This window comes from Actinocorallia sp. API 0066 (genome assembly GCF_020991275.1).
Classification (GTDB): Bacteria; Actinomycetota; Actinomycetes; order Streptosporangiales; family Streptosporangiaceae; genus Actinocorallia.
This window is the reverse complement of the sequence record NZ_JAJLQY010000002.1, coordinates 1-55,028: the sequence shown is the minus strand read 5'-3', so window position 1 is coordinate 55,028 and position 55,028 is coordinate 1. Positions and strand designations below refer to the sequence as shown.

The 55,028-nt window shown below is 71.1% G+C and carries 60 protein-coding genes and 1 pseudogene (1 of these 61 running past the window's edge); 32 read left to right on the top strand and 29 right to left on the bottom strand.

Annotated elements, in window-relative coordinates; all coding sequences use genetic code 11:
• From LO762_RS05090 to LO762_RS05075, 4 genes are all read right to left on the bottom strand, one after another.
• Positions 1–29, bottom strand: the start of a protein-coding gene (locus LO762_RS05090; RefSeq protein ID WP_230612962.1) for a LysR family transcriptional regulator. The gene continues 943 nt to the left of window position 1, outside the view; only the first 29 of its 972 coding nucleotides appear in the window; its start codon is at positions 27–29; its stop codon lies off the left edge, out of view.
• Between the two features lie 76 nt (positions 30–105).
• A complete protein-coding gene (locus tag LO762_RS05085; RefSeq protein WP_230612960.1) occupies positions 106–384 on the bottom strand; it encodes a hypothetical protein in 279 nt (92 codons plus the stop codon).
• 35 nt (positions 385–419) lie between these two features.
• On the bottom strand, positions 420–2,018 hold the full coding sequence (locus LO762_RS05080) for a bifunctional 3'-5' exonuclease/DNA polymerase (protein ID WP_230612958.1): 1,599 nt from the start codon (positions 2,016–2,018) through the stop codon (positions 420–422).
• Positions 2,019–2,091: 73 nt separating this feature from the next.
• Entirely contained in the window at positions 2,092–3,156 is a 1,065-nt protein-coding gene (locus LO762_RS05075) for a hypothetical protein (RefSeq protein WP_230612956.1), read from the bottom strand.
• 236 nt (positions 3,157–3,392) lie between these two features.
• On the opposite strand from LO762_RS05075, the gene rsgA reads away from it, so the two are divergent.
• A complete protein-coding gene (gene rsgA / locus LO762_RS05070; protein ID WP_230612955.1) occupies positions 3,393–4,472 on the top strand; it encodes a ribosome small subunit-dependent GTPase A in 1,080 nt (359 codons plus the stop codon).
• A gap of 152 nt (positions 4,473–4,624) precedes the next feature.
• Here rsgA and LO762_RS05065 read toward each other — a convergent pair whose 3' ends face one another.
• The 5 genes from LO762_RS05065 to LO762_RS05045 form a co-directional block, all read right to left on the bottom strand.
• Positions 4,625–5,404 (bottom strand): SGNH/GDSL hydrolase family protein, encoded by a 780-nt coding sequence (locus LO762_RS05065; RefSeq protein ID WP_374201539.1) that lies wholly within the window; start codon positions 5,402–5,404, stop codon positions 4,625–4,627.
• An 82-nt stretch (positions 5,405–5,486) separates the two neighbouring features.
• The gene (locus LO762_RS05060) at positions 5,487–6,962 is read right to left on the bottom strand and encodes a metallophosphoesterase (RefSeq protein WP_230612951.1); all 1,476 of its coding nucleotides are present in this window, start codon (positions 6,960–6,962) and stop codon (positions 5,487–5,489) included.
• Between the two features lie 72 nt (positions 6,963–7,034).
• Positions 7,035–7,436: a YccF domain-containing protein gene (locus LO762_RS05055; protein ID WP_230612950.1), complete on the bottom strand. Its 402-nt coding sequence runs from the start codon at positions 7,434–7,436 to the stop codon at positions 7,035–7,037.
• An 81-nt stretch (positions 7,437–7,517) separates the two neighbouring features.
• Positions 7,518–8,384 carry a diacylglycerol kinase family protein gene (locus LO762_RS33365; RefSeq protein WP_230612949.1) on the bottom strand — a complete coding sequence of 289 codons (867 nt, stop codon included), beginning with the start codon at positions 8,382–8,384 and terminating at the stop codon, positions 7,518–7,520.
• Positions 8,381–9,925 (bottom strand): FAD-binding oxidoreductase, encoded by a 1,545-nt coding sequence (locus LO762_RS05045; protein ID WP_230612947.1) that lies wholly within the window; start codon positions 9,923–9,925, stop codon positions 8,381–8,383. The genes LO762_RS33365 and LO762_RS05045 overlap by 4 nt, the downstream gene beginning before the upstream one ends.
• A gap of 51 nt (positions 9,926–9,976) precedes the next feature.
• Between LO762_RS05045 and LO762_RS05040 the strand changes: the two genes are divergently transcribed.
• The 4 genes from LO762_RS05040 (at position 9,977) to LO762_RS05025 (ending at position 13,610) form a co-directional block, all read left to right on the top strand.
• Positions 9,977–10,603 carry a TetR/AcrR family transcriptional regulator gene (locus LO762_RS05040; RefSeq protein WP_230612945.1) on the top strand — a complete coding sequence of 209 codons (627 nt, stop codon included), beginning with the start codon at positions 9,977–9,979 and terminating at the stop codon, positions 10,601–10,603.
• 72 nt (positions 10,604–10,675) lie between these two features.
• Complete coding sequence (locus LO762_RS05035; protein ID WP_230612943.1) at positions 10,676–12,190, top strand: glycerol-3-phosphate dehydrogenase/oxidase; 1,515 nt, start codon at positions 10,676–10,678, stop codon at positions 12,188–12,190.
• Between the two features lie 80 nt (positions 12,191–12,270).
• Entirely contained in the window at positions 12,271–13,158 is an 888-nt protein-coding gene (locus LO762_RS05030; protein ID WP_230612941.1) for a sucrase ferredoxin, read from the top strand.
• A gap of 155 nt (positions 13,159–13,313) precedes the next feature.
• Positions 13,314–13,610 carry a WhiB family transcriptional regulator gene (locus LO762_RS05025; RefSeq protein WP_187247343.1) on the top strand — a complete coding sequence of 99 codons (297 nt, stop codon included), beginning with the start codon at positions 13,314–13,316 and terminating at the stop codon, positions 13,608–13,610.
• Between the two features lie 143 nt (positions 13,611–13,753).
• On the opposite strand, the gene LO762_RS05020 is transcribed toward LO762_RS05025, so the two are convergent.
• Together LO762_RS05020 and LO762_RS05015 are read right to left on the bottom strand one after the other, a co-directional pair.
• Entirely contained in the window at positions 13,754–14,686 is a 933-nt protein-coding gene (locus LO762_RS05020; RefSeq protein WP_230612939.1) for a phosphotriesterase, read from the bottom strand.
• Positions 14,687–14,717: 31 nt separating this feature from the next.
• Positions 14,718–15,674: a YihY/virulence factor BrkB family protein gene (locus LO762_RS05015; RefSeq protein WP_230612936.1), complete on the bottom strand. Its 957-nt coding sequence runs from the start codon at positions 15,672–15,674 to the stop codon at positions 14,718–14,720.
• 522 nt (positions 15,675–16,196) lie between these two features.
• Between LO762_RS05015 and LO762_RS05010 the strand changes: the two genes are divergently transcribed.
• The 4 genes from LO762_RS05010 to LO762_RS04995 are packed head-to-tail and all read left to right on the top strand — an operon-like array spanning position 16,197 to position 19,509.
• The gene (locus LO762_RS05010; protein WP_230612935.1) at positions 16,197–17,888 is read left to right on the top strand and encodes a nitrite/sulfite reductase; all 1,692 of its coding nucleotides are present in this window, start codon (positions 16,197–16,199) and stop codon (positions 17,886–17,888) included.
• Positions 17,889–17,894: 6 nt separating this feature from the next.
• Complete coding sequence (locus tag LO762_RS05005) at positions 17,895–18,038, top strand: Insertion element protein (protein WP_230612933.1); 144 nt, start codon at positions 17,895–17,897, stop codon at positions 18,036–18,038.
• 11 nt (positions 18,039–18,049) lie between these two features.
• Positions 18,050–18,760: a phosphoadenylyl-sulfate reductase gene (locus LO762_RS05000; protein WP_230613573.1), complete on the top strand. Its 711-nt coding sequence runs from the start codon at positions 18,050–18,052 to the stop codon at positions 18,758–18,760.
• Positions 18,742–19,509 carry a sirohydrochlorin chelatase gene (locus LO762_RS04995; protein ID WP_230612931.1) on the top strand — a complete coding sequence of 256 codons (768 nt, stop codon included), beginning with the start codon at positions 18,742–18,744 and terminating at the stop codon, positions 19,507–19,509. Before LO762_RS05000 ends, LO762_RS04995 begins: the two co-directional genes overlap by 19 nt.
• On the opposite strand, the gene LO762_RS04990 is transcribed toward LO762_RS04995, so the two are convergent.
• A complete protein-coding gene (locus tag LO762_RS04990) occupies positions 19,487–20,077 on the bottom strand; it encodes a TetR/AcrR family transcriptional regulator (protein ID WP_230612929.1) in 591 nt (196 codons plus the stop codon). The two genes, LO762_RS04995 and LO762_RS04990, sit on opposite strands and share 23 nt — an antisense overlap.
• 87 nt (positions 20,078–20,164) lie before the next feature.
• On the opposite strand from LO762_RS04990, the gene LO762_RS04985 reads away from it, so the two are divergent.
• Positions 20,165–21,673 carry an NAD(P)/FAD-dependent oxidoreductase gene (locus LO762_RS04985; RefSeq protein ID WP_230612927.1) on the top strand — a complete coding sequence of 503 codons (1,509 nt, stop codon included), beginning with the start codon at positions 20,165–20,167 and terminating at the stop codon, positions 21,671–21,673.
• Here LO762_RS04985 and cynS read toward each other — a convergent pair.
• Positions 21,633–22,076: a cyanase gene (cynS, locus tag LO762_RS04980; RefSeq protein ID WP_230612925.1), complete on the bottom strand. Its 444-nt coding sequence runs from the start codon at positions 22,074–22,076 to the stop codon at positions 21,633–21,635. The two genes, LO762_RS04985 and cynS, sit on opposite strands and share 41 nt — an antisense overlap.
• A gap of 149 nt (positions 22,077–22,225) precedes the next feature.
• Between cynS and LO762_RS04975 the strand changes: the two genes are divergently transcribed.
• The 4 genes from LO762_RS04975 to LO762_RS04960 all read left to right on the top strand — a co-directional run bounded on the left by LO762_RS04975 (position 22,226) and on the right by LO762_RS04960 (position 25,714).
• Complete coding sequence (locus tag LO762_RS04975; protein ID WP_230612924.1) at positions 22,226–23,155, top strand: hypothetical protein; 930 nt, start codon at positions 22,226–22,228, stop codon at positions 23,153–23,155.
• Positions 23,152–23,724 carry an AAA family ATPase gene (locus LO762_RS04970; RefSeq protein ID WP_230612922.1) on the top strand — a complete coding sequence of 191 codons (573 nt, stop codon included), beginning with the start codon at positions 23,152–23,154 and terminating at the stop codon, positions 23,722–23,724. Before LO762_RS04975 ends, LO762_RS04970 begins: the two co-directional genes overlap by 4 nt.
• Positions 23,725–23,744: 20 nt before the next feature.
• The gene (locus LO762_RS04965; protein ID WP_230612920.1) at positions 23,745–25,199 is read left to right on the top strand and encodes an ASCH domain-containing protein; all 1,455 of its coding nucleotides are present in this window, start codon (positions 23,745–23,747) and stop codon (positions 25,197–25,199) included.
• A 251-nt stretch (positions 25,200–25,450) separates the two neighbouring features.
• Entirely contained in the window at positions 25,451–25,714 is a 264-nt protein-coding gene (locus LO762_RS04960; RefSeq protein WP_230612918.1) for a hypothetical protein, read from the top strand.
• Between the two features lie 121 nt (positions 25,715–25,835).
• On the opposite strand, the gene LO762_RS04955 is transcribed toward LO762_RS04960, so the two are convergent.
• From LO762_RS04955 to LO762_RS04930, 6 genes are all read right to left on the bottom strand, one after another.
• The gene (locus LO762_RS04955) at positions 25,836–26,027 is read right to left on the bottom strand and encodes a DUF397 domain-containing protein (protein ID WP_230612916.1); all 192 of its coding nucleotides are present in this window, start codon (positions 26,025–26,027) and stop codon (positions 25,836–25,838) included.
• Entirely contained in the window at positions 26,008–26,211 is a 204-nt protein-coding gene (locus LO762_RS04950) for a DUF397 domain-containing protein (protein ID WP_230612914.1), read from the bottom strand. The genes LO762_RS04955 and LO762_RS04950 overlap by 20 nt, the downstream gene beginning before the upstream one ends.
• Before the next feature lie 15 nt (positions 26,212–26,226).
• Positions 26,227–26,433: a Scr1 family TA system antitoxin-like transcriptional regulator gene (locus LO762_RS04945; protein WP_308103534.1), complete on the bottom strand. Its 207-nt coding sequence runs from the start codon at positions 26,431–26,433 to the stop codon at positions 26,227–26,229.
• Positions 26,434–26,478: 45 nt separating this feature from the next.
• Positions 26,479–26,739, bottom strand: a complete 261-nt coding sequence (locus tag LO762_RS04940; protein ID WP_230612910.1) for a helix-turn-helix domain-containing protein — start codon at positions 26,737–26,739, stop codon at positions 26,479–26,481.
• Between the two features lie 176 nt (positions 26,740–26,915).
• Positions 26,916–27,110, bottom strand: a complete 195-nt coding sequence (locus LO762_RS04935) for a DUF397 domain-containing protein (protein WP_230612908.1) — start codon at positions 27,108–27,110, stop codon at positions 26,916–26,918.
• A gap of 25 nt (positions 27,111–27,135) precedes the next feature.
• Positions 27,136–27,999: a helix-turn-helix transcriptional regulator gene (locus tag LO762_RS04930; protein ID WP_230612906.1), complete on the bottom strand. Its 864-nt coding sequence runs from the start codon at positions 27,997–27,999 to the stop codon at positions 27,136–27,138.
• 459 nt (positions 28,000–28,458) lie between these two features.
• Here LO762_RS04930 and LO762_RS04925 point away from each other — a divergent pair, with 459 nt between their 5' ends.
• The 3 genes from LO762_RS04925 to LO762_RS04915 are packed head-to-tail and all read left to right on the top strand — an operon-like array spanning position 28,459 to position 29,627.
• Positions 28,459–28,707, top strand: a complete 249-nt coding sequence (locus LO762_RS04925; protein ID WP_230612904.1) for a hypothetical protein — start codon at positions 28,459–28,461, stop codon at positions 28,705–28,707.
• Between the two features lie 22 nt (positions 28,708–28,729).
• On the top strand, positions 28,730–28,930 hold the full coding sequence (locus tag LO762_RS04920) for a hypothetical protein (protein WP_230612903.1): 201 nt from the start codon (positions 28,730–28,732) through the stop codon (positions 28,928–28,930).
• Entirely contained in the window at positions 28,923–29,627 is a 705-nt protein-coding gene (locus LO762_RS04915; protein WP_230612902.1) for a hypothetical protein, read from the top strand. Before LO762_RS04920 ends, LO762_RS04915 begins: the two co-directional genes overlap by 8 nt.
• 27 nt (positions 29,628–29,654) lie before the next feature.
• On the opposite strand, the gene LO762_RS04910 is transcribed toward LO762_RS04915, so the two are convergent.
• Positions 29,655–31,016, bottom strand: coding sequence for a DUF2079 domain-containing protein (locus LO762_RS04910; RefSeq protein WP_308103345.1), 1,362 nt, complete (start codon positions 31,014–31,016; stop codon positions 29,655–29,657).
• A 311-nt stretch (positions 31,017–31,327) separates the two neighbouring features.
• Here LO762_RS04910 and LO762_RS04905 point away from each other — a divergent pair, with 311 nt between their 5' ends.
• From LO762_RS04905 to LO762_RS04890, 4 genes are read left to right on the top strand one after another with little or no spacing between them, the layout of a single operon-like run.
• Positions 31,328–33,610 carry a nitrate- and nitrite sensing domain-containing protein gene (locus LO762_RS04905; RefSeq protein ID WP_230612901.1) on the top strand — a complete coding sequence of 761 codons (2,283 nt, stop codon included), beginning with the start codon at positions 31,328–31,330 and terminating at the stop codon, positions 33,608–33,610.
• A complete protein-coding gene (locus LO762_RS04900; RefSeq protein WP_230612900.1) occupies positions 33,607–34,029 on the top strand; it encodes a roadblock/LC7 domain-containing protein in 423 nt (140 codons plus the stop codon). The genes LO762_RS04905 and LO762_RS04900 overlap by 4 nt, the downstream gene beginning before the upstream one ends.
• Positions 34,026–34,490: a DUF742 domain-containing protein gene (locus LO762_RS04895; protein WP_230612899.1), complete on the top strand. Its 465-nt coding sequence runs from the start codon at positions 34,026–34,028 to the stop codon at positions 34,488–34,490. Before LO762_RS04900 ends, LO762_RS04895 begins: the two co-directional genes overlap by 4 nt.
• Positions 34,471–35,058 carry an ATP/GTP-binding protein gene (locus tag LO762_RS04890; RefSeq protein WP_230612897.1) on the top strand — a complete coding sequence of 196 codons (588 nt, stop codon included), beginning with the start codon at positions 34,471–34,473 and terminating at the stop codon, positions 35,056–35,058. Before LO762_RS04895 ends, LO762_RS04890 begins: the two co-directional genes overlap by 20 nt.
• A gap of 28 nt (positions 35,059–35,086) precedes the next feature.
• Here the strand turns inward: LO762_RS04890 and LO762_RS04885 are convergent, their stop codons facing one another.
• On the bottom strand, positions 35,087–35,800 hold the full coding sequence (locus LO762_RS04885; protein ID WP_230612895.1) for a hypothetical protein: 714 nt from the start codon (positions 35,798–35,800) through the stop codon (positions 35,087–35,089).
• A 149-nt stretch (positions 35,801–35,949) separates the two neighbouring features.
• A complete protein-coding gene (locus LO762_RS04880) occupies positions 35,950–36,531 on the bottom strand; it encodes a TetR family transcriptional regulator (RefSeq protein WP_230612892.1) in 582 nt (193 codons plus the stop codon).
• Positions 36,532–36,649: 118 nt separating this feature from the next.
• Between LO762_RS04880 and LO762_RS04875 the strand changes: the two genes are divergently transcribed.
• The 4 genes from LO762_RS04875 to LO762_RS04860 are packed head-to-tail and all read left to right on the top strand — an operon-like array spanning position 36,650 to position 39,312.
• Complete coding sequence (locus LO762_RS04875; protein WP_230612889.1) at positions 36,650–37,819, top strand: alkane 1-monooxygenase; 1,170 nt, start codon at positions 36,650–36,652, stop codon at positions 37,817–37,819.
• Positions 37,816–37,980, top strand: a complete 165-nt coding sequence (locus LO762_RS33360; protein WP_230612887.1) for a rubredoxin — start codon at positions 37,816–37,818, stop codon at positions 37,978–37,980. Before LO762_RS04875 ends, LO762_RS33360 begins: the two co-directional genes overlap by 4 nt.
• Positions 37,977–38,159 (top strand): rubredoxin, encoded by a 183-nt coding sequence (locus tag LO762_RS04865; RefSeq protein WP_230612886.1) that lies wholly within the window; start codon positions 37,977–37,979, stop codon positions 38,157–38,159. The genes LO762_RS33360 and LO762_RS04865 overlap by 4 nt, the downstream gene beginning before the upstream one ends.
• Entirely contained in the window at positions 38,152–39,312 is a 1,161-nt protein-coding gene (locus LO762_RS04860; RefSeq protein ID WP_230612885.1) for an FAD-dependent oxidoreductase, read from the top strand. Before LO762_RS04865 ends, LO762_RS04860 begins: the two co-directional genes overlap by 8 nt.
• Before the next feature lie 135 nt (positions 39,313–39,447).
• Here the strand turns inward: LO762_RS04860 and argG are convergent, their stop codons facing one another.
• The 3 genes from argG to LO762_RS04845 all read right to left on the bottom strand — a co-directional run bounded on the left by argG (position 39,448) and on the right by LO762_RS04845 (position 43,087).
• A complete protein-coding gene (argG, locus tag LO762_RS04855; RefSeq protein ID WP_230612883.1) occupies positions 39,448–40,860 on the bottom strand; it encodes an argininosuccinate synthase in 1,413 nt (470 codons plus the stop codon).
• Between the two features lie 53 nt (positions 40,861–40,913).
• On the bottom strand, positions 40,914–42,110 hold the full coding sequence (locus LO762_RS33355; protein ID WP_230612881.1) for a helix-turn-helix domain-containing protein: 1,197 nt from the start codon (positions 42,108–42,110) through the stop codon (positions 40,914–40,916).
• A 101-nt stretch (positions 42,111–42,211) separates the two neighbouring features.
• Positions 42,212–43,087: a dienelactone hydrolase family protein gene (locus LO762_RS04845; protein WP_230612880.1), complete on the bottom strand. Its 876-nt coding sequence runs from the start codon at positions 43,085–43,087 to the stop codon at positions 42,212–42,214.
• A 251-nt stretch (positions 43,088–43,338) separates the two neighbouring features.
• Here LO762_RS04845 and LO762_RS04840 point away from each other — a divergent pair, with 251 nt between their 5' ends.
• The 4 genes from LO762_RS04840 (at position 43,339) to LO762_RS04825 (ending at position 47,817) form a co-directional block, all read left to right on the top strand.
• Positions 43,339–44,514 carry a CdaR family transcriptional regulator gene (locus tag LO762_RS04840; RefSeq protein ID WP_230612878.1) on the top strand — a complete coding sequence of 392 codons (1,176 nt, stop codon included), beginning with the start codon at positions 43,339–43,341 and terminating at the stop codon, positions 44,512–44,514.
• A gap of 101 nt (positions 44,515–44,615) precedes the next feature.
• Positions 44,616–45,290, top strand: coding sequence for a TetR/AcrR family transcriptional regulator (locus tag LO762_RS04835; protein ID WP_230612876.1), 675 nt, complete (start codon positions 44,616–44,618; stop codon positions 45,288–45,290).
• Positions 45,287–46,201, top strand: coding sequence for an ABC transporter ATP-binding protein (locus tag LO762_RS04830; RefSeq protein WP_230612875.1), 915 nt, complete (start codon positions 45,287–45,289; stop codon positions 46,199–46,201). The genes LO762_RS04835 and LO762_RS04830 overlap by 4 nt, the downstream gene beginning before the upstream one ends.
• Entirely contained in the window at positions 46,198–47,817 is a 1,620-nt protein-coding gene (locus tag LO762_RS04825; protein ID WP_230612873.1) for an ABC transporter permease, read from the top strand. Before LO762_RS04830 ends, LO762_RS04825 begins: the two co-directional genes overlap by 4 nt.
• Positions 47,818–47,865: 48 nt before the next feature.
• Here the strand turns inward: LO762_RS04825 and LO762_RS04820 are convergent, their stop codons facing one another.
• Positions 47,866–49,011 carry an NDMA-dependent alcohol dehydrogenase gene (locus LO762_RS04820; protein ID WP_230612871.1) on the bottom strand — a complete coding sequence of 382 codons (1,146 nt, stop codon included), beginning with the start codon at positions 49,009–49,011 and terminating at the stop codon, positions 47,866–47,868.
• A gap of 388 nt (positions 49,012–49,399) precedes the next feature.
• On the opposite strand from LO762_RS04820, the gene LO762_RS04815 reads away from it, so the two are divergent.
• Both LO762_RS04815 and aspT read left to right on the top strand, forming a co-directional pair.
• Positions 49,400–51,040, top strand: coding sequence for a bifunctional aspartate transaminase/aspartate 4-decarboxylase (locus tag LO762_RS04815; RefSeq protein ID WP_230612869.1), 1,641 nt, complete (start codon positions 49,400–49,402; stop codon positions 51,038–51,040).
• The gene (gene aspT, locus LO762_RS04810; protein WP_230612868.1) at positions 51,037–52,722 is read left to right on the top strand and encodes an aspartate-alanine antiporter; all 1,686 of its coding nucleotides are present in this window, start codon (positions 51,037–51,039) and stop codon (positions 52,720–52,722) included. Before LO762_RS04815 ends, aspT begins: the two co-directional genes overlap by 4 nt.
• Positions 52,723–52,769: 47 nt before the next feature.
• Here the strand turns inward: aspT and LO762_RS04805 are convergent, their stop codons facing one another.
• The 3 genes from LO762_RS04805 to LO762_RS04795 all read right to left on the bottom strand — a co-directional run bounded on the left by LO762_RS04805 (position 52,770) and on the right by LO762_RS04795 (position 54,352).
• The gene (locus LO762_RS04805; RefSeq protein WP_230612867.1) at positions 52,770–53,174 is read right to left on the bottom strand and encodes a glyoxalase/bleomycin resistance/extradiol dioxygenase family protein; all 405 of its coding nucleotides are present in this window, start codon (positions 53,172–53,174) and stop codon (positions 52,770–52,772) included.
• Positions 53,175–53,254: 80 nt separating this feature from the next.
• On the bottom strand, positions 53,255–53,470 hold the full coding sequence (locus tag LO762_RS04800) for a hypothetical protein (protein ID WP_230612866.1): 216 nt from the start codon (positions 53,468–53,470) through the stop codon (positions 53,255–53,257).
• A gap of 480 nt (positions 53,471–53,950) precedes the next feature.
• Positions 53,951–54,352 (bottom strand): VOC family protein, encoded by a 402-nt coding sequence (locus tag LO762_RS04795; RefSeq protein WP_230612865.1) that lies wholly within the window; start codon positions 54,350–54,352, stop codon positions 53,951–53,953.
• Between the two features lie 326 nt (positions 54,353–54,678).
• Here LO762_RS04795 and LO762_RS04790 point away from each other — a divergent pair.
• Positions 54,679–55,028: pseudogene (locus LO762_RS04790) on the top strand (IS607 family transposase); the annotation flags it as partial.

Sequence of the window (55,028 nt, the reverse complement as noted above, 5' to 3'; positions counted from 1 at the left end):
GCGAGGTACTCCAGCTGCTCGATCCGCACCCCGGCCCCTCCCCGCCCGCGCACCAGGGCCTCACCCTACCTACTTGGGCGGGAATCTCCCGGATTGTTCGGTGGGCTACCCGTCGCCGAGATGGGCTTTCAGGTAGTCGAGGTACAGGGGGCGGAGGGCGTCGGCCAGGGGCTCCTCACCCGCGCCGATGAGATCGGTGACCAGGCCGAAGACCCGCATGATGTCGGTCTCGCTGCGCTCCATGTCGCCGATGGTGGCCTCGGCGGCGGGCAGCGAGCGCAGCAGCTCCCACAGGAAGCCGACGTCGTGCCGCTCCTTGGCCAGGCGCACCGCCCTGGCGTGCAGCTCGGGCGAGGGGAGGTCGTCGAGGTTCTCGTCAGCCATGGCGATCCCCTACCCCGGCCGCGCTCCCCGCATCCTCACTTGGCGTCGGCGTAGCTCGCCACGACCGAGGTGTGCAGCGGGAAGACGACCGGCGTCCTTCCGAACAGCAGCTCGGTGGCCTCGCCCGCCGCCTCGGCGACCGCCGCGCGCACCTCCTCGACCTCGTCGTCCGGCGTGTGCACGATCACCTCGTCGTGCTGGTAGAAGACGAGATGCGCCCGTCTGTCGCGCAGCCGCAGCCGCAGCAGGGCGAGGAGGGCGAGCGCCCACTCGGCCGCCGTCGCCTGGACGACGAAGTTGCGGGTGAACCTGCCGCGCGACAGCGCCGCCCTGCGGCCCTCGGCCGTGGTGATCAGCTCCCGGTACTCGGCGGTGCCCGACGGCGAGACACGGCCCAGCAGGGAGCTGACCGACGCGCCGCGCTCGCCCGCGCGGGCCGCCTCCTCCACGTAGTCGAAGGCGGCGGGGAAGCGGGCGCGCAGCACGGCGAGCAGCGCGACCGCCTCGCCGGTGCCGCCGCCGTACATCGCCGACAGCAGCGCGATCTTCGCCTTGTCGCGGCGGGACGGGCCACCGGGCGTCTCGGGGAAGGCGTCGGCGAGGGCCGCGTACAGGTCGCCCTGGGCGGCGGCCTCGGTGAACGCGCCGTCGCCCGCGAGGGCGGCCAGCACCCTTGGTTCCAGCTGGGCGGCGTCCGCCACGACGAGCGACCAGCCCTCGTCCGCGACGACGGCGCGGCGCAGCACCTTGGGGATCTGGAGCGCGCCGCCGCCGTTGCTCGCCCACCTTCCCGAGACCACTCCCCCGACGACGTACTCGGGCCTGAACCTTCCGTCCCGCACCCACGCGTCCAGCCACGACCAGCCGTGCGCGGTGTACAGGCGGGCGAGTTCCTTGTACTCCAGCACGTGCGGGACGGCCGGGTGGTCCACCTTGCGCAGCTCCCACCTGCGGGTCGAGGAGACCGGGTGGCCGACCTGCGCGAACGCCTTCAGGAGCTGCTGGGGCGAATCCGGGTTCACGTGTGAGCCGAAGGCGGCGGAGATGCTGTCGGCGAGGTTCTGGAGCAGGCGCGGGCGCATGCCGGGGGCGGGGCGCGGCCCGATCAGCTCGGTGAGCAGCGCGTCGTGCGCGTCGGCGCGCCACGGGACGCCGTCGTGGCTCATCTCGGCGGCGGCGAGACCGCCCGCCGACTCCGCGGCGGCCAGCAGGCGCAGCGCGCCCAGCCGCTCGTCCTGGACCCGCCAGGCGGCGACGACATCGGCCAGCGGGGTCGGCGGCGCGCCGCCGAACAGGGACGGCTGGTCCTCGCGCGGCCGGTCGGCGGGCGGCTCGACCCCGCGCCGCCGGGCCAGCACGGCGGCGGCCGAACGCGGCCCGCCGAACACGCCGTCACGCGCCAGCAGCAGCCCCTCGGTCAGCTCCACGTCGTGGCAGCGCGCCACCCGCACGCCCGCCGCGAGCAGCCTCGGGTAATCGCGTGCCGTGGACTCCCACACCCATCTCGGCCCCTCCGTCCGCTCCAGCTCCCTGATCTCCGCCGCCAGATCCGGCACCCGGCGCGGCCCGCCCGTGCCGTCGAGCGCCTGGACCTCCCCGTCTCCCTCCGCTCCGAAGGCCACCGCGATCCGCACCCGCCCATTGTGCCGACGGGGTCTGACATTTCCCGTCAGCGGGGTGACGGGGCCCGGGTCAGAGGGGCCGGGGTCAGAGGGGGACGGCGAACAGGGCGCGGCGGCGCGGGCCCCCGGTGAGGCTCCAGAGCTGGCGGCGGGCCCGCCACAGGGTGACGTCCTCGGGGGCGTGCGGGAACTCCCGGACCTCGGGGGCGTCGCCCACGGCCGTCTCGATGAGGGTGCCTCGGGTATGGCCGGGGCCCGTCCGGCTGAGGTACCAGCGGCCCTCGTGGCTGACCGCGCCCTGGATGCGGTGGCCCGGGGCGCGGTAGGCGTCGGCGGGGACGGCGCGGCCCTCGGCGTCCGCGACGAGGTCGCCGTCTCCGGTGAGCCGCCAGCGGGCCAGCCGCCCGACGTCGCCGCCCTCCTCGGTGCTCTCGCCGCACACGAGGTGCCGGGGCGAGGTGGATCTGTCGACGGCGGCGAAGGAGAAGTGGGCGCCTGTGGTGACGGGCTTCCACCGGTCGCTTTCCGGGAGCAGGAACCGGTAGCCGTAAGCGTGGTACTTGCCTTCCCTGCGGCCGAACAGCGTGTGGTCGCCGACGTCGTCCTGGACGGAGCGGAGGTCGAGGATCCGGCGCAGGTCGAACACGCGCAGGCCGCAGGTGGCGTCGGCGACGTACAGGAGGTCGTCGACCCAGGCGATGCCGCCCGCCTGGACGTCCAGCGGCGCGTAGGTGCCGTCGGGGCGGGCGCTCACGCACAGGACGTGCCGGTAGCGCGCCGTCTCCGGGTCGAGGAAGGTGAGGCGGACGCCGCGCTCCTCGGCGGCGACACCGGGCCGCCAGCACCAGCTCACGACGAACGCGGCGGCGTCCCGGCCCGCGTCGCACCCGCCGGTGAGGCCGCGCGGGTGCCAGTCGCGGGTGTCGGCGTCGCGGTCCTCGAAGGTGAACCAGTCCGCCGGGGCGGGGCGCATGCCGGTGAAGGCGCTCGTCGCGCCGCCGCGCACCCCTCTCCGGTTGGCGCCTGCGAGCAGCTCGGCGACGGGCACCGCGGCGAGGTCGGCGGCCAGCCGGGCCGCCCCCTCGGCGAGGTCGCCGGTGCGGCGGCGCAGCGCGAACGGCTCAGGGGACACCGAGACCAGGGTGAGCATCGCACGACTATGCGACAAACCATGACTTTCCGCTACAAGATCGGCGGGAATTTAATCGGTGGCGCCGCCCGCCGCGCCGACCTAGGGTGGACGGCAGCGCGGCCGACCAGGCCGCCCACGCCTTCGGGAGGAACGCATGAAGACCGTCGCTGTGTCCACCGTGCCCACGGTCCCGTTCCCCGCGGCGCCCGCCTGACTGCTCCGGCCGGCGCCCGTTTCCGAAAGGCGCCACCTCGGTGGATCTCAACGCGGATTTCAACACGGATTTCTCTCCTTCTTCTCGTTTTGCCGCTTCTGGCTTCTCCACGCTGTCCGGCCTCGGCTACGACGCGTTCTTCTCCTCCTCGCTCGAAGAGGGGCTGACGCCGGGCCGTGTGGTCCGGGCCGACCGGGGCGGTTGCACCGTCCTGTCCCTGGAGGGGTCCCGCCAGGAGGCTTACCGGCTTCCGCGCGGGCAGCGCCCCTGTGTGGGCGACTGGGTCGGTGTCGGCTCCGACGGGGTGCGGCAGGTGCTGCCGCGCCGTACCGCGATCGTGCGCGGGGCCGCCGCGCCGGGCGTCTCGTCCGGGCAGGTGCTCGCGGCGAACGTGGACATCGTCTACATCGCCGAACCGGCCGTGCCCGAGATCGACCTCGGCAGGATCGAGCGGCTGCTCGCCCTGGCGTGGGAGAGCGGGGCCCGCCCCGTCGTGCTCATCACCAAGGCCGACCTCGCGGGCACCGTGCTCGCCGAGTCCGAGCTGGACCTGGTGGCGCGGGCGGCGCCGGGCGCCGACGTCGTCGCGGTCTCCACCGTCGCCGGAACGGGGCTGGACGGCCTGCGTCCGGGGCCCGGCGAGACGGCGGTGGTGCTCGGCAGGTCGGGCGCGGGCAAGTCCACGCTCGTGAACGCGCTCGCCGGGCGTGAGGCGATGGCGACGGGCGAGGTGCGCGCGGCCGACGGGCGCGGCAGGCACACCACCGTCCACCGGGAGCTGCTGCTCCTGCCGGGCGGCGGCCTCGTCATCGACACGCCGGGGCTGCGCTCGATCGCGCTGCACGCCGACGGCGCGGGCGTGGCCCGCACGTTCGCCGACGTCGCCGACCTCGCGGACGCGTGCCGCTTCACCGACTGCGCGCACGAGTCCGAGCCGGGCTGCGCGGTGCTGGCCGCCGTCGCGGACGGCGCCCTGCCCGAACGCCGTCTCGCGTCCTGGCGCAAACTCCAGCGCGAGGCCGAGTGGGCGGCCTCGCGCACCGACGCCCGCCTGCGCGCCGAACGCGAACGCCAGTGGAAGATCATCCAACGCTCGGTCCGCGGCCACAGCCGCCCCTGACCCGCCACCCCCGGCCCCGCGCGCCACGCGGGGCCGGGCCCGAAGCGTCACTCGCGGCCCGCCGCGCCATCATGCGGGGCCGGGCCCGAAGCGTCACTCGCGGCCTGCGCCGCGCCGCTTGGCGGGCGCGGCGTGCGGGACGGGGGGTGGGGTCAGAGGGGGCGGAGGTCGGGGCGTTTGGGGGTGCGGCCGTCGCCGGAGGAGGTGCCCTTGAGACGGCGCTGGACCCACGGGGCGAAGTAGGTGCGGGCCCAGTGGAGGTCGTCGCGGCGGGCCTCCGGCCAGGTCTTGGCGGGCGCCACCGGCCACGGGGTGCGCCAGTCGCCGTCGACGGGCAGGCCCAGGTTCTCGGCGACGGCCAGGGCCAGGCGGCGGTGCCCCTCGGGGGTGAGGTGCAACCGGTCCTCGTGCCAGGCCGGGTCGGCGCCCAGCACGGGCATCGACCACAGGTCGACCACGCGCAGGCCGAGCCGGTCGGCGATCGCCCGGATGTGCATGTTGTAGGTGGCGACCCTGCCGCGGAACCGCCCGTCGGACGCGCGGCCGTTCAGCGCGCGGAACTTCGGGTCGAATCCAGTGAACACGACGACCTCCGCGCCGGTGCCGCGCAGCGCGGCGAGCACGTCGCGGTACCGGGCGGCGAGCCGGTCCGGGTCGGCGCCGGGACGGATCATGTCGTTGCCGCCCGCCGAGACCGTGTACAGGTCGGCCTTCATCGCGACGGCCGCGGGCACCTGCTCCGCGCCGATCTGGTGGAGCAGCTTGCCCCGCACGGCGAGGTTGGCGTACAGCACACCGGGGTGCGCGGCGTCGAGGTGCTCGGCGAGCCGGTCGGCCCAGCCGCGGTACTCGTCGGGACGGTACGGGTCGTTCAGGCCCTCGGTGAAGCTGTCACCGAGTGCGACATAAGAGCGGAAAACCTTCTTACCCACGGCACTCACGGCATAAAGAGTGCAACATGCATGTTGCCCTACGCGACCGTAACAAACGGTGATGACCGCCACGTCATCGGCGTCACCGCAGGCTGACGCGCACCTCGTGCTCCAGCGGCGGGTCGAGTTCGTGCGCCCGCCTCCCGGTCGCGCCGTAGCAGCCGATGCGCAGCTCGCCCGGCGTGACGTCGAGGCGGAGGAAGCTCTTGAAGAAGGGCGGGACGTCGCTGTCGGACGCCTCGGAGAACACCCGGTGGTACGGCTTGCTCACCGGCAGGCGCAGCATCGGGCGGCGGCCGGGGCGGCGCCGCTCGTCGGGGACGGCGAGGAGCGACGCGATGACGCGGGCGCGCCAGCCGGGCGTCACCCCCCTGCCCTCGGGCCGGGTCGGGGTGATGCCGAGCCTGCGCGCGACGGCGGCCGACGCCTGCGGGTAGTCGAGTTCGAAGAACCGGCGCAGCCCGAGCCGGCGGAGGCGGCGCCCGTACAGACGGCTGTAGAAGACGAGGGAGTCGCCCCGGATCGGGTGGCAGAAGAACTCGTCCTCGGGCACGACGGTCACGGACGGGATCGTGTGGGTGGCGTGCATGTACGCGCCGGAGCCGCCCGCGACGAGGTACTCGATGACGCGCCCGTCCACCTTGACCGGATAGCGCTGGTAGTTGTGGATGTCGCCCCCGATGGCGGCGACGTACCCGGTGGAGCGCACGATCTCGTCGACGGTGCCGCCGCCCTGGATGGGACACGGCCGGTAGGAGTTGTCCCGGTAGATCGGTTTGCCGGTGATGAGGAGCTTCGGCCGGGGATCGGCGGAGACGCGGCGCAGCCACGCGCCCTGGTCGGCGTCCAGCCGTCCGCTGATGCCGGTGTCGATGCCGACGATGCGCAGTTCGGGGCTGTCGATCACCCAGTACGGGCCGGGCTGCACGCCCTGCTGCTCCGGCCGGGAGCGCAGCGCTCGGGCCGCCTCGAACGCCTCCTGGTCGATCTTGTCGGGGCGGCGCCAGAGCCGCTTGGTGAGCGGGCCCACCTTGCCGCGCCACCAGTCGCCGGGCGAGCCGTCGCCCTCGCGGCCGCAGAAGACGCGCATGAACCCTTCGAGGCCGTCGTACCAGTCGTGGTTGCCGGGCACCGCGTAGATCGGGGCCGGATAGTCCTGGTACGGCTTGTAGAAGACCTGCCCGTAGTCGTTGATGGAGCCGACCGGGTAGTTGACGTCGCTCGCGAGCACCATGAACGACGTGCCTTCGGCCTTCTTCAGCATGCCGGGGACGACCGCGTACTGGGAGGAGTCGCCTTCTCCGGGGTCTCCCAGGAGGAGGAAGGAGAAGGTGTCGCCTTCGGTGCGCATGGGGGCGTCGCCGGGGGTGCCGACCCAGCGGCGGCGCAGGTCGTCCACGGGGTCGCCGAACCGCTTGGCGATGACGTCGTTGCGCGACCGCCACAGGACGGACGGCCGCATCCACGACAGCGCGGGACGCGGACCGAGGTCGGCGTAGGTGCCGGGTTCGCCGTCGACCCAGAACGAGGCATGGTGTGAGCTTCGGGGGGAGGTCACCCGTCAAGGCCACCACGCCCACCCCTTCTGGATCAAGGGGTCACGATGATCTTTCCCCGGCCGCCCGTCGGATCAGAACCCCTGTCCGGGCGCGCCGGGCGCGTCACTGGAGACGATCTCGCGCCCGAGCGGCGTCAGCGACACCGGAATCAGCTTGAAACTCGCGATGCCGAGCGGGATCCCGATGATCGTCAGGCACAGCGCGATGCCCGTCGTCAGATGCCCGATCGCCAGCCAGATCCCCGCCACCACGATCCAGATCACGTTCCCCACCGCCGACCCGACCCCCGCCGACTCCTTCTGCACGATCTTCTTCCCGAACGGCCACAGCGCGAAGACCCCGATCCGCCACGCCGCCACCCCGAACGGAATCGTGATGATCAAAATAAAGCAGACGATCCCCGCCACAAAGTAACCGATAGCCATCCAGAACCCGCACAACACCAGCCAGATCACGTTCAACAAGGTCCGCATACCCCAACCCTACGCCGCCCCGCCCCCGCCACGGTGGCTCGCTCGGGGCACGGTGGCCGGGGGTCGCGGAGGCGCGGTGGGTCAGGGGCGGATGAGGTTGAGGGCGCCCGGGAGGGCGCGGACGGTGATGGGGAGGTGGCCGGGGAGTTCGCCGTCGGAGCCGTAGCGGAGGGGGCGGGTGGCGGAGAGGTGGACTTCCTTGGCGCGGAGGACCTCGACCTGGGGGCGGGTGACGTGGGTTCCGGACTCCAGTTCCAGGAGGATCCTGGCCAAAAGGGGGCGGGAGGATTCCTTGATGACGACGATGTCGAGGAGGCCGTCTTCGACCGAGGCGGAGGGGGCTACGTGGCGGTTGTAGCCGTAGTAGCCGGAGTTGGCGGCGACGACGGCGTAGGCGCGGTACTCGTGGGGGGTGCCGTCCAGGACGACCGTGTAGGTGGTGGAGCGCCAGGCGGCGACGGCCTTCACCGCGCCCCAGGTGTAGGAGGCCCTGCCTCGGAGCCACGTCTTGTTCGCGTAGGCGTTGGCGTTGGCGTCCACCCCGGCGTAGACGCTGCCCAGGGCCGGTTCGCCTTCGACCTCCAGGGCGTCGGTGGGCTTGGCCTCGCCGTGCAGCAGGAGGTCCACCAGGGCCTCGGGCGCGGTGGGGAGGTCGATCTGGCGGGCGAAGTCGTTGCCTCGGCCCGCGGGCACGATGGCGTACTCCGCGTCGGTGCCTACGAGGGCGCCGCCTACCGTCCCGGCTATGCCGTCGCCGCCTACGCCCAGCACGGTGTCGCCTCGGGCGGCGGCGGCGCGGGCGAGGTCCTTGGCGTGCGCGAGGTCGCGGCTGTAGTCGACCTGGAGGGGCGCGCCCGCCTCGCGGAGGAGGCGGGCGAGCGCGAACAGCTTCTTGGCGGCCGAGCCGCCGCCCGCGGTGGGGTTGACGACGGCGGTGAACGACCTCACGGGACCAGCACCCCGGGGTTGAGGATCCCGGCCGGGTCGAGCCGTTCCTTGACCGCACGGAGGATCTCGACGCCGAGCGGGCCGATCTCCTCGGCGAAGGCGGCCCGGTGGTCGGTGCCGACGCCGTGGTGGTGGCTGATGGAGCCGCCCGCCCCGATGATCGCGGCGTTCACGGCGGGCTTGGCGGTGTCCCAGTCGATCGCGGGCGTGACGATCGTGAAGTAGAGGGACGCGGAGGACGCGTACACATGGGAAATGTGGCACATCACGACATGGCCCGGCAATGCATCACGAACCGCCTCATACAGGGCGGGGATGGCGGACCAGAACGTCGTCGTCTCCAGCGTCTCCACGAACGCGCCGACGTCCAGCAGGGAGTCGCGCAGGTACGGCGCGGCGAAGCGGCCGTGCGCCCAGCCCTCGCCCGGCGCGGTGCCCACGGACGTGCCGCCGGACTCGGCGAGGATCTCGCGCACCCGCACCCGCCGCTCTGCGGCCTCCCGCTCCTCCCCCTCAAAGCCGACGATCGCCAGGCAGCCGGACGCGCCTCCGTCGCCGATCGCGCCGGACTGGGCGAGGTTGACGAGCGTCTCGGTCTCGTCGGACAGCCGCAGGACGGTCGGGACGGGCCCGTCCTGGATGATCCGGCGCAGCGCCGCCGAGCCGGTGGCGAAGTCCGGAAAAGTCCACCCCTCGTAGGTCTTGGCCTCAGGCACCGGGCGGACCCGCACCGTCACCGAGGTGATGACGCCGAACGCGCCCTCCGAGCCCAGCACGAGCTGCCGCAGGTCGGGCCCGGCCGCCGACTTCTGGGCGCGGCCGAGGGTGAGCGTGCCGGTGGGCGTCGCGACGGTCAGCGCGACGACGAGCTCGTCGAAGCGCCCGTACCCGGCCGACGACTGGCCGCTGGAGCGCGCGGCGGCGAACCCGCCGATGGTCGCCCACTCGAACGACTGCGGGAAGTGCCCGAGCGTGAACCCGTGCCCGGCGAGCAGCTCCTCGGCGCGCGGCCCGCGCACGCCGGGCTCGAAGGTGGCGGTCCGGCTGACGGGATCGACGGCGAGCAGCCGGTTGAGCCGCCGCAGGTCGAGCGCGACGAACCCGTCGAAACCCGACGCGTCGGGGGCGAGCCCGCCCACAACGGACGTGCCGCCGCCGAACGGGACGACCGCGAACCGGTGCGCGGTCGCCAGTTCCAGGACGCGCACGACGGCGTTGTGGTCGGCGGGCAGCACGACGGCGTCGGGGGTGTGGGTGGTGTCGCCGCGCCGGATCGCGAGGAGGTCGGGGGTGGACTTGCCGCCGGTGTGCCGGACCCGGCTCTCGGCGTCGGTGCGGACCTCCGCGACGTCGGCGAGCGCGGCGAGCGCGGCGGGGGTGAGGCGCGGCGCGGGCGGCACGATGTCGGCGAGCGCGACGGGCGGGGTCTCGCGCGGCTTGACGCCGAGGAGGTCGCGCAGCAGCGCCGTGATCTTCTCGGGCAGCGGCGCCGCCTTGGCCGGGTCTCCCCAGCCCGACCAGGAGATCTCGGGTTCTGACATGGTGGCTCCTCTGAGTGCGCTCGTCCCGGCGGGTGTGGTTCACTGTGACACATGACGTCAGTTCGTCACAACATGCCCGAGCGAGACGGCTCGGGCCGCGCCGCCTCCACCGACGCCGTGCTGGACGCGGCGCGCGACTGCGTGCTCGCGGTCGGCGTCCGCCGCACCACGCTCACCGACATCGCGAGGCGCGCCGGAGTCTCCCGGATGACGCTCTACCGCCGCTGGCCGGACGTGCGCACCATCGTCGGCGACCTCATGACGCGCGAATGGCTGGAACTCGCCCTGTCGGTCGTCGACGAGAGCGGCGGTGACGCGCGGACGCGCCTCGTGGACACGCTCGTGGCGGGCACCCGGACCTTCCGCGAGCACCCCCTGCTGCGCAAGATCGTGGACGTCGACCCGGAGCTGTTCCTGCCCTACCTGCTGACGCGCGCGGGGATGAGCCAACTCGCCTTCCTCGACCTCATCGAGGGCGAGATCGTGCGCGGGCACGAGGACGGCTCGATCCGGCCCGGATCGGCCGCGCTCCAAGCGCGCGCGCTGCTGCTCATCGTGCAGGGCTTCGCGCTCTCGCTGCCGACGATGACCGACGAGGAGCGCCCCGAGGAAGGGCTGACCGCCGACGCCTTCGACCTGGAACTCCGCCTCATCCTCGACCGCGCCCTCTCCCCCTGACGCCGACCGGCGCCCCCGAGGCACCCGCGTTCCCGACCTTCCCGACGCACCGACCGCACGAGCGAGGACCCCATGAGCACTTCCCTGAACGCGGCCCGCAGGGCGCGGGATCTGGCGGCGGCGGCCGACGAGGTCGCCGACGTCCTTGTCGTCGGCCTGGGCGTCACCGGCGCGGGCGTGGCGCTGGACGCGGCGGCGCGCGGCCTCAGGGTGACCGCGATCGACGCGCACGACATCGCCTTCGGCACGTCGCGGTGGAGTTCCAAGCTGGTGCACGGCGGCCTGCGCTACCTGGCGTCGGGCCAGGTGGACGTGGCGCACGAGAGCGCGGTCGAGCGCGGCATCCTCATGACGACGACGGCGCCGCACCTCACCCGGAAGATGCCTTTTGTCCTGCCGCTCACCCCGCTCGTCAGGACCCGCGCCGCGCTGCTCACCGCCGTCGGCCTCCGCGCCGGCGACGCGCTGCGGATGAGCGCCGGAACGCCACGCTCCGCCCTTCCCGGCCCGTCCCGGCTGTCCGCCCCCGCGACGCTGCGCGCGGCGCCCGTGCTGCGCGCTGAGGGCCTGCGGGGCGGCCTCCTGTCGTGGGACGGCCAGCTGCGCGACGACGCGCGCCTCGTCACCGCGATCGCCAGGACGGCGGCGGGCCACGGCGCGCGCGTGCTCACCCGCTGCCGCGCCCTCGAATTGACGGGAAGCGGCGCCCGTGTCCGAGACGAGCTCACCGGCCAGGTGCTGGATGTGCGCGCCCGCAAGGTGGTGAACGCCGCGGGTGTGTGGGCCGGCGGCCTCGTCCCCGGCATCGCCCTTCGCCCGTCCAGGGGCACCCACCTCGTTCTGGACGCCTCCGTGTTCGGCGGTATGCGGTCGGGCCTGCACATCCCGATCCCGGGCACGCTGAACCGGTTCGCGCTCGTCCTCCCCCAGGACGACGGCCGTGTCTACGTCGGCCTGACCGACGAACCGGTCGAGGAGATCCCGGACGTCCCGCAGGCCCCCGAGTCGGACATCGGCTTCCTCCTCGACGTCCTCAACACGGTCCTGGAGATCCCGGTCCGCCGAGAGCACGTGCTCGGTGCCTTCGCCGGGCTGCGTCCACTTCTGGACGCCGAAGGCAAGACCGCCGACATCTCCAGAAGGCATGCGATTCTCACCTCCCGTGACGGAGTTGTCACCATCGTGGGCGGAAAGCTCACCACCTACCGCCGGATGGCTCAGGACGCGGTGGACGCCCTCGGCCTCGATGTCGGCCCCTCCCCCACGGCGACGATCCCCCTCGTGGGCGCCGCCTCACCTGCCCGTCTCTCCCGCGTCCAGGCCCCCGCGAGGCTGGTCCGCCGTTACGGAGCGGAGGCGGCGGACATGATGGCGCTCGCCGAAGACGACCCCTCGCTGTTGGAGCCGATCCTTACGGAGCGTCCGCACCTCCGGGTCGAGTGGGAGTGGGCGATCCGGCACGAGGGGGCCCTTGACGCGTCCGATCTTGTTGATCGAAGGACCCGTCTGGGCCTCGTCCCGGAGGACCGTGAGCAGGCGATTCCCCTGGCCAACGCCCTTCTCGGCACGAGAATTGCAGCCGAGTGAGGTGTGTCACCCGGGGTTGTTGGGGGAACGGGGAGTTAGGTTAGGGTGTCCTAACAAACGTTTCGGGGGAGGGACGACCGTTGTCACGCTCGGTCTCGTGCGGGCACTGCCCGGACAGTCACTCAGGGGAACGGCCCTGCCTGGCGAGCGCGACGACCAAAGCCAACTCCTGGCTCCTGATCGAGCACTCCGGGCCGTGGCCGTACAAGATCGAGGATCTGGGCCTGCCCGTCGTCGACAGGGCGCTCCAGTACGGCGTGCGGCCGCAGCTGATCCGCCGGACGGGCCGCCGCGCCCCCACTCCCCCGCTGCGCGTCTACGCGGGATGGTCGGGCGCCGACCCGTGGCTGGAGACCCGCGTGGTCGCCGACCACGCCGAGCTGGAGGCGCTCGACCTTGAGGCGGTGGCCCGGGGCCGTCGCCCCGGGTTCGGCGAGCCGACGGTCGAGCCGCTGCTCATGGTGTGCACGCACGCCAAGCGCAACGCCTGCTGCGCGCGCACGGGCACCCCGCTGGCACGTCGTCTGGCCGAAAGCTATGGCGACCTCGTCTGGGAGACGAGCCATGTCGGCGGCGACAGGTACGCCGCCAACCTCGTGTGCCTCCCGCACGGCATCTACTACGGCGCGATGGACGGCGAGAGCGCGGGCACGGCCGTCGACGCCTACCTGCGCGGCGAGGTCGTGCTGGACCGGCTGCGCGGCCGGGCGGGCCTCCCGGAACCGGCCCAGGCGGCCGAGCACTTCGTGCGCGCGCACACCGGATTGCTCGGACTGGACCAAGTACGGGTAATATCCGTCACGGGCACCGGCCCCTATATGACGAGGGTCACAGCGGCCGGGAGCGTGTGGTCCGGCACCGTTGAACTGGTGGAAAACGCCGGTGGCTGCGGCCACGAGTGCGATGAGACGGCCCAGACATACCAAATGAGGGACCTGGCCCTTCACAGCGAGGCGGCCCTCGTGTAATCTCTGCGAGGCCCCATTCGGGGATCGCCGCGCCGCAGGCTCACCCATCATAGGGAACACAGCGGCAACTCCGGACGTTGAAAATTCTGACGCTACCAAGCGTCGGCAACGTCTATGTCCTTATTTGCTCAGAAATCAACTGAGGTGGGTGTTTCATGGCTCAGGTACGTCGGCAGGCTAACCTCCCCCGTCCCAGCTGGGGCTGGCAGGACGCCGCCGCGTGCCGGGGGGAAGACCTTGTGCTCTTCTTCGGCCCCGACGGCGAGCGTCAGCCCGAGCGGGAGATCCGTGAGCGCAAGGCGAAGCAGGTCTGCATGGGCTGCCCCGTCCGCACGGAGTGTCTCGACTACGCCGTCTCCCGTCCGGAGAAGTACGGCACGTGGGGCGGGCTGAACGAGGACGAGCGCGCCTCCGAGCGTCGCCGCCGCATGCGCCGCGCCAACGCCGCGTAAAGATCGGCCGCCGACAACCCCGGCACCACCCGAACGCCTCCGGCCCCGTTTTCCACGGGGCCGTTTGCGTCTCTGCTGTTCTTCGGAAATAGAAAAGGCCCTCCGACGGAGGGCCTTTTGTGTTAGGGGTCACCCGGCGGGCGTCACAGGGCGCGCGAGGACAGCCAGCGCAGCGGGTTCTCCCGGGTGAGCAGTTCCAGCGTCGCGTCGTCCACGCCGCAGGCGCGCAGCGAGGGGACGAACTCGGTCAGCACGGTGCCGTAGCCGGGGCCGCCGTAGTGCGCGATGTCGCCCATCCGGCAGACGCCGGAGCCGAGCAGCATCCGGTCGGCGTGGCCCGCCTCAATGAGTTCCAGGGCCGAGCGCAGCGCACCGGCCCGCGTCCGGGCGAGGTCGCCGAACGACACGTACGCGCCGAGTTCGGCGATCTTGCGGTGCACCGAGAGGTCGCCGCCGAGGTCCTGCTGGCCGACGGCGACGCGTTCGGGCGCGACGCCGAGGTTCATGAGCAGTTCGAGCTGGTCCAGCGCGGGACGGCCGTACGTCGCGACGGGCAGGCCGGTCTCCAGCGCGGCCAGGCCCGCGCCCCGCAGCGCCTTCTCCTCGCCCGTCGTGGGGGTCTCGCCCCAGCTCCCGACCTCTCCGATGACGCCGGGGAGCACGCTGGTGCCGTCCATGCCGAAGCCGATCTCGGCGATGAGCCGCTCGGCGATCTGCTCGGGGTCGAGGTCGGCGAGGACCGCCGGGTGGAACGGGTCGGCGAAGTATCCGGTGGAGGCGACGACGGCGACCCGGCTGGCGGCGCTGATGCGGGCCAGGGCGGAGGCGTCGCGGCCCATGCCCAGGCAGGTCAGCTCGACGACGAGGCCGAGTTCCCACTCCTTGCGCAGCGCGGTCAGTTCGGCGGCGACGTGGAGTTCCTCGTCGAGCCAGCGGTGCGGGTCGGACTCGGCGCGCACCGGCCAGCGCAGGTCGAGGCGGAGGTGTTCGCGGGAGAGCACGCGTCCGGTGAGGGCGGAGAGCTGGGCGGGACCCGTCACTGTACGGATACGGGCGTCTACGTTCAGGGCCGTCATAAAACGCTAGGCTAAGCGAACTTTGCCGTAATTAGTGAATGGTGCCCGAATTCTTTACCAAGGCCGCGGCCCGCGCACGCGAGGTGCTGACACTCGGCCAGAGCTTGTCCACCTCGGCATTCAGGCAGGCCCCCACCAGCACCGCGAAGGCGGTGACGTACAGCCAGGCCATGAAGGCGATCGGGGCCGCCAGGGACGCGCTCACGGACACCCCGGTGAGCGTCCCCGACAGGTAGATCCGCAACAGGACGCTGCCGACCACCCAGAAGACCATCGCCACGACGGCGCCGGGCATCTCCCGCCACCAGGCCGTCCTCACGGGCACGCTCAGGTGGTAGAGCAGCGACAGGAACAGGATCAGCACGGTGATCGTCACCGGCCAGTAGCACAGCGAGATGATCCGCGCGCTGGACGGCACCAGGTCGCGCAGCAGCGCCGGGCTGACGATCATGAACGGGATCACCAGGACGGCGACGAACAGCCCGACGATGTAGAGCAGGAACGCCTGCAACCGGGTCCGGATGACACCGCGGACCCCGTCGAGGCCATAGGTGATGGTGATCGTGTCGACATAGACGCTCATCGCCCGCGAGCCCGCCCACAGACAGATCACAAAACCGACCGAAATGATGGCGATCTTGTCGCCGCGCACCACGTCGTCCACGAGCGGTTCGACGACGCTGTCCACCGCGGGCTCGGTGAGGAAGGTGCGGGACTTGGCGATGATCCAGTTGCTGATCTCCGCGACCGTCTCGGCGCCCAGCACCCCGCGCAGATGGCCCATGCTGGAGATCAGCCCGAGCATGAGCGGCGGCAGCGACAGCAGGGCCCAAAAAGCCGCCTCGGCGGCCAGGCCGGTGATGCGGTAGTTGAACGCGGTGACGGTCGTCCCGCGCACCAGCAGCCACAGCAACCGCGGCAGCGCGGCGGCCCGGCGGGCGGGCCTGAGGGCGGGGGACTCCACGACCCGCGGGGCGGCAGAGGTCACGAGGAACACCGTAGGGGTTCGCGTACCCGGATCATTCGCTCTCGCCCAACTCCGATGGTCGTGCCGTGGTCCGGACGGGGTTCCGCCCTATGATGTCCGACACATTCAGCAACACTTCCGTGGTACCGGACACTCGTCACGATAGGTGACACTGAAGCATGATCTGCTTGCAGTGCCGAAACCGTCACCATGAGGATTGCCCCGGTGGATCCTGGTGCGACTGCCAGCACCAGCCACCGACCGAACCCACCGACGAGGGGCCCCTGAACTGGGTCCGACAGGGCTGAACATGACCTTCGGAGCATGTCCACATGCCGGACGCGGCTGGACAACGGCCGCTACGGCGTGTCAAAGTCAAGGCATGACTGCTGCCTGTGACCCGTTGCTGGTGATGCGCCGGCACGTGGACTTCCTCCGGGTCCGCAGCGCCATCTGTCGGTAACGCCCCAGACCACGCCCCGACGTTTCCGGGCCCGTGGCGCGTACCGGCCTTCCTTCTCAGCGTCGAGCCTCCGGTGCGCCATGCGGTCCGCCGCCACACCACAACGACCTCCGGAGAGGACGCGCGCCGTGCCACCCCGCAAGCGTGGTGAGGGCCAGTGGGCCCTTGGATACCGCGAGCCGCTGAACAAGAACGAAGAAGGCAAGAAGAACGACAACCCACTCAACGTGGCGAGTCGGATCATCAACATCTACGCCAAGCGCGGCTTCGACTCGATCGACCCGGCCGACCTGCGCGGCCGCTTCCGGTGGTACGGCCTCTACACCCAGCGCGCTCCCGGCATCGACGGCGGCAAGACCGGCCTCCTGGAGGAGGAGGAGCTCGACGACCGGTACTTCATGATGCGGGTGCGCATCGACGGCGGCCAGCTCAGCGTCGCCCAGCTCCGCGTCCTCGCCGACATTTCCAATGATTACGCCCGCGGCACCGCCGACATCACCGACAGGCAGAACATCCAGTACCACTGGATCGCCATCGAGGACGTCCCGGCGATCTGGGAAAAGCTGGAAGCCGTCGGCCTGTCCACGATGACCGCCTGCGGCGACTCGCCGCGCGTCATCATCGGCTGCCCGCTCGCCGGGATCGCCGAGGACGAGGTGCTCGACGCCCAGCCGCAGATCCAGGACGTCCTGGACCGCTACCTGGGCTCCAAGGAGTTCTCGAACCTGCCGCGCAAGTTCAAGTCGGCGATCTCCGGCTGCTCGGCGCACTGCACCGTGCACGAGATCAACGACATCGCCTTTGTGGGCGTGGTGAACGAGGCGGGCGAGGCCGGCTACGACCTGTTCGTCGGCGGCGGCCTGTCCACGAACCCGATGTTCGCCAAGCGGCTGGGCGTGTTCGTCACGCCCGAGCGCGTCCACGAGGTGTGGAAGGGCGTCATCTCGGTCTTCCGCGACTACGGGTACCGCCGCCTGCGGCACCGCGCCCGGATCAAGTTCCTGATCAACGACTGGGGCGCGGAGAAGTTCCGCCAGGTCCTGCAGGACGAGTACCTGGGCTACCCGCTGCCCGACGGCCCCGCGCCCGCGCCGCCCAAGCCGCAGCGCGACCACGTCGGCGTGCACCGGCAGCAGGACGGCAACTTCTACGTCGGGTTCGCGCCGCGCGTCGGCCGGGTCAACGGCGACAAGCTGCACGTGATCGCCAGCCTGGCCGAGAAGTACGGCTCCGACCGGATCCGCACCACGGCCGAGCAGAAGATGGTCATCCTCGACATCGCCGAGGACCGGACCGAGGCGCTGGCCGCCGAGCTGGAGGCGCAGGACCTGCGGGTGCGCCCGTCGGTGTTCCGCCGCCAGACCATGGCCTGCACCGGCATCGAGTACTGCAAGCTCGCGATCGTCGAGACCAAGCAGCGCGCCATGGACCTCATGGACGAGCTGGAGAAGCGGCTGCCGGACTTCGACCAGCCGCTGTCGATCAACGTCAACGGCTGCCCGAACGCCTGCGCCCGCATCCAGGTCGCCGACATCGGCCTCAAGGGCCAGCTCGTGCTGGACGAGGAGGGCAACCAGGTCGAGGGCTTCCAGATCCATCTGGGCGGCGAGCTCGGCATGACGTTCGGCAAGAAGGTCCGCGGTCTCAAGACGACCTCCGCGGGGCTCACCGACTACGTCGAGCGGATCGTGCGCCGGTTCGACGAGCAGCGGACCGAGGGCGAGACGTTCGCCCAGTGGGTGCGGCGCGCCCCCGACACGGACCTCCAGTAGGCGGGAATGAGCGAGCGAGCGGCCCCGTTCTACTGCCCGTACTGCGGCGACGAAGACCTAGTTCCCTACGAGGGGGACGGGACCTGGCACTGCCGGGCCTGTGCCCGCAAGTTCCGATTGAGCTTCCTCGGGATTGGAGCCCCCCGGTGACGGTGCTGGACATGGCCAAGGTGGAGACGGTGCGTCCGTCGCTCAGCCTTGAGGACATCGTGGACTCGGCGGCCACGGCACTCGCCGACGCCTCGGCGTTGGAGATCGTGCGGTGGGCGTCGGCGACGTTCGGCGACCGGATCTGTCTGACGTCCTCGATGTCCGACGCGGCGTTGATCCATCTGGTCTCCAAGGTCCGTCCGGGCGTTGACGTGCTGTTCGTGGACACCGGCTACCACTTCGCCGAGACGATCGGCACCCGGGACGCGGTCGAGGCGGTGTACCCGGTGAACGTGATCAACGTGCGGCCCACCAGGACCGTCGCCGAGCAGGACCGCGACCTCGGGCCGCGCCTGCACGGCCGCAACCCGGACCTCTGCTGCCACCTGCGCAAGGTCGCGCCGCTCGGCCGGGCGCTGGAGGGCTACATGGCGTGGTTCACCGGTGTGCGCCGGGACGAGACGTCGAGCCGCCAGGACATGAGGGTGGTCGAGTGGGACCGGCGTAGGCAGATGGTCAAGGTCAACCCGATCCTCAACTGGTCCGAGGACGACGTCGACAACTACATCGCCGACAACGGCATCCTGGTGAACCCGCTGCACTACGACGACTACCCGTCGATCGGCTGCGCCCCGTGCACCGCGCGGGTCGAGCCGGGCGCCGACCCCCGTTCGGGCCGCTGGTCGGGGCTCGGCAAGGTCGAATGCGGAATCCACCTCTGAGCTCGCCGCCACCGCTCGTCGCCGTCGCGCACGGGTCCCGCGATCCGCGGGCGACGGCGACGGTGGAGGGCCTGCTCGACCTTGTCCGGGCGCGGGGCGTCAACGTGCTCGCGTCCTATCTCGACCACGCCGCGCCGTCGCCGGTGCCGGTGCTCACGGGCCTGCGCTCGGCGGTGGTCCTGCCGCTGCTGCTGACCGCCGCCTACCACAGCAAGATCGACATTCCGGACGTGCTGGCGCGGGCCAGGTCGCGGAACCGGGGCCTGGCGGTGCGCGTCACCGGGACGCTCGGGCCGCATCCGCTGCTGCTGGACGCGTTGGAGCGGCGGCTGGCGGAGGTGGACGTCGTGCCGTCGCCGGATACCGGTGTGGTGCTCGTCTCGGCGGGCTCCTCGGACCCCTCGGCCAACGCGGTGATCGCCTCGATGGCGCGGGCGTGGCGTCGGCGCGGATGGTATGACGTGCGTCCCGCCTACGCGTCGGCCACGTCGCCGACCCCTGCGGACGCCGTTCACGCGCTCTACGAGGCGGGTGCGCCCAAGGTCGTCGTGGCGTCCTACTTCCTTGCCCCCGGATACTTCGCGGACAAGGTGCGGACGGCAGCCGAGGAGGCGGGCGCCCGTGCCGTCTCGCCGGTGCTGGGGGCGGCGCCGGAGCTCGCGGACATCGTCGTCGAGCGGTACCGGGACGCGCTGGCGCTGCGGCCCGTCGCGGCGCGGCGCAGGGTCAGCGGACGAGCAGCAGTCTGATCAGGTCGCCGAGCGGCCGCGGCGACAGCGCCGGATCGACGGCCCGGCGCAGGCCCAGGCCGATGCCGAGCCCCAGGATCGCCTCAGCGAGTTCCTCGACCGGCAGCGGCAGCGCGCGCGGGCTGCGGCGCAGTTCGGCGCGCAGCAGCTCGGTGAGGGCCGCGGCGGCCTGCCGGCCGCCCTCGGCCACCCGCGCCTTGACGTCCGGGGCCGAGCGGGCCGCGTGGATGGCGAACTCGGCCTCCAGGAGGGTCCAGCCGGGGTCGCCGACCGTCGCCTCGGCCCAGGCGTCGAAGGCGCGCAGGTGCTCTTCCAGCTCGCCCTCGGCGAAGAACACGGCGGTGATCGCGGCGACGTGCTCGCCGCGCACCTGCGTGATGACGTGCTCGCACAGCTCGTCCTTGGTGGCGAAGTTGCTGTAGACGGCGCCCTTGGAGAACCCGGCCGCGTCGGCGACCTTCTCCAGGCTCGTGGCGTGGTAGCCGTCGCGGAGGAACAGCTCGCGGGCGGTGGCGAGCAGCAGTTCACGGGTGCGGGCGCGGCTCTCGGCGCGGGTCAGCCTCGACATGGATACTGATGGTATCCAAATACCCATTGACACATCAAATCGGTTCTCCCTACCGTCGGTATCCGAATCCCCCCGGAAGGAGAACTGATGGACCACGAGGTGATCGCCGTCGGAGCGGGGTTCTCCGGGCTGTGCGTCGGGATCAAACTCCGCGAGGCGGGCATCGAGGACTTCGTGCTCCTGGACGCCGCGGACGGGGTCGGCGGCGTCTGGCGGCACAACACGTATCCCGGTGTCGCGGTGGACATCCCGTCGGCGACCTACAGCTACTCCTTCGAGCCGAACCCCAACTGGTCACGTGCCTTCGCGCCCGGAAACGAACTGCTCGCCTACGCCGAGCGCGTCACGGACAAGTACGGGTTGCGGCCCAAGCTGCGGCTCGGGACGTTCGTGCACAGGGCGGTGTTCGACGAGGAGCACGACCTGTGGCGGGTCGTGACGAACCACGGCGAGCTGACCTGCCGGTTCCTCGTCGGCGCGGTGGGGCCGCTGGACCAGCCCAAGATGCCCGACATTCCCGGCATCGATGCTTTTCAGGGGAAGGTCATCCACACCGCGCGGTGGGACCACACATACAACATGTCCGACGAGCGCGTCGCCGTCATCGGGACGGGCGCGTCCGGGCTCCAGGTGATCCCGCACCTGGCCGAGCGGGCCGAACACCTCACCGTCTACCAGCGGACGCCGATCTGGGTGTTCCCCAAACTCGACTTCACGATCCCGCGCCCAATGCGGACGGCGCTGCGCGTCGTGCCCGGCCTCCAACGCGTGGTCCGGGCGGTGACGACGGTCCTCACCGAGGCGATCTTTGTGCTGGGCGTCATCTACCACAAGCGGCTTCCGTTCCTCGCCTCCGGAATCGAACGGATCTGCCGGGCACACCTCCGACGTCAGGTGCGCGACCCGGAGATCCGGCGCAAGCTCACCCCGTCCTACGGATTCGGGTGCAAACGGCCGTCGTTCTCCAACAGCTACCTCGCCACCTACAACCGGCCCGACGTGTCCCTCGTGACGACGCCCATCGAGCGGATCACCGGGCACGGGATCGTCACCGCCGACGGCGTCGAGCACAAGACCGACACGCTCGTCCTCGCCACCGGGTTCAAGATCCTCGAACTGGGCGCGACCCCCGCGTTCCCCGTCTACGGGCTCGGCGGCGTCGAACTCGGTGAGTTCTGGGACGAGAACCGGTACCAGAACTACGAGGGCGTCGCGTCGCCGCAGACCCCGAACTTCTGGCTCATGAACGGCCCCTACTCGGTGTCCGGCGCGTCATGGTTCACCATGATCGAGACCGGTACGCGGCACATCGTGCGCTGTGTCGTGGAGGCCCGCAAGCGCGGGGCGTCCCGGATGACGGTGAAGCAGGCCCCGCACGACGCCTACACCCGGCGGATGCGCGACGGCGTCGAAGGCACCATCTTCGCCCGTCCGGTGTGTACCGGCTCCAACTCGTACTACTTCGACAGGCACGGGGACGTCCCGTACATCAGGGCGCAGTCCGGGCCCGCGTTGTGGTGGGCGTCCGGCCACTTCGACCTCGACGACTACGCGTTCACCACTTCCGGTAGGGCTCGAACCGGCCGTCCATCGTGACGCGCACCCTGTCGCCCGCCGGGTCGGGGACGCGCTCGACGTCGAGCCGGAAGTCGATCGAGGACATGACGCCGTCGCCGAACTCCTCGTTGATGATCGACTTCAGGGTCGAGCCGTACACCTGGACGATCTCGTAGAACCGGTGGATCAGCGGGTCGGTGGGCACGAGCGCGCCGACCGACCCCTTGTCGGCCGGGGCCTGGAGCGCGCGGGCGACGTCCATGTCGAGCCCCAGCAGATCCACCACCGCGTCGGCCTCGGCCATGCTCATCTGCTGCTGTCCGAGCAGCGCCGAGGTCGTCCACACCGTGTGCTGGTCCACGGCCTCGGCGATCTCGGAGAAGGTCAGCCCCTTCTTCGCCTTCGCCTCCAGGATCAGCTCCATGGCACGCATCTTGTCCATGATCACAAAATAGCGGCACCAAATTTCACCCACATGAAAACCGCATCACGCCCAAGTACGGTGAGCTCGCCGACGCGTGGGTAAGCTTCTTGGGTGTTTTCTGGGGCTCGCTGTGGGCTTTTTGTGGGCATGGGTGCGAGACTGGGGGCGTGATCCCTTCGGAGAGGACATCGGAGTCGGCGGCCGACACGTTGGCTGGTGAGGTGCGCCTGGTCGTTCGGAACGGGCTGCCGGTCCGTCCCGACCAGGTGGGGCCACGGCTGCTGAGCCTGGCCGCGGTGCGGGCGCGGGCGCTGGACGCCGGAGACCGGGGCAGCCGAGCGCGGGCGCTGGAGGCGGTACTGCGCGCCGAGCTGGACCGGCTGGACAACGCCGAGCTGGCCGCGGCCGCACGGCTTCTGTTCGGCGTCGTCGAGGCGACGTCGGGGGCGAAGCTGACCGCCCGCCGCCAGGCCGCCGCAACGGCAGCCGGGTACGAGGTGCACCACTTCCGCAAGAGGATCGAGCCGAAGATCTGCGGCCTGGTCGCCGGTCAGCTGCTGCGCGCGGGCGAGGACGCCGAGGCGGCGCTCCCGGCCGCGCCCGTCCTGCACGCCGCCGCCCGCCCCCTGGTCCTGCCGGCGGACGTGTTCGCCTGGGAGGCGGCCGAGCACCAGAGCGCGGTCGCGGCCCTGTGGGGGGCCGCGTACCTGCTGCGCGCCGAGCTCGTCAACGTCGCCCGGCTGGTGAGCATGGACGCCCCGCCCGGCGAGGTCGACGGCGCCGCCGACGTCGCGCTGTGGCGGCACGCGCAGGTGCTGGCGGCGACCGCCGCCTACCGGGCCTGCTATGGGGCGGTGCTCCTGCACGCCGCGGGTGACCTGTCGCCGGACCAGATCGGTTCCTCCGCCGGGTGGACGCCCGCCCTGACCCCGGCCCAGGAGTTGCTCCTGGGCGGCCTCGGCGGCCCCGACGACGGGTTCGCCTCCTTCACCGCCCGCCTTGCCGCGTCCGGCGGCGGCCGCGACCTCGCCGCCCGGTGGCGGCAGGCGCTCACCGGCCGCCGATCCCGCCCCGACCAGGAAGAACACGACGGATGACCCTTCAGCAGCTCCTCAATCCGACCACTCCGCCGCGCCGGTACGTCATCACCGGCGGCCCGTCCGCAGGCAAGGACGCGGTCTTCACCGAGCTTCAGGAGATGGGCGTCCCCGCCACCGTTGGGGAGCCCGCCAGGGAGATCTACCGCGCGCACCGTGACCGGCTGGGCCGCCACCTGCAGGTCGGCGACCGGCAGGCTTACTCCCGCGATGTCCTGGCGGCGTTCGTGCGGGAGTTCTGCGACCACACGGCGGGCCTGCACTTCTACAACCGGGGCATCCCCGACGGCTACGGGTGGGACGCGTTCTTCGGTCTACGCCCCTACCCGGAGCTGGAGGAGGCCACCCGGATCTACCGGTACGACGCCGTCTTCATCCTGGACGCCCTGGACGACTTCGACTCCGAGGACGACCTGGTGTGGGCCAAGGAACGCGAGATCCGCCGCGTCCACGAACTCATCATCCAGGGCTACTACGACGCCGGATACAAGCCCATCTTCGTCCCCGCCGACGACGCCGCCCGCCGCATCAGCTTCATCCTCGCCCAACTCCCCGTCCCCGCCGTCTGACCCAGAAGGGCCCCGACCCTATGCACGGCCGCACCGAACGCATGGAGATCATCAGCCCGAACAACGTCCTGGCCAACGCGATGCTGAGGGCAGTGGACATGGTCCGCCCCCGCCTACAGGCCACCAACCCCGACCGCGTCGCGTTTGTCGTCGGCACCCAGATCAACGGCGCCCCCCACCTCGGCACCAGCCTGGTGCAGACCGCGGCGTTCCTGCTGGCCAAGCAGACCAAACGGACCTTCGGCGTCGACACCATCGTGCGCTTCTCCGCGCTCGACAACGCCCCGTACGACATCCGCCTGGACCCCGAGACCCACCACGCCTACCAGACCACCTACCGGCACGCCCTCGGCCCGGACGGGATCGAGGCCCTGCTCGGCAAGTACTACCGGGCGATGTTCGACTCACTGGCCGACGCGACCGGCGTCGACTACGAGATCGAGACCTACACCGACCAGCAGGCCGACCCCGGCTTCCGACACGAGTTCCTGGCCACCCTCGGCAGGCTCGACCAGATCCGATGGCCGCTCGCCCCGTCGCACGGCCAGGTCCACCTGCGGCTGCCGTGCCCGGGGTGCGGGTGGGCCGAGAAGAGGGCCGAACGGACGAAGCTGCTGCGCACAGGCTCGGGCGGGGCTGCGTTCGCCGCGGTGTGCACCGACCACGGCGACTACGAGACCCATGTGACCGCCGAGTCCGGCGCCTACCTCGACCTCGCCACCCTGTACCGGAACCTCGTCAAGGAGCGGCACGCCGTGCGCGACAGCGTCACCCTGTCGGTGATGGTCAAGGGCGGCGACTGGGCGTACGGCTGCCAACTCGTCGACGAGGCCTTCGCCCAACTGCCCGGCCTCGCCCCGCCGCCGCGCATCTTCACTCCGATGGTCCTGACCGACACCGGCGCCAAGCTGTCGAAATCCCTCATCCGCGACGGGAAGGTGCCGCCCCCGCCCGGCGCCCGGCCCTGGATGCTCGACGTCACCGACTGGGACGGCACCACCGACGGCTTCGTCGACGCCATGGTCTGGCTCGTCGGCCGGATGCTCGCCGACCCCAAGCACTTCTACCGCTCCTACACCACCGCTGAACTGGACAGGATCATGACCGGACGACCCAGCACCACCACTACGCCGCGTGCCCGCGAGATGAACCTCTACCGGCGTTACTTCGACCTCGTCGCGAACGGGTCGAAGACCATCGAGGTCCGGGTCCAGTACCCCAACCTGCGCAACCTCGCCGCAGGCGACCACATCCGCTTCGTGTGCGGCCGCGACGACGCCCTCACCCGCGTCAAACGCGTCACCCGCTACCGCACCTTCGAAGAGATGCTCGACACCGAAGGCCCCTCACGAGTGAACCCGACCAGCCCCCGAGAGCAGCAACTCGCCAACATCCGCCGCATCTACGGGCCCGAGAAAGAAGCCCTCGGCGTCCTCGCCATCGAGATCGAACTCCTCGACAAGCCCGTCGGCTGACGTACCCCACCCGGCCGCCTGCATCTTCCGGTGATGCACCGGCCTGCGCGGCGAGGTGGCTGCGGGACGCGCTCGCCGTGCTGGCTTGGGGAGGCGATACGAGAGTGTGTACGTTAAGCACTGTTTGGCGCTATTGTCCGCTTGTGCGTTCAGTCCTCTGCGTCGTTGCCCTCATAGCCTGTGCGGGGTGCGCGATCGGCGTAGGCCCGGGGCCCACGAAGCCGCCTCCTTTGGGCTCGAACGTGTATGCGATGCCAGTAGAGGATCAAGAAATGTTTCTTGCGGCTTTGGAGCAAGCGGATCCGGGGCTGGTCGTCGGTGAACACCGACGGGATCGCGGGTTCCGTCAGGCCATACGTACATGTCGAGCGATCGACAAGGACCCCGAACTCAAAGGAGCAGAGCTGGCCATCTATGTCTCCCAACGATTCACCAGCCTGCACGGCGAGGTGTCCGTCGCGGAGGCGCGCGAGCTCGCCCCTGTGATCGCGAAGACGATCTGCCCGCACCTCTAGTGTCGGTGCACCCCCAAGCGCCACGTGGATCTTGGAGGCCTGGGGCGTGACGAACGCGGCCGGGCGCGCGACCTGGTGGGTCGCGCGCCCGGTCGGGGTGTCTGTTGGGGTGGGGCGAGGGCTACAGGTCGTGGTGACCGGCCTTCACGGCTCCGATGAGGGTTCGGAAACCGCGAGCACTGATGCTGAGGTGGGGAGCCTGAGGGTTCTTGCTGTCCCTGATACCCCTTGCCTGCTCCTCTAGAGAGGCGAGTTCGACGCAATCGGTGTATGAACCGTTGCTGTGACTGCTCTTACGCCATGTCGTCGCCATGGCGGCCCGCCTTCACACCACGCAGGAACGTGCGGAACGTGCGCCTGGAGACGTTGAGATGCGGCAGCTCGGTGTGCTTGCTGTCGCGTACACCTATGCACGAAGAAAGCGATGTCGCTTCTACGCACTGACCGGTGCCGCTGCTGTAGCTGCTCTTCCGCCAGGCACGGGCCGATGGGTTCACGGTCCGCACTCCTTCCTAGTCCTTGGACGCGATACCGGCGATCAGGTCGGCGGACGCCGTCGGGCTGAGCGCGGTAGCCCGCAGACGCTCAAAGACCAGCGTATACCGGTCAAGGTCGCGTGCCTTCTCCAGGAAGAGATCACCAGCCGTGCTTTCGATGTAAACGACGTCTTGCCCGGTCTTCTCGGCGAAGCGCATCAGCGCGGCATGGCGGTCACGGATGTGGCCTTCCCCTGCCAGGTGGAGATCAGACCTTTAGTACGGGGATCAGGCTTGTTCCGGGGGTCGCGCCCAGCGGTGCGCCGTCGCGCTGGGGATTCCCGTCAGTTCTGCGATCTGTCGGTACGACAGGCCGCTTTCCGCGAGCGCGGCGATGACGCGGGCGCCCGCCTCGGTGTTCACGTGGCGTCGCCGCCATGCCTCCGCGGCGGCGGCCACCAGGTCATCACGCGCGGCCGCAAGATCGTCTTGGTCGACATGAGCGCGGTCGGCTCCGAGTAGTTCGGCGATCGCTTCTTTCAGGTTCACCTTGAAACCTCCTGTCTCATTATGAGACAGTACAGCCCGACGCTGGAAGTGGACAAATCGCCCCAAATGGCGCGGTCACGCCGCCGGGGCACTGCCTGGGGCGTGACGAACGCGGCCGGGGGCGCGGCCTGGTGGGTCGCGCGCCCGGCCGGGGTGTCTGTTGGGGTGGGCGAGGGCTACAGGTCGTGGTGACCGGCCTTTACGGCGGTGATGAGGGTTCGGAACCCACGGGTGTTGACGCTGAGGTGGGGTGATTCGGGGTGCTTGCTGTCCCGCAGCCCGATGAGGGACCGGACGGATGCGACTTCGACGCATTCGCCGTTGCCGCTGCTCCGGCTACTCTTCCGCCAGATGGGGGAGAAGTCCGTCATTTCGGATCTCCTTCGTTCACGCGGCCTAGCGCAGTTCCTCGGCCAACGCACGCAGCAGGCGTGATGACTCGTTCGGAGACAGCGCAGACGCTCTCAAGTGGTCGAACATCAGTCTATAGGCCCGGACTTCGGGCGGCTCCTCGATGAACAGGGCGCTGGTGCCCGCGTCGATGTACACGATGTCCGGATCATCGCCGTCATACCGCAGAATCGCGAACGATGAGGCCATGGCGGCGTGCGCTCCGGCACTGTAGGGCAGCACCTGGATGTGAACGCCCGGCCGTTCGGAGACTTCGGCGAGCCAGCGGAGCTGTTCCGCCATGACCTCGGGTCCGCCGACGAGCCGTCGGGCGGCCCCCTCGTCGAGGATGATCCAGGGGCGCAACGGATTGTCGCCTTCGAGCACGTGCTGCCGTTCCATCCGCAGCGCGACCCGCTGCTCGATCGCCGCGTTGTCGTCGTCCGGGCGCGTGGCGCGGATGACCGCGCGGGCGTAGCCCTCAGTCTGCAGCAGACCCGCCACGAGTTGCTGCTGATAGCTCAGTAGCGTGCTCGCCTCGGTCTCAAGGCCGATGTAGGTGCTGGTGCTGTACTCGGGCGGTAGGACGTTGGCGAAGTCCTTCTGCCACCAGCCGAGCTGCCGGGCCTCGCGGGCCAGCGTAAGCAGCCTCTCGGCGTTGTCGTCGTCCACGCCGTAGACGTCGAGCAGGATCTTGAGGTCGCCGGGACGAATCCGCCGCTCGGCGTTCTCCCAGCGGGCGAGGGTGCTGGCCGCCCAGCCGCTCTTCGCGGCGGCGCGCACCTGGTCGATCGTTCGGTCGCCCCTCAGCTTCCGCAGCTCGCGGGCGAGCCGCTTACTGCGCAGCGTGGGGCTCGATCTTGCACCCATACCAACTCCCAACCCTTTTTGGCTAATTGCCAACGGCATCTTGCCATTGGCCTCAATACTCTACATGCTGGTGTCAGGTTGCCACGGCATGCAGTCGCGTGGTGGCACAACGGCAAAACTCAGGTCCGCAGAGTGATGGCGGGCTGCCAAGACAACAACGGCGCCGAGCCTGGTGCGTTCTGGGAAAGATCGCCTGGCTTGGCCTTGATCAGAAAGTGAGGTTCGACCATGGGGCGAGATGTGACGGCCGCTGGGGCGCGGTTGGGTTCGGAGGGGTGGGAGCGGTTGCGGGTGGAGTTGCAGCCGGAGGGGTTGGGGTTGGGGGTGGTGCGGAGGTGGGTCCGGGGGCTGCTGGTGGAGTGTGGGGCGGTGGATGACTGCTTGTTGGTGGTGTCGGAGTTGGTGGGGAATGTGGTGCGGCATCAGGGGGGGACGGGTGTGGTGTTGGTGGAGTTGTTCGTGCGGCATGGGCGGGGGGTGGTGGAGGCGGAGTTGCGGCATGTGGAGGCGCGGCGGGAGTCGTTCGTGCCGTTCAAGCCGTCGATGGAGCGGGAGTTGCTCCTTGCGGGTGTGGACGTGCCGGTGGAGGGGTTGGTGGAGTCGGGGCGTGGGCTGCTGGTGGTGGGGTTGGTGGCGAAGCAGTTCGCGCAGGAGGTGCAGGGCGGCGTGTTGGTGTCGGTGTGGTCGCACGGGTGTAAGTGCCGGTGAGCGGCGGGAATCGGAGCGTCCTGTGACGGGGCTCGGCGGGGCGATCGTGGAGGCGGCCGGGCTGGTCGTCGTGTTGCTCGTCACCGGGGTGGTGTCCGGGGCGTTGGGATGCGCGGTGCTGCTGTGGCTTCTGGGCTACCGCAAGCCGCCGTCGCCGTCGCCGTCGCCGTCGCCGTCGCCGTCGTCGTCGTTGTTGAGCGGGAGGAGGGGTGGGCGTGAGTGAGGAACAGGAAGGGCCGCCGGTGTTGGCGACGTCGGTGGAGACGGCGGCCGGGTTTCGGGTGGTTCTGCCCGCTGTGTTGGGGGAGGGCGGCTTGGCCGGGTTGTTGGCGGGCTGTGTCAACAGGGTGCACGGCAAGTTGGTGAACGTGGCCGGGACGTGGGCGCGGCATCTGCACGAGAATCCCGACGTGTCTGCTGTGACGCGGGCTTACTGGCGGGGTAAGCACGACGGTTACAGCGAGGCGGCCGAAAGCCTGGTGGAGGAGATCCTTGGACGGAGCCACTCGTGGGACCAGGAACAGGTGTTCTCACCCAGCGATCCCGCGTCCGTCGCATGGCGCGCGGAGTACCTCCAGTTGAACGTGAACCGGCCAGAGGTCCCGTTGCCGGTGGCGGACCCTCCGCTGGCGGATCTGGTGGCGGAGCTGCTGGTCCAGCGGGACTTCATGGTCGGGCAGGCCGTCTCGGTGGCCTACTCGGCGCTCTGCTCCTTCGGCCAGGAGAAGTGGCCCGCCGTACTCGACATGCGCTCACCCGACTTCGAACCGATCCTCGCCGCCGACCTCTCCCAATCGCGGGTCTGGGCCATGGCCGCCGACTCCCTGGAACAGACCCTCGCCCAGGCGCTCGGCCACCTCGACATCTACGTCCACCACATCGCCGTCCACGGGTACTGGCTGGACCGGATTCGGGTCTGAGGACCGTGTTGTTGTCTCCGGGGTCAGTCAGGGGCAGTGGTGGACTTCGTAGCCGTGGCGGTGCCAGGTGAGGTGGCAGGTGGGGGGGATGACGGGGGTGGGGGGGCGGGTGGTGTCGACGATCAGCCAGGGGGCGGGGTGGGGGGTGTTGTCCCAGAGGAGGACTCGGGTGCGGTGGGTGAGGAAGGGGCCTACGGAGCCGTGGGCGTCCACCGTGGCTCCGGAGGGGATCTGGCGGGCGGCCTCCTTGGCGGCGGCGGCGTGCTCCGTCGTCCGGTAGAAAGCCGGGTTTGCCAGGGCGTCGATGGGGGTGAAGGGGAGGAGGGCGACGGCGGTCAGAGCGATGGCGGGGGGCCACCAGCGGGTGGCGGTGTTGAGGGTGGGGGCCAGACGGCTGGGGGCGGGGTGGGCGGTGAGGCGGGCTGCGCCGTCGATGGCGGCCACGAAGAGGGGGGCCACGAGGAACGCGTTGTAGTGGAACTGGATGCTCCACCAGTTGGGCCAGCTGTCGGCGAGCATCCGTTCCAGCAGGAGGGGGACCACAACGAGGACCTGGGGGGAGCGCAGCGGGAGGAACAGCAGCGGGGCCAGGAGCAGCACCACCGTGGTGGGTTTCTCCGAGGGGGTGAACAGGGCCGTCACGACGTCTTGCGGGTGGGTGACGGCGTGGGCGGCGGCCGACAGGGGGTCGGGGCCGAAGTCGCCGTAAGCCCAGTAGTAGGAGGGATCGCCGCCGAAGAACGGGATGACCAGGCGGGCGGCGGCCAGCGTTCCGGCTAGGCCGACCAGGATGAACAGCGCGGCGGGGCGGCGCTGCCCGCGTTGGGTCAAAAGGAACAGACCGAAGCCGACGAGTAGGAGCCCGGCGTCCTCCTTCACCAGGAGAAGCAGCGAGCCGACAGCAAGGGCCTGCCAGCGGCGGCCTGCCTGCCAGCGCTCGGCCATGCACAGGAAGAGCAGGGGCGCGAAAGCAGTCTCGTGGAAGTCCACCGCGAGGGCTTCCCACAGCGGCCGGGACAGCAGGTAGGCGAAGACGACAAAGCCCGCCGCGCGCCTTCCGAGCGTCCGTTCGGCGATGAACCACAGCGGGACGGCCGACACCGCGAACAGCACGGCCTGCGCGACGATGAGGGTGCGGGGGCCGTCGTGCAGCCAGTAGAGCGGGGCGAGGGCGGCGAGGATCGGGGAGAAGTGGTCGGCGAGGAGGTTGAAGTCCATGCCGTACCCGGCCCTGATGCCCTTGATCGGGGAGATCGGCCCGTGGAAGGTGCTGTAGGAGCGCACCGCCTGGTCGAAGATGACCAGATCCCACGAGTTCGTCCGGCCCGTCGTGAACCTGACGAGCCCGTACCCGGTATAAACCGCCGCGAACACCGCGACCTGGACCACGAGCCAGGGCCGCGTGCGGCGGCCCCGGGCGATGGCGCGAACGTCGATGACCCCAACTCCAGCCGCTCCGCCGCCGTCCGGGCCGGGACGGCGTTCCCTGCACCGGGCCCACGCGAGTCTGCCACACCGGCCCACCGAAATGTCGTATCCGTCACTGCTCCGGGGGAGGGTTCTGCCCGGCTGGGTGTTCTCACCACGGGCGGCGTGGCGCGGTGACGGGAGCTGTACGGGTGGAACACGGCGGGGCAACAGGGGAGTAACCCGGCGGGCCTAGCTTGCGGCGTCATGAAGAGCGAACGCCGGGGACGGCGATGAGCGGGCGGCGACGGGCCGGGGCGACGCCGCCCGCCGGGACGCCGGTCCTGCCGGGGGCGTCCGACGGGGCCGGGCGGAAGCGGCGCGCGGGCGGGCTGCGCACCATCCGGGCGCGGATCGCGGTGATCCTCGCGGTGCCGACGCTGCTGCTCGTCGTGCTCGCCGCCGTCGGGGTGTTCGGCCAGCTCGGCGTCGCCAGGGACGCGGAGGCGACGGCCGGGAACGTCGAGCTCGTCCTGTCGGCGCAGGAGCTGGTGCACTCGTTGCAGCGTGAACGCGGGCTCAGCGTCGGCCTCGTCGGCGGCGAGACGGGCTACCGCGACCAGCTCGACCAGGTGCGCACCGCGTCGGACACGGCACGTGCCTCGCTCGACGCGCTGCTCGTCGGCACCGGCTCGGCCGACGCCGTCCGGATCCGCGCCGCGCTCGCCACGTCCGAGCGGCTCGCCCCGACGCGCAGCGCCGTCGACGCGGGCCAGACCACCAAGGCCGAGGTGTTCGCCTTCTACACCGACGCGATCTCCGCGCTCGACGGCGCGGCGTTCGCGGGCGGCGTCGGCCAGGACGACCCGAGGCTGCGCGCCGGCCTGGCCGCCCTGCGCGCGCTGAGCGCGGGCAAGGAGGCGACGGCCCAGGAGCGCGGCTCCATGAACGGCGTCTTCGCGACGGGTTTCTTCAGCAAGGGCGAGTACACGCTCGTCGCCGAGATCCGGGCCGCCCGGATCGCCGCGTTCGCGGAGTTCGTCAGGGTCGCCGAACCGGCGTGGGCGCAGGCGTTCTCCGCCGCGCAGCGCAGCCCGCAGGCCACCACCATGCTCGCGCTGGAACAGCGGGCGCTGGCCAACCCGACCGCCAAACGCCTCAACGTCACACCGGAGAACTGGTGGAACGCGGCAACCGTGTTCATCGACGGCCTCCACGAGGTGCAGCGGACCGTCGCCGACGCCATCCGAGACCGCGCCACCGAGGTCAAATCCGAGGCGCGGACCACCCTCTTCCTGTACGCGGGCGGGGCGGCGGTGATGCTGCTCGCGGCGTCCGGGCTCGGCCTCATGACGTTCCGGTCGATCATCAGGCCGCTGCGGATGCTCACCGCCGAGGCACACGACGCGGCCGAACGGCGGCTGCCCGGGGCCGTCGCGGAGATCCAGGCCGCCGACGACCCCGGCGGCGTCGTCCTCGACCACACGACGTCCACGCTGGCCAGGCGGGACGACGAGTTCGCGGAGGTCGCCGCCGCCCTCGACAACCTCCAGGAGACGGCCGTCCGGCTCGCCGTCGAACAGGCCGTGATGCGGCGCAACACCGCCGAGTCGCTCGCCAACCTGGGCCGTCGCAACCAGAACCTGGTGCGCCGCCAGCTCGGGTTCATCTCCGCCCTGGAGAAGGAGGAGACCGACCCGAACCAGCTCGCGAACCTCTTCGAACTCGACCACCTCGCCACCCGGATGCGGCGCAACGCCGAATCGCTGCTCGTGCTCGTCGGCGAGCACAGCCCGCGCCGGTGGAGCGGCTCGATCCCCGTCGGCGACATCCTGCGGTCGGCGTTCGCCGAGGTCGAGGACTACCGGCGGGTCGTGCTGCGCCGGGTCGACGACGGCCTGGTGCGCGGCACCGTCGCCGCCGAGATCTCACACCTGCTCGCCGAACTCGTGGAGAACGCGCTGTCGTTCTCGCCGCCCGACCACGAGGTCGAGGTTTCGGCGCGGGCCACCGGCACCGAGTACCACATCGCGATCGTCGACCAGGGCATCGGCATGACGCCCGACGCGCTCGCCGAGGCCAACGCGCGGCTCCGGGGGCAGCAGAGCTTCCTGATGCAGCCTACCCGCGACCTCGGACACTACGTCGTCGGCAGGCTCGCGGCCCGGCTCGGCGTGCGGGTGTGGCTGCACGAGTCGCCGCTGAACGGCGTCACCGCGCGGATCGTGCTTCCCGGCGCGATGCTCACCGCACCCGAGGCGCGGCCCGAGCCGGAACCCGCGCTCGTCGGGGCGGCGCCGCCCGTCGACAGGGCCGTCGCGGGGCGGTTCGCGCCGCCCTCGGCCGCGCCCGCCGGGCGGACGGCGGGCGGGCTCGCCAAACGGCCGCCGCGCAGTCCCGGCGGCCACCGCCGCACCCCGCCCGAACCGTCCGCCGCGCCGCCGCCCGCCGCCGACCGGACGCCCGGCGAGGTCAAGTCCATGCTCGACAGCTTCCGGGCCGGCTACCAGCGGGCCGAACACCAACGCGACACCGACCAGCGCGACACCGGTCACCAAGGGAGAACCGACCCATGACACAGACCGTCTCCGACGTGCAGTCGTTCACCTGGCTGCTCGCCAACTTCGTGCGCGGCACGGACGGGGTCGCCGACGCCGTCGCCGTCTCCTCCGACGGGCTCCTCATGGCCAGGTCCGAGGGGCTCGACCGCAAGGGCGCCGAACGGCTCGCCGCGATCGTCTCCGGCATGACGAGCCTCGCCCGCAGCGCGTCCCGCCAGTACGGGTTCGACGGGATGAAACTCGTCATGGTCGAGATGCGGCGGGGCTTCCTGCTCGTCTCGTCCATCTCCGACGGGAGCTGCCTGGGCGTCGTCGCGACCTCCCAGTGCGACCTCGGGCTCGTCGGCCACGAGATCGCCCTCCTGTGCGACAGGTTCGGCGCGCTCCTCACCCCGCAGATCGTCGCCCAGCTCAAGCACGAGGCACTGCGGTGAACGGCTGGGACGACACCGGGCCGCGGCTGCCCGACCCGCGCATGGTCGAGATCCGGGAGGAGCCGCGCCGCGCCGTCCTACCCGGCTCGCCTACCGTCGCCGTGCCTACGGACGACGCCCTGGACGAACCCGGCTCGATCGTCAGGCCGTTCATCGTGACGGGCGGCCGGACCCGTCCCGTGGACGAACGGCTCAGGGTGGAGCAGCTCATCAGCGCCGCGCCCGCCGCGCTGTCCGCGCCGCTCACGTTCGAGCGCCGCCAGATCGTCCGGCTGTGCCAGCGGCCCGTCTCGGTGGCGGAGGTCGCCGGCCGGCTCGGCGCGCCCGTCGGCGTCGTCCGGGTCCTCATCGCCGACCTCGCCGCCGAGCGGCTCGTCACCGTCCATGACCCGCTGGGCCCGCACGACCTGCGGTCCAGGGAACTGCTGGAGAGGATCCGTGATGGCGTCCGCGCCCTCTGAACCGTCTGCTTCCGTCGCCGTCTCTCCGCTGTCGGCGAAGATCATCATCTCGGGTGGGTTCGGTGTCGGGAAGACCACTTTTGTCGGCGCGATCTCGGAGATCGAGCCGTTGACCACCGAGGCGGCGATGACCGACGCGGCCGTCGGCATCGACGACACGACAGGCGTCGAGCGGAAGACGACAACAACCGTGGCGTTCGACTTCGGCCGCATCACCCTGGACCGTTCCCTGGTCCTCTACCTGTTCGGCACGCCCGGCCAGGAGCGGTTCGCCTTCCTGTGGGACGACCTCATCGAGGGCGCGATCGGCGCCGTCGTCCTGGTCGACACCCGCCGCGTCGACCAGTGCTACCCGTCCCTGGACTTCTTCGAGGACATGGGCATCCCCTTCGCCGTCGGCGTCAACCAGTTCCCCGACGCCAAACACTTCGACCTCGCCGAGATCCGCGAAGCCCTCGGCCTCCCCACCCACATCCCCCTCGTCCCCTGCGACGCCCGAAACCGCGCCTCCGTAAAATCCGTCCTCCTAGCCCTCCTCGACACCGCCATCACCACCACCCCGAACTGAGCCCCGGGGTCCTGGCGGGGCGCGGGCGTCAGCGCCGGAAGCCCCGCGACGGGTCGCGCGGCGACGACCCGCCGTAGAAGGCGCGGAACCACGCCTCGGGCCGCAGATCGCCGACCCCGAACGACTGGTTGAGCGCGTTGCCCGGATTCTGGACGCCGGCGAACCGCACGTCGAACAGCATCAGAATGTCGTGGTCCTCGAAGAGGCAGTCCGACCAGAGGTTCCAGTCGTGGTCCCCCGGATGTTCGGGGAGCGCGGACAGGGAACCGGCTTCGCCGTCGTCCTCGTCGGCGTCCTCTTCGAGTTCGAGCTGTCCGGGCGCCCGCGCCAGCGCGAGGTGCAGCGCCATCTCCTCGGCCGGGCACCGCGGCACCGGCCACCGCCCGCGCGCGAGATCCCCGGCGAGGTCGTCACAGGACCTGGCGAACCTCCGCCGCCACTCCGCGTCCTGCCCCCAGGTGAGTTCCGGAAGCTCGCCGAGAACCCTCCAGAACTCGTCCTCGTCCACGGCTTCGCTCCCGTGGTCGCCGACATCGTCGTACACCTCGTCGGCCAGGAGTTCCAGCACCGCGTGAAGCACCAGGGCGGTACGCGGCGTGAGCCACGCTTCCGCGCAGATCTCACAGTCCTCGTCGCCGCACGCGCAGGTGGGGACCACGAACAGCTTGGCGAAGTCCGGCATGTCCCCGTAGGGGGTCTTGATGCGAGGGGGCGGCTCCTCGGGCGCGCCGAGCGGATTCACGCGTTGCCCGTCCGGCCGAAAGGCACACGGAAACCGGTTCGGGAGGTCTGGGACATGCTGCGTCACTCCGGGGGAGGCGATCGGGAACCCTCGTGGGTGACGGCGATGCTACCGGGCAGCTCCGGACAGATCCGGGGGTTTCGGGAATTTCAGGATTGGTGGGGGTCGGGGAGGAGGGCTATGCGGGAGAGGATGCGGGCTAGGCGGGTGGCGGTGAGGTCGGGGGGGAGGGTGGGTTGGACGATGTGGCTGACGGTGAGGCGGACGACGGTTTCGACGGCGAGGGCTCGGGACTCCGGGTCGATCTCGGGCCAGGCGTCGGCGCCGTAGGCGTCGAGCATCGTCGTCGCCGTGTCGAGCAGGGGCTCGGAGCGGGTGGTGAGGTGGGCGATGAGATCGTCGTCGCCGCCGCGTGAGCTGGTGAGGATGCTTTTCACCAGGGGGTTGTCGGCCGCCGTCCGCAGGGTGAAGAGGACGGCGGCCTCTACGGCGGCGTGGGGATCGGAACGGTGGGCGTCGAACTGCTCCTGGACGCCCAGGAGGAAGCGGTCGACCTCGCGCATGACGAGGGCCTGGCCGATGGCGTCCCTGGTGCCGAACTCGGAATAGACCGTCTGCCTGCTGACGCCCGCCGTGGCGGCGATGTGCGACATGCGGAGCCTGCTCCAGCCGTCCACGGTGACCCGCTCGTAGGCGGCGTCGAGGAGCCGCTCGCGGAGCAGCGATCTCACGGATTCTCGGTAGCGCGTCATCGCTCCCCCAGCATAGCGATCCGTCCAGACTCTTGACACTCTAACCATGAAGTGTCTATTTTCCGGACAGATCCTCAAAAAGTGTAAGGAGAGGCGCATGGCTGCGGTCAGTGCCGGACGCGGGTCGGAGACGACCTGGCGGGACCCGAAGAAGTACCTGTGGCTGCTCGGCCTGTTCGTCCCGAGCTTCCCGTTCCTCTCGTGGGGGCTCGTCGAGGGGACGGGGCTCGGCGTCTTCTGGTGGTCGGGGATGATCCTGCTGTTCGGGCTCTTCCCGATCCTCGACCAGCTCATCGGCAAGGACTCCGCGAACCCGCCGGAGAGCGTCCTGGCCTGGCTGGAGGAGCAGAAGTACTACAGGTGGTGTACGTACCTGTTCCTGCCACTGCAGTACGCGGGGCTGATCCTGGGCTGCCTGGTGTGGACGTCGTCCGCCTACTCGGTCGCCGACAAGATCGGGTTCGCGCTGACGATCGGCGTCGTCGGCGGGTTCGGCATCAACACCGCGCACGAACTCGGCCACAAGAAGGACGAGTTGGAGCGCTGGCTCTCCAAGATCGCCCTCGCGCAGACGGCCTACGGCCACTTCTACATCGAGCACAACCGCGGCCACCACGTCCGCGTCGCCACCCCCGAGGACCCCGCCAGCTCCCGGCTCGGCGAGACGTTCTGGGCGTTCCTGCCGCGCAGCGTCTGGGGCAGCTTCCGGTCCGGCTGGGAGCTGGAGAAGGCACGGCTGGCCCGCACCGGACGCGGCCCCTGGACCCCGCGCAACGACGTCGTCAACGCGTGGCTCATGACGCTCGTCCTGTACGGCGCGCTCACGCTCGGCTTCGGACCGGCGATCCTCCCGTACCTCCTGGTGCAGGCGGTCTTCGGGTTCTCCCTCCTTGAGGTCGTCAACTACCTGGAGCACTACGGCCTGCTCCGGCAGCGCCTGGACAGCGGCCGCTACGAGCGCTGCACGCCCCGGCACAGCTGGAACAGCAACAACATCGCCTCCAACGTGCTGCTCTACCACCTGCAGCGGCACAGCGACCACCACGCCAACCCCACCCGCCGCTACCAGGCGCTCCGGCACTTCGACGAGGCACCCGAACTGCCGTCCGGCTACGCCACGATGATCGTGCTCGCCTACTTCCCGCCGCTCTGGCGCCGCGTCATGGACGGCAGGGTGCTCGCGCACTACGCCGGCGACGTGACGCTCGCCAACATCCAGCCGTCCCGCCGCTCCCGCGTCCTGGGCAGGTACGGGGCCGCCGCGTGACCACGTACGTGTGCCCTGTCTGCGACTTCGCTTACGACGAATCCGTGGGGGCCCCGCGTGAGGGATTCCCCGCCGGGACGCCCTGGGCGGACATCCCTGAGACATGGTGCTGCCCCGACTGCGGGGTCCGCGAGAAGCCCGACTTCGAGGAGGCCAAGTGAGCGAGTACAAGGTGTGGGAGTGCCTCGTGTGCGGGTTCGTCTACGACGAGGCCGAAGGGTGGCCCGACGAGGGCATCGCGCCCGGCACCCGGTGGGCCGACATCCCCGACGACTGGTCCTGCCCGGACTGCGGCGCCGCCAAGTCCGACTTCCAGATGGCCGAGGCGGCCCGTGCCTGACGTCCGCACGATCGTCATCGCGGGGACGGGGGTGGCCGGTGCGACGGCCGCCCTCACCCTGCGCAAGGAGGGCTTCGACGGCCGCGTCGTGCTCGTCGGCGAAGAACCCCACCTCCCCTACCGCCGTCCGGCCCTGTCCAAGGACGTTCTTCGCGATCCCGCCCAGACAGGTCGGATCTGGCTGAAATCCGCTGCGGCCTGGGAGTCCGAGAACATCGAACTCCTCACCGGCACCCGGATAAGCACCTTCGACACGGACACCGTCTCCTTCGAAGACGGCCGGGCGCCCCTCCCCTACGACCGTCTTCTCCTGGCCACCGGAAGCAGCCCCCGACCCCTCCCCTGGCTGTCGGAGGCGGACGGGCCGGTGGTGGCGTTGCGGTCGCTGGCGGACGCCGAGGCGTTGCGGGCGCGGCTCGTGCCGGGGGCGTCGCTCGTCGTCGTCGGGGCCGGGCTCGTCGGGCTTGAGGTCGCGGCGACGGCGCGTCAACTCGGCTGCGAGGTGACCGTGCTGGAGGCGGGGGCGCGGCCGCTGGCGCGGGTGCTCCCAGCGGAGCTGTCCGAGGCCGTCACGGCGCTGCACCGGGCGCGCGGCGTCGCGGTGCACACGCGGGTGGCGCTGCGCGGCGCGTCGCCGCTCGCCGACGGCAGGGTCGCGCTCCACGACGGGGACGGCAGGTCGTGGCTGGCCGACACGGTCCTCGTCGCGGTCGGCACCAGGCCGCGCACCGAGCTCGCCGAACGGGCCGGGCTGCGCGTTGAGGACGGGATCGTCGTGGACGCGTACGGGCGCACCTCGATGCCGGGCGTCCACGCGGCGGGCGACGTGGCACGTTACCCGTCAGGAGGCGGCCTCGTGAGGGGCGAGCACTGGAGCCACGCGCAGGACCACGGTGCCGCTGTCGCCGCCGCCCTCCTGGACGGCGGCAGCCCCTACCGGGCGCTCCCCTGGTCGTGGACCAACCAGTACGACGTCACCCTCCAGATCTGCGGCGACCCCACCTCGCCCGACGACCTGCGGATCGACGGCGACCCCACGACCTTCGATTTCACCGCCGTCGCCCACCAGGCGGGCCGCCCGGTCGGCGCCGTGGCCGCCGGTCGCCCCGCCGAGTTCCGCCGCCTCCGCACCACCCTGACCCCGACCCCCTGATCGTCCGACGCCGGCCGATTCGCGCCCGTCCGGCCCGGACCGCCCCGTCCCCCGGGACTACCGCACCGTCCCGGGGGCGGGGCACCCCGCACGTCAGGAGCCGTTGGTCGGCCAGGCAGATGACCCCGCTCCCGCTCAGTCGGTGCCGGACTCCAGGGCCGCGTGGTCCAAGGGGGTGGGGGTGCTGGGGGGGTTGTCGGAGGTGGCGATGGTGGGGGCGCCGCCCGGGGAGAGTTGGCCCAGGAGGGTGGTGAGCGGGGCCGGGTGGGTTTGGGCGGTGTACTGCTCCAGTTTGCTGCGGGAGTCGGCGATGTCCAGGTTGCGCATGGTGAGCTGGCCGATGCGGTCGTCGGGGCTGAACGCGGGGTTCTGGGTGCGCTCCATGGAGAGCTTGTCCGGGTGGTAGGAGAGGTGCGGGCCCTGGGTGTCGAGGATGGAGTAGTCCTGGCCCCGGCGCAGCCGGACGGTGACGCCGCCCGTGACGGGGTAGCCGACCCAGCGGTGCAGTCCCTCGCGGAGCATCAGGGCCTGCGGGTCGAACCAGCGGCCCTCGTAGAGGAGACGGCCCAGCCTGCGCCCGTCGACGTGGTAGGTGGCCACGGTGTCCTCGTTGTGGACGGCGTTCAGCAGCCGCTCGTAAGCCAGGTGCAGGAGAGCCATCCCGGGCGCCTCGTAGACGCCCCGGCTCTTGGCCTCGATGACGCGGTTCTCGATCTGGTCGGACATGCCGAGCCCGTGCCGTCCGCCGATCGCGTTGGCCTCCCGCACCAGCTCGACGGCGGAGGCGAACGCCACTCCATTGATCCGCACCGGACGGCCGTGCTCGAACTCGACGGTGACGTCCTCGGCCGGGATGTCCACCTCCGGGTCCCAGAACGCCACGCCCATGATCGGCGACACGATCTCCATGGACGCGTCCAGGTGCTCCAGCCGCTTGGCCTCGTGGGTGGCGCCCCACAGGTTCGCGTCGGTGGAGTACGCCTTCTCGGTGGGGTCCCGGTAGGGCAGGTCGCGTTCGGCGAGCCAGGTGGACATCTCGTGCCGGCCGCCGAGCTCCGCGACGAACGCCCGGTCCAGCCACGGCTTGTAGATCCGCAGCCCGGGGTTGGCCAGCAGCCCGTACCGGTAGAACCGCTCGATGTCGTTGCCCTTGAAGGTCGAGCCGTCGCCCCAGATGGAGACGTCGTCCTCGTGCATCGCCTGCACCAGGAGGGTGCCGACGACGGCGCGGCCCAGGGGCGTCGTGTTGAAGTACGTCTGCCCGGCCGACCTGATGTGGAACGCGCCGCAGGCGAGCGCCGCCAGGCCCTCCTCGACGAGCTGGGCGCGGCAGTCGACCAGCCGCGCCTTCGCCGCCCCGTAGGCGAGGGCGCGGGACGGCACGGCGTCGAGGTCCGGTTCGTCGTACTGGCCGACGTCGGCGGTGTAGGCGTAGGGGACGGCGCCGCGCTCGCGCATCCACGCGACCGCGACGGAGGTGTCCAACCCGCCGGAGAAGGCGATGCCGACACGTTCACCGACCGGCAGCTCGCCGAGGACCTTAGACATGCGGCTCATCCTACGGACAGCCGTCCGCTGGTCGGACGTGTGAGGCGCCCGCCCTACTGGTCGGGGCGCTCGGTCATGAGGTGGTGGTGGAGGGCGAGGTGGTATTCGAGGCGGTGGTCGGGGTCGCGGATCTCGGGCCCGAAGAGCGAGTCGATGGTCCGGATGCGGTAGCGGACGGTCTGGTGGTGGACGGTAAGGCGGGCGGCCGCCTCCTGTGGCTGGAAGCCGGTCTCCAGGAGGGCGAGGAGCGTGCGGGCAAGGGTGTCCCGCTGCCTGGGACGGACGCTCTCCAGCGGCGCGAGCCGGGACGCCGCCAACTCGGCCAGCAAAGCGGGTTCCTCCGCTATGAGAAGCAGAGGCACATGATCGAGCGCGATCACAGGGGTGTCCGCCGGGATCAGACCCCGCGCGACGAGTGAGAGCGCGCGGCCCGCCCACCGGTGCGAGTCGGCCAGCGCCGTGATCGGCCGGGTCGGCCCCAGCGCCGCCGTCCAGTCGGCCAGGGCGCGGGTCAGGGACGCGCGGCGGCCGGGCCCGTCCGGGTCGGGCACGATCAGGCAGGGCTCGGGCAGGTGCAGCCCGGACAGCGCGTCGGTGGGGACGCGCGGGGGCAGCGGCGAGTCCGGGTCGCGGCGGCGCAGCGTGACGACGGCGGCGGTCGCGGGCACCGGCCAGCCGACCCGCACGGCGAGGTCGTGCACCGCCTCCTGCTCCGGGTCCGGGCCGAGCAGGAGGTCCACGAGGCGGCGGCGGAGTTCCTTGCGCCGTCCCTCCGGCCCCGCCTTGGCGTGGCCCTCGTGCAGCGCCACCATGATCGTGTTCTGGAAGCCGAGGACCTTCTCCGCGACGCGGCCGATCACGGCGGGCGTGATGCCGGGCACCGTCATGGCGATCTCGGTGAACCTGCGGAACGCGACGCCGGTGCCGATCCGGAAGCCCGTCTCCCACAGCTCGGGCGGACGGCCCTCCAGGGCCTCCCCCTCGCCGATCTCGCGGAAGAACGCGAGCATCTCCTCCACGGGCGCCTCGTCGTCCTCGATGAGGTCGAGGAACTGGGCGTTCGACCACTCGCACATCAGCACGAGCGTCTCGTGGTACCGGGGGTCGTGCGGGCGCGCGTACTCGGGCACCTGCGCCGCGATCTCGCGGGCGCTCTCCCGCGCCACGTCGGCGTTGTGCTCGCGGAGCACCTTGAGGACGGCCGCCGTCGTCTCGTCGGACAGGCCCCCGCCGATCAGGCGATAGCGCACGCTTCCTCCCGGTCCCCGCCGAGCGCCACAAACTACCAGTCGCGGGCGCGCGGGGGCCCCGCCGGACGGTGTCCGCGCGGGGCCGGGGGTGCGGGGCGGGGTCATCCGGCCGGGCAGACCGCCTCGTAGTGCTTGACTCCGGCGATCGAGTTCCCGGTGGCCGGGCAGAAGAACCGGTCGTAGCGGGTGTCGCCGTCCACGTACCGCTTGAGCCAGGCGACGGAGTAGCGGAAGATCCGGTCGTCGTGGTCGAGCGGCGTGAAGTGGTGCGCGTCCTTCAGTTCGAGGAACGCCTTGTTCTTCACGTTCTTCAGGCCGCGGTAGTACGGCTCGCCCATCGTGGCGGTCGGCGCGACGACGTCGAGGTCACCGCTGATGACGAGCTGCGGCACCGTGTTGCTTTCGAACGTCGAAGGGGACACCACCTCCCACGGCTCGATCGCGACGGCGGCCTTCAGGTCGGGCCGCTCCTTGGCGACGTGCAGGGTGGCGCCGCCGCCGAACGAGTAGCCCATGACGGCGAGTCTCGCCGGGTCCACCCTGTCCCTGACGGGGCTGCGCTTCACGAGGTGGTCGAGCAGCGCGAGCTTCTCGTCGGCCCGGACCGTCGGCCCCTCGAAGATCGACTTCGGCTCCATGACGGCGACGACAAAGCCCTGGGAGGCGATGCGGGGGCCGTAGAACTCGAACTGCGCGGCGTTGTTGAGGAAGCCGCCGATCATGGTGACGGCGCCGAACCGCCCTTCCCGTGTCGTCTTCGGGTAGTAGGCGATGGCCTTGGTGAAGCCGGGCCCGGTGAAGACCGTCTTCGCCGTCGCGTAAGGGCCCGTCTTGGCTGTCAGGGTCGCCTCGGTGGGATCGGGGCCGCGCCTGTGCCCTGCGCCTTCGGCCGTCGCGGGCGCCACGGGCAGGACGACCGCGGCGAACGCCGTCACCGCGGCCAGGACGCGCAGACGGCGTCCGAACGTGCTCCTCATTGTGGGATTCCTCTCATCGGGGTGGGAAGGTGAGAGGAAGTCTGCGTAAGCGGACCCTTTTCGGCTTAGTCCGTCGTGCGCCGAATTTCCGTGCCTGTCTTGTCAGTGCCGCCGTGACTTCTGCACCGGATGAGTGCCCGAGCGTCCGGTCTGTCACGGGGGTGAGTTGATCGGCGGGGGCGGCGCGGTGCTTACTGTGGTGCCGGTCTCCCGCCGGCCGCCGCCGCGCGTCCGCGTCCGGAAGGAGCCCCATGTCAGCGCCACCGCGCGCCGTCGCCGCCCGGCTCCGGCCGCACGCCGGGGCCGCCGTCGCGGAGATCGAGCGGGAGATCAGGGCACACGTCCCGGAGTACGTGGAGGACGACGGCGAGGACACCCTCCACCGGGCCGTCAGCGCCACCACCGCGTGCTTCCTGGACGCGCTCGACGGCGGCGGCGCGGGCACCGCCCTCACCGACCTGTACGCCGCGCTCGGCGCCGAGGCCGCCGCGCGGGGGCACGGCCTCGAACCGCTGCGGGAGGCGCTGCGGGTCGGCGGGCGGGTCGCGTGCCGCCGCCTCATCGCCGACTCCTACCGGCTCGGCTGGCCGCGCGATACGCTCACCGGCCTCACCGACGCGCTGTTCCGGCTGGAGTCCGAGGCCGCCGACGCCGCCGCGCGCGGCCACGCGAGGCAGCGCGCGAGCCAGGGCGCCGACCTGGGCGGGCACCGGGCGCGGCTGCGGGACGCGCTCGTCACGACGCCGCGCCCCGACCTCGTCACCCGTTACGCGGCGGCGGCCGGCTGGACCGTGCCGCGCGCCCTCGCCGTCGTCGCGCTGTTCCCCGACGCGCGGATCCGGCCGCGCATCATCCCGCCCGACGTGCTCGCCGACTGGGACGCGCCCGTCCCCTACCTGGTGCTGCCCGACCCGGACAGCCCCGGCGCCGACCTGCGGCTCGCCCAGCTCACCGGACGGCGGATCGCGGTGCTCGGGCCGACCGTGCCCGTCACGGGCGGGCCGGTCTCGTTCCGGTGGGCCCGGCAGGCCGTCACGCTGGTGGAGCGCGGCGTGCTGCCCGCCCGGCCGCTGACCCGCTGCACCGACCACCTCGCGACGCTCGCCGCCTCCGCCGCCGACGACCTCGTCGCGCTCACCGGGGCGCGGCTGCTCGGGCCGCTGCTGGACCTGCCGCCCGACCGGGCGCTCCCGCTGCTCGACACGCTCGCCGCCTACCTGGCCTGCGGCAACAACGCGACGGCGACGGCGCAGCGGCTCTCGCTGCACAGCCAGACGGTCCGCTACCGGCTGCGCCGGATCACCGACCTGACCGGCCGCGACCTCGACGATCCGGACGCGCGCCCGGACATGATGATCTTGACGCACTGGGCCCGGCTGCTGCTCCGCGCCGGCGAACCACCGGTCTTCTCAGCCACCGGCCCCTGAGCGCGTTCGCTTTCGCCGGGGTGGGGCTGGCTGTTCGTCAAGGGTCTTGGTTGGCCGGTCGGGGTTGCGCTCCGCTATTAAACAAGCGTTTAATCGGTACCATGAGCGGGACGGGCGAGGGCGACCGGACGGCGGCGCGGATCCTGGACGCCGCCGTCGACAGGTTCGGGCGGGACGGCTTCGGGGTCGGGATCAGGGCGATCGCCGCCGACGCCGGGGTCTCCCCCGCGCTGGTGATCCACTACTTCGGCGGCAAGGACAGGCTGCGCGCCGCCTGCGACGCGCACGTGCTGGCGGCGTTGGCCGCCGAGAAGCACAGGTCGGCGACGGACGGCACGGCGGCGGGCCTCATCGCCCGCCTCGCCGAGATCGAGGGCTTCGCGCCGATGACCGCCTACATCCTGCGCAGCCTCCGGGAAGGCGGCGACCTCGCTCGCGCCTTCATGGAGCAGCTGATAGCCGACTCCACCGCCTACCTGGAGGCGGGCGTCGCCGCCGGTGTGATCAGGCCGAGCCGCGACCCCGTGGCCCGCTCCCGGATGCTCTCCTACCAGGCGGCGGGCTCGATGGTCCTGTGGCTCACGCTGCACCCCGAGTACGCCGAGCCGGACGCCTTCGCGCGCGGCCTGAACGCCTTCGTCACCGAGACGATGGTGCCCATGCTGGAGGTGTACGCCGAGGGGCTGTACACCAACCCCGCGCTCCTGGAGGAGTACCTCTCCCAACTACCCGACACCTCAAGCTCCAGCTCCAGTTCTAGCGAGGCGGAATCATGACCCCTGCCATCGACGTCCGGGGGCTGCGCAAGTCCTTCGGCAAGGCGACGGCGCTCGACGGGCTCGACCTGTCCGTGCGCCCCGGCCACGTCCACGGCTTCCTCGGCCCCAACGGCGCCGGAAAATCCACGACCATTCGGGTGCTGCTCGGCGTGCTGCGCGCCGACGCGGGGCACGTCAGGCTGCTCGGCGGCGACCCCTGGGCGGACGCCGTCGCGCTGCACCGCAGGCTCGCCTACGTGCCGGGCGACGTCGAGCTGTGGCCGAACCTGTCCGGCGGGGAGGCGATCGATCTGCTTTCGCGGCTGCGTGGTGGCGCCGACGCGGCCCGTAGGGACGAGCTGTGCCAACGCTTCGACCTCGACCCCACCAAGAAGGGCCGCACCTACTCCAAGGGCAACCGCCAGAAGGTGGCGCTTGTGGCGGCGCTCGCCGCTGACGTCGACCTGCTCATCCTCGACGAGCCGACCTCCGGCCTCGACCCGCTCATGGAGGCCGTCTTCCAGGAGTGCATCCGCGAGGCCAAGGCGGCGGGCCGCACCGTGCTGCTGTCCAGCCACATCCTCGCCCAGGTCGAGACGCTCGCCGACGAGGTGTCGATCATCAGGCACGGCAGGGTCGTGGAGACCGGCACCCTCGCCGACCTGCGCCACCTCACCCGGACGACGGTCGCCGCGACGACCGAGCGGGACGCGTCCGGGCTCGCCGCGCTGCCCGGTGTGCACGGGTTCCGGATGGAGGACGGCGAGGTCAGGTTCGACGTGGACGGCGCGCACCTGGACGCCGCGGTGCGCGGGCTCGGCGCGCTGGGCGTCCGGGCGCTCACCGCACGCCCGCCGACGCTGGAACAGCTCCTGCTCCGCCACTACGGCGACGAACTCGCGGGCGTCCCCGAGGGGGCCGCCCCGTGAGCACCGCCGCGACCCTCACCGGCACCGGCACCCTCCTGCGCTTCCTCCTGCGCCGCGACAGGATCAGGCTGCCCGGCTGGACGCTCGGGCTCGCCCTGCTCATGGCGTACTTCAGCTCCGCCGTACGCACCGTCTTCGCCGCCCCGGAAGATCTGGAGAGCTTCCGTGGGTATCTCGACAGCCCTGCGGGCGCGCTCTTCGGCGGGCCCTCCTTCGGCGAAAGCGAACTCACCGTCGAGCGGTTCATCGCCGGGGAGTACCTCCTGACCCTCCTGGTCGCCGCAGGGCTGATGGGACTCCTGACCGTCACCCGGCACACCCGCGCCGAGGAGCGCGCGGGCCGGGCCGAGCTGGTGCGCGCCGGGGTCGTCGGCCGGTCCGCGCAGCTCACCGCCGCGCTGGCGCTCACCGCGGCGATGAGCCTCGCGGTGGCGGCGCTCATCGCGGCGGTGCTGCTGAGGTCCGGCTTCGACGCCGCCGGGTCGGTGCTGTTCGGCGCGTCGGTGGGCGCGGTCGGGCTGGTGTTCGCCGGGGTCGGCGCGGTCGCCGTCCAGCTCTCGGCGTATCCGCGCGCCGGGTCGGCGACGGCGGGCGCGGTGCTCGGGGCGGCGTTTGTGCTGCGCGCGCTGGGCGACGCCGCCTCCACCCAGGGCGGCGGCCTGTCCCGGCTGTCGTGGGCGTCGCCACTGGGCTGGTCACAGCAGACGGCGCCGTACGTGCACGACCGTTGGTGGCCGCTCGGGCTTTCGCTCGCCTTCACCGCCGCGTCCGTCGCGCTCGCCTACCGGCTCGCCGGACGCCGTGACCTCGACGCCGGGCTCATCCCGCCGCGCCCCGGCCGGGCGCACGCGCCCGGCTGGCTCCGCGACCCGCTCACCCTCGCCTTCCGGCTCCAGCGCGCGAGCCTGCTCGGCTGGACCCTCGCCCTGCTCGTCGCGGGCGCCGCCTACGGCGCGTTCACCCGGCCCCTGGTCGAGGGGTTCGCCGACGCGCCCGCCGACGTCCTCGCCCTCCTGGGCGGCGCCGCGAACCTGCTGCGCGGCTACCTCGGGCTGATGGGCCTGACGATGGCGCTCCTCGTGTCGGTGTTCGCCGTCCTCGCCGTCCAGGCGGTGCGGGCCGAGGAGACGTCGGGCCGCGCCGAGCCCGTGCTGGCCACCGCCGTCGGCAGGACCGCGTGGCTCGGCGGGCACCTCGCCGTCGCCGCGCTCGCCGTGCCGTGGCTGCTGCTCGTCGCGGGCCTGGCCACCGGCGCGGGCGCCGCGCTCAGCGCCGACGACCCGGGCCTGGTCCTCGACACCGCGCTGGGCCACCTCGCGCACACCCCTGCCGTCTGGTTCGTCCTGGCCGTCTCCGCGCTCCTGTACGGGGCCGTGCCGGGCGCCCTGCCCGCCGCCTGGGCGCTGCCCGCCTACGGCCTCGTCACGGGCTACTTCGGCGATCTGCTCGGCCTCCCCGAAGCCGCCGCCGCCCTCTCGCCCTTCGCCCACACCTGCCAGTACCCGCTCGAACCCGTCAACCCCCCCGCGCTGGCCGTCCTGCTGGCCCTCGCCGCCGCCCTCACCCTCGCCGCGCTGCGCGCCTTCCGCGCCCGCGACCTGCGCACCACCGCCTGAGACGGCCTGAGGAGGGGCCCGGCCGAATGGCCGGGCCCCTGGAGAGCGTCAGTAGGTGATGACGCCCCGGATGTTCTTGCCGTTGCGCATGTCCTCGTAGCCCTGGTTGACCTCGTCGAGGCTGTAGGTGTTGGTGACGAGCTCGTCCAGCTTCAGCCTGCCCTCCTCGTAGAGGCGGAGCAGGCGCGGGATGTCGCGGCGCGGGTTGGCGTTGCCGAAGATGCAGCCGACGAGTTCCTTGCGCTGCATCGACAGGTCGAACAGGTTGAGCTTGACGTCCTCCTGCAGGATCGGCGCGACCGCCGTGACGACGCCCCGGCCGCCCTTGGCGACCATGCCCATCAGCGGGCCGATGAGATCGCCGGTGGCCACCGAGGTGGTGAGGATCGCCTTGTCGGCCATCGCCCCCCACGTCAGCTCGCCGACCTTCGCCATGGCCTCCTCGATCGAGGCGGCGGTGTGCGTGGCGCCGAACTCCAGCGCCCGGTCCCGCTTCCAGTCGACGAGGTCGACGGCCAGGACGTGCCGGGCGCCCGCGAGCGCCGCGCCCTGGACGGCGTTCATGCCGATGCCGCCGAGCCCGATGACGACGACCGTCTCCCCCGCCCTGACGTCGGCGGCGTTCACGGCCGAGCCCCAGCCGGTGGTGACGCCGCAGCCGACGAGCGCCGCCTTGTCCAGCGGGATCCAGTCGTCGATCTTGACGCAGGACGTCTCGCTCACCACGGTGTACGGGGCGAACGTCCCGGTGCAGGCCATGATGCCCAGATCCGTCCCGTCAAGGGAGTGGTGCCGCGCGGTCATGTCGGTGATCTGGCGCCCGGCCAGGATGTACATGCCCAGGTCGCAGAGGTGCTGCCGGCCGCGCGCGCACGACGGGCAGCGCCCGCAGGCCGGGATGAAGGACAGGACGACGTGATCGCCCTCCTTCAGGGTGGTCACGCCGGGACCGACCTCGACCACCTCACCCGCGCCCTCGTGCCCGCCGATGATCGGGAACTGCTGGACGCCCATCAGCTCGGAGATCTCCGGGCCGAGGACCATGTCACCGGTGACGAGGTGCTCGTCGGAGTGGCAGAGGCCCGAGGCCGTCAGTTTGATCTTGACCTCGCCGGCCTTCGGGTCGTCGAGCTCGATGTCCTCGACGCTCCACGCCGCGTTCTGTTCCCACAGGATCGCTGCCCGAGTCTGCATGTGTTCCCCTTTCGGGGGTCGGACCGTCGTGGCAGTCGCGCTCGCGCCTTTGACGCGGCTTCCCGACAGGTGCGCTGGTTTGGCTTTCAGGTCCTCACTGCACGAGGGATCGCCGCGCCTGGACCGGCCCGTCACCGGGTCGCGGTCCCGAATTCCACTCGGTCGTCAAATCGGCACCTCCATCAAGGGGGCGGCAGGAGGCCGTTGCCCGGAAGCATGTCACGTTCCGGACCATGGCTTCAATATCAAAACGCGGCGCCCGCACAGCCAGGCTACCCGGCCCTGTGCGGCCGCCCTGCCGGAGCTTGACCCGGCCTTGCCGGTGAGCCGCCGGTCCCCGGGAGAGGAACCCCTCGGTGGGTGCGGGCACGGATCACGGGGGTACCGGATGGCGAACAAGGGCGACGGCGTCAGCAGGGACCGGGAGCGGCGGCTTGAGGAGCTGAGCCCGTTCGAGCTGAAAGACACACTCATCGGGCTCGCCGAGGAGGGCGACCGCAAGAGCGCCGCCGCGCTCCTCAACGCGGGCCGGGGAAACCCCAACTGGATCGCCACCGCGCCACGCGATGCCTTTGTGCTGCTCGGCGGCTTCGCGCTGGCGGAGGCCCGGCGCGCCTGGCACGAGGGCGACGGCCTGGCCGGGATGCCGGGACGCGACGGGATCGCCGGTAGGTTCGCCGCCTACCTGGACGAGCACCGTGACGCGCCGGGGGCCGCCCTGCTCAGCGCGTCCGTCGCCTACGGCCGGGACACGCTCGGGTTCGACGCCGACGCCTTTGTGCACGAGCTGGCCGACGGGTTCATCGGCGACACCTACCCGACGCCGCCCCGGATGCTCGCGCACGCCGAGAGGATCGTGCACGCCTACCTGGTGCGGGAGATGTGCGCGGGACGGGAGCCCGCCAGGCCGTACGACCTGTTCGCCACCGAGGGCGGGACCGCCGCCATGTGCTACGTGTTCAGGTCGGCCGTCGTGAACCGGATCCTCCACCCCGGCGACCGGATCGCGCTGATGGTCCCGATTTTTACCCCTTACCTGGAGATCCCCCGGCTCACCGAGTTCGGATTCGACGTGATCGAGCTCAAGGCGGCGAAACGCACCCACGAGGGGCTGCACCTGTGGCAGTACGAGGACACCGAGCTGGACAGACTCCGCGACCCGTCGATCAAGGCGCTCTTCCTGGTGAACCCGTCGAATCCGCCGTCCGTGATGCTGCCGCCCGACACCCGGACGAAGATCGCCGAGATCGTGGAAACCGACAACCCGGACCTCGCGATCATCACCGACGACGTGTACGGCACGTTCGTCAACGGGTTCGAGTCCCTCATGTCGGTCCTGCCGCGTAACACCCTCGGTGTCTACTCGTTCTCCAAGTACTTCGGCGCGACCGGATGGCGGCTCGGCGTCATCGCCGTCAACCGGGACAACGTCTTCGACGAGAAGCTCGCCGAACTCCCCCTCGACGACAAACACGAGCTGGCCGAACGGTACTCGTCGCTCACCCTGGAGCCCGACAAGCTGCGGTTCGTGGACCGGCTCGTGGCCGACTCGCGCATGGTGGCCCTCAACCACACCGCGGGCCTCTCACTGCCCCAACAGGTGCAGATGACGCTGTTCGCCCTCGCGTCCCTCCTGGACACCGAGGACTCCTACAAGAAGCACTGCCAGGACCTCATCGCACGGCGCTTCAAGGCGCTCACGGACGGGCTCGGCGTCCACCCGCCCGCCGACCCCGACGCCGCCCGCTACTACGTCGAGATCGACCTCCTCTCCTGGGCGCGCAGGACGCACGGCGAGGAGTTCACCCGCTGGCTCCAGGACTCCTACGAGCCCGTGGACATCCTGTTCCGCCTCGCCGAGAAGCACTCCGTCGTGCTGCTTCCGGGCGGCGGCTTCGACGGGCCCCAGTGGTCGCTGCGCGTCTCCCTGGCCAACCTCCCGCTCACGTCCTACGAGCGGATCGGCGCCTGGCTCGCCGAGGCGGCCCGCGGCTACCTCGCCGAGTTCGAGAAGCGGGAGCGCGCGTGAGCTGGTTCCGCTCGCTGCTCCAGGGCTCCCCCGAGATCGCGCTGTTCCTCTGCCTCGCGCTCGGCTACGCCGTCGGCAGGGTCAAGGTGTGGCGACTCTCGCTCGGCGGCATCGCAGGCACCCTCATCGTCGCGATCCTCGTGGGCATGGCGGGCAAGGTCACCCTCAACGACCAGGTGAAGAACATCGCGTTCGCCCTGTTCATCTACACGCTCGGGTTCATCAGCGGCCCGTCGTTCTTCGCCAGCCTGAACCGCAGAAGCCTCCGCTACGGCGTCTTCCCGCTGATCGAGGTCGCCTGCCTCCTGATCATCACCGCGATCGCCGTCAAACTGCTCGGCCTGGACGTCGGCACCGCGGCCGGGCTCATGGGCGGCGGCGCCACCGAGTCCGCCGTCGTCGGCACCGCGACCGACGCGATCGGCCGGCTCGACCTGCCGCCGCAGCAGATCCAGCAGCTCCAGGGCAACGTCGGCACCGCCTACTCGATCTCCTACATCTGCGGGCTCATCACCATCGTCCTGCTCACCAGCCAGATCGCGCCCGCGCTCATGCGGATCGACCTGCGCGCGGAGGCCGACAAGCTGTGGAAGAAGATCGGCGGCGGCGCCGAGGACCCCGCGCGCGCACGGGCGCTCCCCGACCTCGTCGGCCGGACCCACCTCGTCTCGGCCGCCGACGGACGCACCGTCGCGGAGATCGAGAGCATGCTCGGCGAGAACACGACCGTCGAACGGGCCAAACGGCGCGGACAGCGGCTCCCGCTCACCCCCGACACCCAGGTGCGCACCGGTGACGTGCTGCTGCTCCTGGGGCCGCGTGCGGCGCTCGTGGGGGCCGACCACGCGATCGGGCCCGAGGTGCCCGCGCGGGAGATGGACTTCGACCTGGACGTCGCGCAGGTGCTCGTCACCGAACAGGTGCGGGGCGGCGTCACCCTGCGTGAGTTGAAAGAACACGTCCCGCCCGGCGCGCACGGGGTGTTCCTGACCGGGGTGTCCCGGGTGGACCAGCAGCTCCCGATGAGCCCCGACACCCAGGTGAACCGGGGCGACGTGGTGCGGCTCGTCGGGGCCCGCCCGGACGTCGCCGGCTACGCCCGCGTGATCGGCTTCCGGCTGGACACCGGCGTCAAGGCCGACTTTGTGTTCCTCGCGGTCGGCGTGGTGCTCGGCTTCCTCATCGGCAAGATCGAGATCCCGCTCGGCGCGGTGCCGCTCTCCCTCGGGACGGGCGGCGGCTGCCTCCTGTCCGGGCTGCTGTTCGGGTGGATCCGCGCCAAACACCCGACGTTCGGGCAGTACGACCCGGCCGCCGCGTCCGTCATCAAGGACCTCGGCCTGGCCACCTTCATCTGCGCGGTCGGCCTCTCGTCCGGGCCGCAGGCGGTGGAGCTCATCCGCAAGTTCGGCTTCGCCCTGCCCGTCACCGGCGTCCTCATGACGCTGATCCCGGCGACGATCTCGCTCGTCGTCGCCTGGCGGTTCATGCGCCTGCCCGCGCCGCTCACGCTCGGCGCGGTGGCGGGCCAGCAGTGCTCCACGCCCGCGATCACCGCCGTCCAGGGGGTCGCGGGCAACGCCACGCCGCTCATGTCGTACACGATCGTGTACGCGCTGGCCAACGTTGTGCTGCCGCTGCTCGGCCCGGTCGTCGTCGCGATGGCGCACGCGCTCGGCTGACGCCGGGCGGCCCGCGCGGAGCACCGCACGGGCTGCCGGGCGCCGGGTCAGAAGATCGGGGTGAGGAACACCCAGAGGTGGTGGAACGGGTCGGTGAGGATCGCGCAGCGGGCCCCGTAGTCCATGTCCTTGGGCGCCTGGTCGAGCCGCGCCCCGGCGGCGACCGCCCGCTCGACGAGCGCGTCCACGTCGTCGACGTAGACGTGCAGCCCCACGGTCGGGCTCCCCGGCCGCGGCGCGCCGAACGGCGGGCCCGCGTCGGACAGCATCAGCGTCGAGCCCGCGACGCTGATCTCGGCGTGCCCGACGCGCCCGTCCGCGTCCAGCAGCCGGAACAGCTCGGTGGCCCCGAACGCCCGCTCATAGAACGCGATCGCCGCGTCGGCCCCCTCGACCGCGATGTGCGGGATCACCGACTCCCGATAGTGCTCGGGCGCACTGGCAGTGGCCATCTCCGTTCCCCTTCCTCAAGCTCACGGAGATCCCCACGCTAGAAGCTCAACCGAACTTCAAGTCAAGCCCGCGCCGTCCGTCAGCCGAAGATCTCTTCGGCCGACGCGACCGTGCCCGCCCGCCGCACCCACGGCCGCACGATCTCAGGCTCGCTGACGGCGAGGATCCGGGCCCTGACGTCTTCGGGCACCTCGATTCCGCGCCCCTCCAGCACCAGGAGCACCGCCTCGGCCTGACCTTTGCTGAAGCCTTCCCGGGCCCAGGGGGTAGAAAGGGGGAATTCGTCCGTTTTCATGAGGTTCTCCATGAGGGTTTTGACGGCCTACGGGACGATGTTCCAGCAGCGTTCAGTGTAAGCCTGCCCGTCGGATTCGGGCAGGGCGCTGATGTAACGGAGGAATGCACGGACGACCTTTTCGTCGGTGCCGGGTGTTGAGGTCGTTGGACTCGATCCGGGCCATGGCCGTCATGGGGACGTTCACGCCGCACAGGTCGTGCAGCAGTTCCAGCGCGAACGCGGGTCTGTCGCGGAATAGCGCGTTGAGCGCGTCGGGACTCGGTGAAGGAATGCGACAGAAGTTAGCGATGGGGTCCGACAATTCTCAGGGGGTTGGTGAAAGATCCACATAATTCACCTACACCCGACATTGCAGATATCCAGCAGGATCAGCCCACAAAAACAATGGATTGCGACATTCTCGGCGTTGGCCCCTTTTGCCCAGAAAGAAAGGCCCCCTCCGTGGGGAGGGGGCCTGCCGGTCAGGGCGTCAGCGCGTCAGGGGCGGACGTAGGGGTGGGTGAGGATCTCCATGTTGTGGCCGTCGGGGTCGTCGAAGTAGGCGCCCCGGCCGCCGAAGAGGGTGTTGGTCTGGTCGGGGAGGGTGTGGGACGGGTCCGCGTAGTAGGTGACGTGCGCGGCCTCCAGGCGGGCGATCATCACGGGGAAGTCGTCGGCGGGGACGAGGAAGGCGTAGTGCTGCGGCTGGATGGGGCCGTCCGTGTGCGTGTAGTAGTCGAGCGTGACGCCGTTGCCCAGGTCGAGCGGCAGGAAGGGCCCGAAGGGGGCGCCGACCTCAAGGCCGAGGATCGAGGCGAGGAAGCGCGCGGACGCGGCGCGGTCGGTGGCGAACACGACGGTGTGGTCGAGGCGCACGCCGCCGGAAGGCTGGGATGGCAAAACGAGGGTTCCTCTCCGGAGTGGGTTCTCATGAACAGGCGCGCGAGGCGCGCCAATACATCGCGAAGGCACGGAGGGAACGGCGGGCCCCTGGCCCGCGACGGCCTCACCCGGAGGCCGGGAGCCCCGTTCGTGCGCGGCCCAAGGCCAACCCGGCAGTCACCCGACCACCCTAACCCGCTCAGCACGCCGACGCGCTAGCAGATCGCCAGGAGCAGAGCTGCTGGACAGCGAGGCGGGCTGATGTCCTGTGTGCTCCTGCTGGAGTGTTGAGCTGTTGACTGAATCATCAGTGTCCCTAGGTGTGTCTTTGGGATCATGGATGTGTGAGGTTGTCGGAGTGGGCGCGTCGGAATGGTGTGCGTTACCAGACCGCCTGGCAGTGGGCGCGGGATGGGAACATGCCCGAGATCGGTTCCGGCATGAACGGGAAGTGGGTGAAACTCACCCGCTTCCTGTCCGATCCGGACGTGTTCGGTGATCGCGGTTGAACACGGCGATCACCTGGCCTGGTTCGGGTTCGAGCACCTGCGAGCGGCGCTGTCGGCGACCGGGAGGCCGATCGTGGTCGTTGATGACATCGAGGTCGAAGACGGCCTGGTCCGGGACGTCACCGAAGTACTGGCGTCGTTGTGTGTCCGCCTGTACGGGCGTCGGTCGGTTGCGCGCCGTGCGG

Excerpts from the sequence above, each read along its gene's own strand:
- LO762_RS05085 (WP_230612960.1), bottom strand. The coding sequence starts at position 384 with ATGGCTGACGAGAACCTCGACGACCTCCCCTCGCCCGAGCTGCACGCC.
- LO762_RS05075 (WP_230612956.1), bottom strand. The coding sequence starts at position 3,156 with ATGCTCACCCTGGTCTCGGTGTCCCCTGAGCCGTTCGCGCTGCGCCGC.
- LO762_RS05055 (WP_230612950.1), bottom strand. The coding sequence starts at position 7,436 with ATGCGGACCTTGTTGAACGTGATCTGGCTGGTGTTGTGCGGGTTCTGG.
- LO762_RS05045 (WP_230612947.1), bottom strand. The coding sequence starts at position 9,925 with ATGTCAGAACCCGAGATCTCCTGGTCGGGCTGGGGAGACCCGGCCAAG.
- LO762_RS05040 (WP_230612945.1), top strand. The coding sequence starts at position 9,977 with ATGACGTCAGTTCGTCACAACATGCCCGAGCGAGACGGCTCGGGCCGC.
- LO762_RS05035 (WP_230612943.1), top strand. The coding sequence starts at position 10,676 with ATGAGCACTTCCCTGAACGCGGCCCGCAGGGCGCGGGATCTGGCGGCG.
- LO762_RS05025 (WP_187247343.1), top strand. The coding sequence starts at position 13,314 with ATGGCTCAGGTACGTCGGCAGGCTAACCTCCCCCGTCCCAGCTGGGGC.
- LO762_RS05020 (WP_230612939.1), bottom strand. The coding sequence starts at position 14,686 with ATGACGGCCCTGAACGTAGACGCCCGTATCCGTACAGTGACGGGTCCC.
- LO762_RS05010 (WP_230612935.1), top strand. The coding sequence starts at position 16,197 with ATGCGGTCCGCCGCCACACCACAACGACCTCCGGAGAGGACGCGCGCC.
- LO762_RS05005 (WP_230612933.1), top strand. The coding sequence starts at position 17,895 with ATGAGCGAGCGAGCGGCCCCGTTCTACTGCCCGTACTGCGGCGACGAA.
- LO762_RS05000 (WP_230613573.1), top strand. The coding sequence starts at position 18,050 with ATGGCCAAGGTGGAGACGGTGCGTCCGTCGCTCAGCCTTGAGGACATC.
- LO762_RS04995 (WP_230612931.1), top strand. The coding sequence starts at position 18,742 with ATGCGGAATCCACCTCTGAGCTCGCCGCCACCGCTCGTCGCCGTCGCG.
- LO762_RS04990 (WP_230612929.1), bottom strand. The coding sequence starts at position 20,077 with ATGTCGAGGCTGACCCGCGCCGAGAGCCGCGCCCGCACCCGTGAACTG.
- LO762_RS04985 (WP_230612927.1), top strand. The coding sequence starts at position 20,165 with ATGGACCACGAGGTGATCGCCGTCGGAGCGGGGTTCTCCGGGCTGTGC.
- cynS (WP_230612925.1), bottom strand. The coding sequence starts at position 22,076 with ATGGACAAGATGCGTGCCATGGAGCTGATCCTGGAGGCGAAGGCGAAG.
- LO762_RS04970 (WP_230612922.1), top strand. The coding sequence starts at position 23,152 with ATGACCCTTCAGCAGCTCCTCAATCCGACCACTCCGCCGCGCCGGTAC.
- LO762_RS04965 (WP_230612920.1), top strand. The coding sequence starts at position 23,745 with ATGCACGGCCGCACCGAACGCATGGAGATCATCAGCCCGAACAACGTC.
- LO762_RS04960 (WP_230612918.1), top strand. The coding sequence starts at position 25,451 with ATGCCAGTAGAGGATCAAGAAATGTTTCTTGCGGCTTTGGAGCAAGCG.
- LO762_RS04955 (WP_230612916.1), bottom strand. The coding sequence starts at position 26,027 with ATGGCGACGACATGGCGTAAGAGCAGTCACAGCAACGGTTCATACACC.
- LO762_RS04935 (WP_230612908.1), bottom strand. The coding sequence starts at position 27,110 with ATGACGGACTTCTCCCCCATCTGGCGGAAGAGTAGCCGGAGCAGCGGC.
- LO762_RS04930 (WP_230612906.1), bottom strand. The coding sequence starts at position 27,999 with ATGGGTGCAAGATCGAGCCCCACGCTGCGCAGTAAGCGGCTCGCCCGC.
- LO762_RS04905 (WP_230612901.1), top strand. The coding sequence starts at position 31,328 with ATGAGCGGGCGGCGACGGGCCGGGGCGACGCCGCCCGCCGGGACGCCG.
- LO762_RS04900 (WP_230612900.1), top strand. The coding sequence starts at position 33,607 with ATGACACAGACCGTCTCCGACGTGCAGTCGTTCACCTGGCTGCTCGCC.
- LO762_RS04890 (WP_230612897.1), top strand. The coding sequence starts at position 34,471 with ATGGCGTCCGCGCCCTCTGAACCGTCTGCTTCCGTCGCCGTCTCTCCG.
- LO762_RS04875 (WP_230612889.1), top strand. The coding sequence starts at position 36,650 with ATGGCTGCGGTCAGTGCCGGACGCGGGTCGGAGACGACCTGGCGGGAC.
- argG (WP_230612883.1), bottom strand. The coding sequence starts at position 40,860 with ATGTCTAAGGTCCTCGGCGAGCTGCCGGTCGGTGAACGTGTCGGCATC.
- LO762_RS04845 (WP_230612880.1), bottom strand. The coding sequence starts at position 43,087 with ATGAGGAGCACGTTCGGACGCCGTCTGCGCGTCCTGGCCGCGGTGACG.
- LO762_RS04840 (WP_230612878.1), top strand. The coding sequence starts at position 43,339 with ATGTCAGCGCCACCGCGCGCCGTCGCCGCCCGGCTCCGGCCGCACGCC.
- LO762_RS04835 (WP_230612876.1), top strand. The coding sequence starts at position 44,616 with ATGAGCGGGACGGGCGAGGGCGACCGGACGGCGGCGCGGATCCTGGAC.
- LO762_RS04830 (WP_230612875.1), top strand. The coding sequence starts at position 45,287 with ATGACCCCTGCCATCGACGTCCGGGGGCTGCGCAAGTCCTTCGGCAAG.
- LO762_RS04820 (WP_230612871.1), bottom strand. The coding sequence starts at position 49,011 with ATGCAGACTCGGGCAGCGATCCTGTGGGAACAGAACGCGGCGTGGAGC.
- LO762_RS04815 (WP_230612869.1), top strand. The coding sequence starts at position 49,400 with ATGGCGAACAAGGGCGACGGCGTCAGCAGGGACCGGGAGCGGCGGCTT.
- LO762_RS04805 (WP_230612867.1), bottom strand. The coding sequence starts at position 53,174 with ATGGCCACTGCCAGTGCGCCCGAGCACTATCGGGAGTCGGTGATCCCG.
- LO762_RS04800 (WP_230612866.1), bottom strand. The coding sequence starts at position 53,470 with ATGAAAACGGACGAATTCCCCCTTTCTACCCCCTGGGCCCGGGAAGGC.